Consider the following 41,727-nt stretch of genomic DNA (forward strand, 5'->3'; position numbering starts at 1 on the left):
TTACTCTCCCTTTCGCCGCTTTCCTCTCCTTGCGGAGATTCGCGCTCGACTTGCATGCCTAATCCACGCCGCCAACGTTCATTCTGAGCCAGGATCAAACCCTTCAATTGGTTTTTGCATAGCCGCCAGTCCTTGCGGGCCGACGGTTGGTTAGCCATTGAAAAAGTCTGTGTTGGCTCCTGCTTGCCCCGGCATCCCACGATCGAAGTTGCCTTCGAACACAGAACCCGGGCACGGCCAAACTCAATACTTGTTTTGGCTGTTTTGGGGCCACTACCAAATTGTCAAAGAGCAAACTATTTCCCAGATTTGCGACGATGCAAGCACCACCGCTCCAACTGGGATTGGGTAGTATATCGGAGTTCCGATACCTGTCAACGCGGTCAAAAGAAAACTGAAACTTTTCTTTTTGCCGTAAGCCAGGGAAGCCGGGTGGCTTCTGACTACCTTGCATCCTCCGCCCGCAAACCACTGGCTGGCAGGCCGGAGGATCGCAGATTGAGTCAGGCATTTCGCAGCCTGACTCCGCCGCGCGGGTCGATGACTCACGTGGCTTCGGTATTCTACGGGCAGCATGCGATTTTGTTCAAGGCATCGCAAAAATAATTTTGCAATTCCGACGCCACGACCTGCGCGATGGCGCAAAGTGCGCCTGCTAGTCGCCATCCGTTTCGCCCAACACCACGCGAAACGCCTGCTCTTTGCCGTCGCGCAGCGCGTTGATCGTCACGGTTTCGCCTGGTCGATGACTCTCGACCGCGCCGAGAAAATCGTCGGCGGTTTGCGCCAGTTCGCCATTGACGGTGAGGATGGTGTCGCCGGCGGTGCGGTCGATCTGTTCGTAGACGAGTGGACCGCGGCGACGGCGCACGACGCGCGCGCCGCGCAGTCCGGCGCGTTCGGCGGGTCCGCCTGGCACGACCTGGGCGATGCGCAATCCTTTTTCGGTCTCGTACACTGCGGCGACGCCGGCATCGGCGCGTACGACGTGCCCTTTTTCGATCAATTGCGGCACAACGCGCGCGATGGTGTTGATGGGAATCGCGAAGCCGACGCCGCTGCTCTGCCCGGTGCGGCTGGCGATGGCCATATTCATGCCGATAAGTCGACCACGGCTATCGAGCAGCGGTCCGCCCGAATTGCCGGGGTTGATGGCGGCATCGATCTGAATGATCGACTTGAGCGAATGGTGATTGCGGGCCGGCAGCGTGCGATTGAGGCTGGAGACGACACCGGTGGTGAGCGTGCGTTCCAGACCAAAGGGATTGCCGATGGCAAAGACGCTCTGCCCCACGCGCAGCCGCGATGAATCGCCGAACGGCACAGGGATGAGCATTTCGGGCGGGGCGTCGATCTTGATGATCGCCACATCGTTGATCGAATCGCGACCGACCAGTTGACCTTCGAAGCTTTGACCGTTGAACAAGGTGACTTGAATTTCGCGCGCGTCCTCGACGACGTGAAAGTTGGTGAGGACATGACCGCTGGTGTCGATCACGCTGCCGGAGCCGGTGCCGTCGGTGGTGGCGTCGAGAAAGAAAAAGGCGTCGGCGCGGACGCCGCGGGTGCTGATGTTGACGACGCTGCGATTGCAATTTTCGTACACGCTGACGGCGCTACGTTCTTCGACAGCGAGATCGGCCAGGGAGTTTTGCGGCCGAGCGGGGGGAGCGACGACCGGGCGCTGGGGCGGCGGTTGGACCGCCGTCTGCGGCGCCGGTAGCACGATTTCTTGAGCCGTGGCGGCTGGAAAACGCGCGGTGTCGATCCAGACGATCGCCGCCAGCGCGCCGCAGAAACCAGATAGGGCGCAGAGGATCAGGGACGTTGTCGTAGCGCGAACAGACATCTTGGCGCGTCCTCCCAACTCTTCAGGCATGCGATAGTCCAATGCGCCTTTGAAGATATGGCATTGTCGATGGAGCGGCGAGAGCGCGCCGGCGCGATTGGCATCAACCGCAGCGCCGGCAGAACCAACGCATTTGATTGTTATTGGGCCGCCGTAAAGTCAAGCCGAGCAAGCAACTTCCTCTGTATTGCCTAATGCCCCTAGCTTGCTTGCACCGATATGACATACGGACAGTGATGGCAGAACGGAGACAGCGGTTTGCAGTTCGCATGTCGAACGCGACCGGCCAGTCATACGCCCGCTTCCCCCTGAACGCTCGGTGCGGCACAGCCAGGCACACGGCGTCGGCGGGCGCAACTTCCGCGTTGTTCCTTGGAGGAAACTAGGAATGAAACGCTCACGATTCGCGCTCTCGTTGATCTTGGGAGCGATGACCATCTTAGCGCTCGGAGATGGCATACCGCCGGTTGAGCAAGGCGTGGCGGCAGATTTCTTCGACTACTCTTGCGACCCGCTTTGCCCGGGCGACTTTCGGCGCGTGCCCGACCGATACTCGTGGTTCGACCGCCATGTATCGGCGCCAGCGACCACGGTGACGGTGTCGCGCATCGAGACGGACGACGCCGGCTACTTTGGACTGGTCGCCGACGCGCACCAGATCACCAGCGTCTATCGACTGCTGCTGGACCATTTTGCCTGGGCGGGGGATGTGGTCGAGCGCGAGTGGGACCTTTCGCCCGGTTTCGACTACGGCGCCGTGGCGGTCGATGAGATCGCCGAGAGTGTGCCGGCCGACGTGGCGCTGGATTGGAGCGGCATGCCGGCGCTCAACTGGCACAACGAGTGCGATATTTGCCCCAGCTACGACGTGCTGAGTGGCGCGCTGGCTGACGCGCCCGCAACGGTGGGGGATTTGAGCAATCTGGTGGCGGAGTGGCGCTGCAGCGAGATGGACGACGCGGCCGAAATCAACGCCGCGAACGAAGGGGTGGCGCCCGAAGTGGCCGCGAGCGCGGACGCCGAAGAAGCGGTGGACGGCGGCGCGGCGTACGAGCAGTTGTCGCTCGAAGCGGGACCGATGGCGGATCAGTGGTTGAGCGAGATCGCCGAGCAGGCCGCGCAACAAGCGGTGCTGGCGGTCACCTCGCGGCTCCTGCTTGGCGGGCCGCTGGAGACAGAATCGTTCGACCTGCTGGCGGAAGGGCCGCGCGGCGTTTGCCCGTTGCTGGCGGGGGAGGCGGGCGAGCCTGACGCGCCGAGCCATCCGCAGCGCACCGACATCGGCTGGTACGCCACGCAGTCGCCGGCAGCGGATAACGGCCCACGCCTGGCGGCCGGTCCGCTGCCCGCGGAGCAGCCCGCTGATCCCGCCGCCGCGGCGCGGTTTTCCGAAGCACTTGCCGGGGCGCTAGCCAACGCCGCGCGGGCGCTGGACGCGGTGTCGGCTGGATTGCAGCGGGTGAGCGAGCACGCATCGTGCATGGAGCGCAGTGCCGCCCAAAGCGCGAAGCGGCCCGCGCCGCCGCGGGAAGAAGCTGGCGACGTGCCGACGTCGGACATCATTTACCAGGAGATCTAACGGACCTGGGATCGCACAAGGCCAAAAAGCGGGCGACGTTCTCCAAGACGATCCGCGCCGGACTCCAATTCGGTGCGGATCGTTTTTTTGTCGCTGGACTGGAGTCGGTCACACCAACGGCTTGCGACCCGTGAGGCGGCGCCACATGGAAAGTTGACCGAGATGTTGCGACTCATGCGTGCTCATCAGGTGCGCGACCAGGTCGCCAATAGTTTTGAGCGGGGTTGCCTTGAGCAGTTCGACCTCATGCGGGCGAGCCAGATGATCGGCGGTCGCTTGACCGGCTAATGTGGTGAGGCGCTCATGCCCTTCGCGAATCGCCGTGAGCAACTCGGCTTTGGTGGGACGCGATTTTTGCGGCACGGCAGCGGAGCCGGGACCGAACTCGGCATGCCACTCGCGCGGACACTTGCGCTCGGCGCCCAGGGCCTTGGCGGCGTAGTCGGTGGCGACGGCGAGATGACCGAGGATCCAAACTGGCGGATTGACGTCTGGCGCGGGTTGCAGCGTCATTTCGGTCTCTTGGATGTCGGCGGTCAGCGCTTCCATGAGCCAAAGATTGAAACGACTGAGTTTGCACGTCTGCTCGAGCATGGTGGACCATCCTCCGTCGCGGGGAAATCAAAGCCACCGTGGCTTCGCGACGAGCATGCTACCGCGCCTCCGATGCGCGGCACAATCAATGGCGATCAGGGCGCATTGGCCGCCGCAACTCGCTGGGTCCAAAATTCGAGTGCGCGATCGTACAGGACACGATCGGCGGGCGAGGCGCCCGACTGATCGGAACGCTGGCGGGTCCAGTCGAGAAAGAACTGCGCGGCCGATTTGCTGACGCGCTGCTGGGCGTCTCCCACTTCGACATAGTATGGGCCAGTGGAGGCGAAGCGGTAGGTATGCTCGACCTCCGTGACGACGCGAACCAAGAACCAGCCGCTCTCGGAGAATTCGAGCGGTTCGAGTCGCCCTGCCTTGGCGTATTCGCGAAGCGAAACGGAGCGCTCAACTTCGCCATTTTTGATGATTTCCAGATAGCTCACCGGGTCGCGCGTACTCAGCGTGAGACTGACATCGAGACTGACCGTTTCGCCAGCGGGTGATTCGAAGACATGCCCGGGAAGCTGACCGCGCACGTTAGGCCGCAAGAGTGGGCCGTTAGTCACCATCACGCGTCCAGCCGCGAGCGCTTGCCAAAAGGCCTCGCTGCTCCAGGACTCGCCCAGATAGACATACACTCGGTTGTAGCCAACGGGGTTGGCGGCCACACCCGAACCGCTGCCGGCGGTGGGAGGCAAGCGCAGCCCAGTATTGAGCAGTTGATAGTAGATGTGCTGCGACCAGAGGGCGTTGGCGAAGGGACCGGAGAAGCGTTTGTCGCGCGGTCGGCCGCCAGTTTCTTTGTTGACCACTCCACTGCGCAGGAGATGGTCGTTGGCTAGTTCGACGGAATCGACAAGGCCCAGCGCGGCCGCGACCGGCAGATCCCAAGAAAATGGCCGGGCGACGTCGATCCAGTTTGCTTTGTCCTGCCGCGCGGCGTGCAGAAACTGGAGTCCCGATTTTGCTTCGAGCGCGGCGGACGGAAGCTGCAATTCGCCAGTGCGGCTGAAACAGAGCATGGTGTTGCCGGCTAGTTCGTGTTCGTAGGCGGGAAAAACGGCTCGTTGCTGCTCGGCGAGTTGCGAAAGCTTGGGATCGATGGTTTCCGCAGTTTTGAGCGGCGCGACCGCGGCGACGTGCAGATCGTCGGCGGCCATTAAGAGTTCGATGTCGCGCAGCGGGCGGTGAACATGGAGGTCGGCGGAGCACCACCCCTCGGCGGCCATGTCGACCGCCCTTTTGAGTGTGACTGTTTTCTCGTCGTCGGCGTGGTTTTCGATGACGAAGTGTCCGGTGCAATTGACATATTCCGGACCGCGTTCGATTTCGAAAGTGTAGGCGCCTTTGGGGAGTTGAAGCTTGATTTCTCCCGGAAAGACAAAATGGTCGTCCCAGTAAGGCAATCGCTTGTAGGGACGCGGCTTGCCATTGGCGCCTTTTAGATGCATGCGGCAGGGAACCGGCTCGCCGGTTTCGGAATCGATGGTGACGAGCTTGAGTTGTCCGCCGCTTGCCAATGCGTGTTGGTCCGTCGACAACACCACAAGCGCGGCGGCGCACCATCCCCAAACAGCAGCAGTGCGAATTTGCGGCATCGACGGGAAGTACCTCTGGATCAGTCGGACGCATCGCACGTGCGACACCGCTTAACCGTAGCACGCGGCGGCTTTTACCAAGGCCGAGACCATCGCGGCGGGGGGCGCTGTTGATGCCGATTGTGGAACTGTCCTAAAATTCAGGCGACTGGAGGGTCGCTACCACGGACTGACTGGTATCGGTTCGGCAGGGCGACCAGCACCGCGTTGCGTTTTGGCAACACAGCCATAGGGCCACAATGGCAGAGGATTACTACGAACTGCTGGGCGTTCCCAAGGGCGCCTCCGCGGACGACATACAGAAGGCCTATCGCACGTTGGCGCGCAAGTATCACCCCGACTTAAACCCCAACGACAAGACGGCGAAAGAGAAATTCCAGAAGGTCCAGCAGGCCTTTGAAGTGCTCAACGACGCCAAGAAGCGGGAAATGTATGACCGCTACGGACCAGACTTTGAGCACATGGGTCCTGGCGGACCAAGAGGGGGCGGCGGCGGATTTTATCCGGGACATGGGCAGCAATCCTGGGAATTTTCCAACGCCGAGCAAGGATTTGATTTCTCCGACCTCTTTGGCGGGGGCGGCGGAGGAGGAGGCGAGTCAGGCGGGTTTGAGGATTTGCTGCGACAGTTTGGCCGAGGGGGACGTGGCGGGGGCGGGGGACGGGCGAAGGCCCGTAAAGCGCGCGGCGCCGATGTGCTGTATGAAATTTCGGTGCCGTTCACGGTCGCAATACGGGGTGGACAACACCAACTGCGGGTGCAGCGCCCCACCGGTGAACAACACACCATCGACGTGACGATTCCGGCGGGCATCGAGGACGGCAAGAAGATTCGCCTGCGAGGCCAGGGGGAAGTAGGGGTTCGCGGCGGGCCTGAGGGCGATTTGATCATCACCGTGCGGGTGGCGGAGCATCCGCACTTCACCCGGCGCGGCGACAATCTGTATGTGCGCGTGCCGGTGACATTGGCCGAGGCGGCGCTAGGCAGCAAGATCGACGTGCCGACACCGGATGGGACCATTACGCTGAAAGTTCCACCGGGTAGCTCGTCTGGCGCCAAACTGCGAGTCCGCGGTTTTGGCGTGGACGGCAAACAGGGGCGCGGGGACTTGTTCGCGGAACTGCAGATTGAGCTGCCCAAGGAACTGAGCGAAGACGATCAGGCGGCGATTCGCGCAATTGACGAACGAAATCCGCTTTCGCCGCGAGCAGGGTTAAACTGGTAGCTGACCCACTGGAAGGCCGAGATGTCGACGCCACGAGCGCGCGAAGCCGAATCGGACGGCGCGCCAATTACTGGCGCGGAGCGTTATCGATTTGGCGCCACGCGGCGGCTGCGCACACAGCGCGACTTCGACGAGGTGTATCGGCGCCGTTGTTCGGCCAGCGACCAGTTGCTCGTGCTATATGGCTGGCCCAACGCGCTTGAAGAGTCGAGGTTGGGGCTGAGCGTTTCGCGCAAGGTGGGTGGGGCCGTTGCGCGGAATCGCTGGAAGCGCCGGCTGCGCGAGACGTTTCGGCTGTCACAGCATGACTTGCCGGCGGGTTTTGATTGGATCGCCATTCCGCGGGCCGGTAGCGAGCCGCCAATGGAGCCGTTGCGCGATTCGATGCTGCGGCTAGCGCGGCAAGTGGTGGAAAAGTGCCAACGACGAGGCGGCGCGCGCCATGCGTAAGGCGATTTCCTGGCTGCTGATTCTGATGGTGCGACTGTATCAGGCGACCTTGAGCCCGCTGTTAGGCGGACACTGCCGATTTGAGCCAAGCTGCAGTCACTATTTTATTCAAGCGGTGGAGAAACATGGCCCGTGGCGTGGGGCGGCCAAGGGGGTGGCCCGCATCTGCCGCTGTCATCCATTTCATCCGGGGGGGTACGATCCTCCATAGGCGCCAGCACGGCGCGATAGCAGCTCCCAATCGGCCGTATTTCGCAGGGCTGCTCAGGGCTTAGGAAGCAAGCCATATTGACCGGCCAGGGGGCAACCACTATTTTTCTCGCCGCTACTAAGTCTCTTAATCGCTCCCCCCACGTCGCCGCACATGGATGTAAGGCGCGCAGGAACGCATGACGGCAAGACGCCGGCAACCAACTGGTTGCACCGGAACTGGCGCCGCGCGCTTCGATGGAGCGCCCTGTCGCTGGGGTTCGCGGTACTGTCGGCGGCGGCGCCGGGCTGCGCCGCGACGAGCATTCGGTCACAAAGCCCCGAAGATATTGCCGCCGCAGGCGCCGAGCGGACGCTAGTTGGCGAACTGGCGGTGCCCGATGGACTACAGCCGGTGGCGGTGGAAGCAGTCGCGCTGGTGACTGGTTTGGCGGGGACGGGGTCGGATCCGCACCCAGGTCCAGAACGCGCGGCGCTGCTCAACGACATGCAGAAGCGCGGCGTCATCAATCCGAATCAGGTGCTCGCGTCGTCATCGACCTCCTTGGCGCTGGTCCGCGGCTATATGCGGGCAGGCATTCAGGCTGGGGACCACTTTGATTTGGAAATCCGCGTTCCGTCGCGCAGCGAAACCTCCAGCCTGCGCGACGGTTGGCTGATGGAATCTCAGCTCCGCGAAATGGCGGCGCTGGGCAACCAGATACACGAAGGGCATCCGCTGGCCCGAGCGCAAGGGCCAATTCTGGTCGATCCGGCGGCGGAGTCGAGCGGCAACACGATTTCGCAAACGCGGGGACGCGTGTTAGGTGGCGGAATCGCCAAAAAATCTCGGCCGTTGCGACTGGTGCTGAAGCCAGATCACCGTTCGGTGCGCAACAGTTCGCAGATCGGCGCCATGTTGAATCGCCGGTTCTTCATGTACCACCAGGGAATCAAACAAGGCGTTGCCACGCCCAAGACCGACGAATATGTGCAAATCGAGGTGCATCCTCGATACAAGGACAACATTCCACGGTACATGCAGGTACTGCGCGCCGTACCGCTGCGCGAGACGCCGTCGGAGCAGATGGAGCGGCTGAAGTTGCTCGAACGGCAATTGCTCGATCCGATCACCGCCGACGCCGCCGCGCTACGATTGGAGGCGGTTGGCAAGGCGGCGGCCGACACCTTGGTCATCGGCGTCAAATCGGAAGACCCCTTGGTGCGATTCTACGCGGCCGAAGCGCTGGCCTATCTCGACGATCGCCGCGCGGTCCCCGCCTTGGCGCAAGCCGCGCGTGAGGAGCCGGCGTTTCGGGTGTACGCCTTGTCGGCGCTGGGGGCGATGGACGACTTTTCGGCTTCGCAGGAACTGCGAGAAATGCTCGCTCTGCCGAGCGCGGAGACGCGATATGGCGCCTTCCGCGCGTTATGGGCCATGGATCCGCACGATCCTGCGCTGGCGAGCGAGAATCTTGGGGACCAGTTCAGCTATCACGCGCTGGCCGTGGGCGGGCCGCCGCTCATTCATCTGACGCGCAGCTTTCGCGCTGAGGTGGTGCTGTTTGGCAAAGAGCATCGCCTGAAGACCCCGGTAGTGCTTGACGCCAGCCAGCGCATCTTGATCAAGGCCGACACGCCCGACGAGGTGGTGATCTCGCGGTTCGAAGCGGGCAGCGACGTGCAAAAACGAACGACGCCCAACTCGATTGACGCGATCGTGCGAGCAATCGTCGAACTGGGGGGCAGCTACCCCGACGTGGTGCAGGCGCTACAGCAGGCCAAACTGAAGAAGTGCCTTTCCAGCCGGTTGGAAATCGACGCGCTGCCGCAACCCGGACGCGAGTACACCTCGCACTCGGCGGACGGGGAACCGGCCAGGGGCGGACGCCAACCCGTGGTTTCGACCCCCTTGCCCGACCTATTTGCGACGCCCAAGGAGGAACGGGAGGAGAAGCCGGCGGCCGAGGACGCTGCTAGCGATTCGGAGCCCCCATCGGCCCGGAAGGGCGGTTTTCTTGCTAGACTGAGGGATTGAAAACTCACCCAATTCCCACCGGACCGGGGCGCAGCGCCACTTCTTCATGCTCAAAGCCCTCGAACTAGTCGGCTTCAAGAGCTTCGCGGATCGGACGCGATTCGAGTTTCCGCCGGGCATTACCGTGGTCGTCGGCCCTAATGGCTCCGGCAAGTCGAACGTCGTCGACGCTATGAAGTGGGTGCTGGGCGAGCAGAGCGTCAAGAGTCTGCGCGGCAAGGAGATGGCGGACGTCATCTTTAACGGCTCGGGCAGCCGAAGTTTGTTGAATTCGGCGGAAGCCACCCTGACGTTCGACAACGCCCAACGCCAGTTGGCGCTCGACTCTCCCGAAGTTCACATCACTCGTCGCGTCTACCGCAGCGGCGAGGGGGAGTATCTGATCAATCGTCAGCCGTGCCGGCTGCGCGACATTCGCGAGCTGTTCTCGGGCACCGGCGCCGCGACCGAGGCATATAGCGTCATCGAGCAGGGCAAGGTCGACGTGCTGTTGCAGTCGTCGCCGCGCGACCGGCGAATGATCTTTGAAGAGGCGGCGGGCATCAGCCGCTTCAAAGCCAAGAAGGTGGAATCGCTACGGCGGCTGGAACGGGTGGAACAAAACCTGTTGCGGCTGTCAGACATCGTGGAGGAAGTCGACAATCAACTGCGCAGCGTGCGACGGCAGGCCGGCAAGGCGCAGCGGTACCGCGAATACAGCGAACGCTTGAAGTTGCTGCGCCTGTCGTTGGGCGCGGCCGATTGGCGTCGACTGGGCCAGCAATCGTCGGAGCGCGAGGCGGCGCTGGCCGCCAGCAGCAACACGGCGGCGCAGCAACGGCAATCGATTGAACAACTTGAACTTCGGCAACGCGAGCTGGAAGCCGAGCTTTTGTTGTTGGCCGAGGCCAGTCGCGCGTGCGACGCGCGATTGGCGAGCAGTCGCGAGTTGATTGTCGGCGACGAGGCGGCCAGCAATCACGAGCGCGAGCGTCTAGCCGACCTGGAGCGCGAACGGGACGCTCAGCGCGGCCGATTCGCGAATCTAGCGGCGCGGCGCGGCGACTCTGGCGCCGAATTGGACGAGGTGGAACAGTCGATCGAGCATGCGCGGGCTGAGCGGGAGCGACTGGCCGCGGAGTTGGCCGAACGGCAAGCGGAGGCGGCTGAATTGGCGCGCCTGCTAGGCGAGTTGCGCCAAGAGAGCGAGGCACGCCGCGGTTCTTACATGAACCTGATGCGTAGCGCAGCCGCGCTGGGCAACCAAACTTCTGCCCGCGAGCAGCAGTGGGAAGCTGCCAACGCCAGTTGTGAGCGGGGCCGCGCCCGGATGGTGGAGATTGAATCGCAATTCGCGCAGCACCGCAGCGACCAGGAGCGGATCGCGGCGCAACTGACGTCCCATCAAGAAGTGCTATCGCAGCGCCAGGCCGCGACTGCCGAGGCTAAGTCGGCGCTGGACGGCCTGACACACGAGCAAGAGACACTGGCGGCGGATGTGGCCCAGCTTCGCGAACGGCACTCCGCGGCGCGCGAGCGGTCGAAGGTCCTCAAGGAACTGGAAGACCGCATGGAAGGGGTCGGCGCCGGAGCGAAAGAGCTCTTGATGCTGGCTCGGCAAACGGAGAACGGCCCCTTAAGCCAGGTGCATGGCCTGGTGGGTCACCTGTTGACCGCGAAGCCCGACATGGCGCATCTGATCGACGCGGCGCTTGGTCCTGTGGCCGAGCATCTGGTGATTGCGCCCGGCCAGGAGTTTTTCGATTACCTCGTGGCCGAGGCATATCGGCTGCCCGGGCGGGTCGGTTTTATTTCGATCGACCACGACAGCGGAGAAACCCAACCCGACGGTCCGGACCTGTCGGGGCTAGCTGGAGTGATCGGCCGAGCAACGGAGTTCGTGGAACCGGCCGACGAACAGAGTCTGGTGGTGAGCCGACTGGTAAACCGGCTGTTCGGTCGGACTTGGATCGTGGAAAGCTTGGCGCAAGCGCTGGTGTTGTCGCGGGGTGCCGCGCATGGGATGCAATTGGTCACCTTAGCTGGGGAGGTGGTAGGTCCGGATGGCCTTCTTGCCGCGGGGCCACGACAGGCAGCGACGGGACTGATATCGCGGCGCAGTGAACTGCGGCTCTTGCTCAGTCAGTTAACTGAGTTGGCGACGACCGTGCGCGCGCGGGAATCGTCCGCCGCAGCGGTGAAAGGCAAGTTGGTCGGCCAGCAGGCGCAGGTGGAAGCTCGGCGCACCGATCAATTGGAAGCGCAGCACGCAGTGACCGAACTGAAGGCGCAGCTCAAAGAGCTAGCGCATCGCGACGCGCGGTTGCGGCAGCAGCAACAGAACATCGCCAAGGACCTGAACGCGGCAACCGCAGCGCGCGACGAAGCGGAGCGGGGGTTGAGCGCCGCCCGAGGGGAACTGGCGACGATCGAGGGAACTCTGACGAGCATGGAAGGAGAGATTGCCGCCGCGACCAGTCGACTGGAACGACAGGACGAGGAGCGGCGAGCGTCCGCGCAGGACGCCACCCGCATTGAAGTGCGCATGGCGAAGCTGGACGAGCAACTAGCGCGTTTGCAATTGCAACGGGCGCAGTTGGCGGATCATCGCGAGCAGCGCCAGCGCGTGCTCGACGAACACGCCGGACAACTGGCGCGACTCGACGAGCGGATTACCGCCTGCGCCGCGCTGATCTTGCAGCACGATTCGCGACTGGCGCAAGTTTATCTCGACAAGCAAGCATTGGAGCTAGAGCGAGCGCGGCAGCTCGACCATTCGCGCGCCGTGCAGCAAGCGCGCGGTCAATCGCTGGAAGACGCCCAAGCGCTGCGCGCTAAGCTGCGAGATTGCGAAGTAGAAACTCATCGATTGGAGTTGGCGCGCCGCGAGTTGGAGCTGGAACGATTGGCGCTGGCGAACCGCCTGCGCGACGATTATCAGGTGGAATTGAGCGAGTTTACCGGCGAGATCGACACGCCAGACGAGCGATCACGGGAGGAGATCGACGGCGAAATCGCGGAGCTGCGTCGAAAAATCAACTCCATTGGGGCAGTGAACCTGGACGCGCTGGCCGAACTCGACGAGTTGGAATCTCGACATCAGAACCTCACCAGCCAATTCCAGGATTTGGCGCAGGCCAAGAGTTCATTGGAGCAGATCATTGGCAAGATCAACGGCGACAGCCGACGCTTGCTGGCCGAGACGTTTGAGACTGTGCGCGGGCACTTTCAGGAGTTGTTCGCCAAGCTGTTTGGCGGGGGACATGCCGACATTGTGCTGGAAGCGGGCGTCGACATCTTGGAGAGCGGCATCGAGATTGTGGCGCGGCCGCCTGGCAAAGAACCGCGGAGCATTTCGCTGTTGAGCGGCGGCGAGAAGACGATGACCTGCGTGGCGCTGCTGTTGGCGATTTTTCGGAGTCGGCCCAGCCCGTTTTGCGTGCTGGATGAGGTTGACGCGGCGCTGGACGAGGCAAACATTGAGCGCTTCGTGGGCGTATTACGCGAGTTTCTGGCCTGGACGCAGTTCATCATCATCACCCATTCGAAGCGAACCATGACCTGCGCCAACACGCTCTACGGCGTCACCATGCAGGAGACCGGGGTGTCGAAGCGGGTATCGGTGCAGTTTGAGGATGTGAGCGAGACGGGAGAAATCCTCAGCACGGCTGGCCGCGACGACGAAACGCAGGCGGCATAGCCGTCTGGGAGAAATCGTTTGCACCGCTGATTCTTCGCTACCGCGATGCGCCATGGGCGGAGGTTTGATTTTCTCGATGCGCCGGCATCACGCGCCTACGGCGGCCGTTTTGTGACGTGCGACCTGTAGCACCTCGGGGCTGGCCTGATCGCTATAGATTTCGAAGTGCTCGTAGAACATGCGCGCGAGCTTCTGCGCGGTACGGTCGTAGGCGTCTTTGTCTTGCCATGTGTTGCGTGGCAAGAGGAGATCGTCGGGGACACCGGCGCAGCGCGTGGGGACTTGCAGGCCAAAGACGGGGTCTTCGATCGTCGGCGCCGTAGCGAGGCTGCCATCGTGAATGGCGTCGATAATGGCGCGTGTATAGGCCAGCTTGATGCGCGAGCCAACCCCATAAGCTCCGCCCGACCAACCGGTGTTCACTAGCCAGGCCTGCGCATTGTGGCGGCGCAGCTTTTCAGCAAGCAGATTTGCGTAGACCGTGGGATGCCAGACCAGGAACGCGGCGCCAAAACAAGCGGAGAAAGTGGCCTGCGGTTCGGTCACGCCCACTTCGGTGCCCGCGACCTTGGCGGTGTATCCATTGAGAAAGTGATACATGGCCTGAGCGGGCGAAAGCTTGCTGACCGGGGGCAAGACGCCGTAGGCGTCGCAGGTGAGAAAGATAATGTTGCGCGGATGCGCGCCGACACAAGGCTGCTTGGCGTTGGGAATGAAGTCGATGGGGTACGCGGCGCGGGTGTTCTCGGTGATGGAGTCGTTGTCGTAATCAACGACACGCGTGTTGGGATCGTAGACCACGTTTTCGAGAACCGATCCAAACCGAATTGCCGAGTAGATCTGCGGCTCACGCTCGGCCGACAAGCCAATGCACTTGGCGTAGCAGCCCCCCTCGATGTTGAACACGCCTTCGTCGGTCCAGCAATGCTCGTCGTCGCCGATGAGTTGGCGGCGGGGATCGGCGGAAAGAGTCGTCTTGCCGGTGCCCGAGAGCCCGAAGAAGAGCGAAACGTCGCGCGCGGGGCCTTCATTCGCGGAGCAGTGCATGGAGAGCACGCCGCGGCGCGGCATGAGATAGTTCATGATCGTGAAGACGCCCTTCTTCATCTCGCCGGCGTATTCGGTGCCGAGAATCACAACCTCGCCGCGCTCGAAGTTGAGCAGGACGCTGGTGGTCGAGGTCATCTGGCGGGTCAGGCGATTCGCGGGAAACTCGCCGGCGTTGAAGATCACGTAATCGGGATCGCCGAAATCGGCCAACTCATCGGGCGTGGGGCGAATCAACATGTTCCACATGAACAGGGCGTGATAAGCGCGCACGCAAATCACGCGAATCTTGAGGCGATACTTGGGATCCCAGCCCGCGTAGCCATCGACGACGTAGATGCTGTCGCGCGTGTTGAGATAGTCGACGGCGCGCTGCTGATTGATGAGGAAGGTGGCTTCGTCGAGCGGAATGTTGACGTTGCCCCACCAAACATCCTGCTGCGAGGGGTCTTGCTGGACGACGCGTTTGTCTTTGGGGCTGCGGCCGGTCTTTTTGCCCGACATGGCGGCGATAGCGCCGGACGCCACTAGTTCGGCGTCGGCGGTGCGCACCGTTTCCTCATACATTTGGGCGGGAGTGACATTGTAGATGACGCGCGTGGCGGCGATGCCATATCGAGACAGATCGGGGATCGAATGGCTCATGAAACAAGCGACTCCGACTGTGAGGCGAAGGAGGCCAATGCCGTGAGGGGGAACGGCGATTGGCAACGAAAGGGATTATAGGGACAAGCAACTGCCGCCAATAGCTCGCGCCTGTTGTGGCGTGGCGACATTTTCATTCCACGTCGAGCGGCCACTGGAGCTTGGGATTCCGTTCATTGTGTTCCTCGGGCGGTCCATCGAGTCGGCGGCGAGCGCGAGGCGTTATTTGAACCAAAATCGGCGGCCAGTCAGGAAGTTTTCGACCCCTTGCTGCGTGCTGGCACTGTGCATGACCGGGTAAAGATTGGCAGCCTCGAGCGTAAGCGCCTCGGACAGCGGCAGATCGGCGCCATGAATGGCGCTGTGCAGATCCGCCAGTAGGGCATCTTGGGGCTGCTCGCAAATCTGGCGCGCGTATTCGAAGGCGCGGGCAAGCCCCTGCCCCGGCGCCACCAGTTCCCAGACCAACCCGATCTGATGGGCCCGTTCGGCGGAGATGCGCTGCCCGGTAATGATGAGCGGCAGGGCGCTGCCCCAACCGAGGAGCCGCGGCAGATAGACCGTACCGCCATCGACCAATGGCACTCCCCAGCGGCGGCAGGCCACGGAAAAGGTGGCTTGCGGCTCGGCCAGGCGAATGTGGCCATGGCAAAAAAGCTCCAGGCCGCCGGCGTAAGCATACCCTTGGGCAACGGTAATCACCGGTTTGGATTGGACGATTCGCGTGCCGCCCATCGGGCCCGTGCCGTCGCTGACGAGGGACTCTGGCGTTACGCCGCTTGGCAATTCGGCCAGGCCAGCCAGCCCACGCAGATCGGCGCCAGAGCAAAATGCCGTGTCGCCCGCGCCATGCAGCACGGCGACGCGCAAGTCGTCATCATCGCGAAAGCGTTGCCAGGCTTCGAGCAGCAAGGCGGCCGAAGCGGCGTCGACGGCATTGTGGACTTCGGGCCGATTGAGAGTGATCTGCAGGATTCCGCCACCCGCGGCGGAATGCACTTCGGTCAACACGGGCAATTGAGTGTCCGCCATCGACGTCTCCCATGCGTTCGAATGTCTGGCCACCAGCCGCGTTGATTTTACGAAATGATCTGTCAGGATGAACCGCAATTACAACCCACGCAGGAAAAACCATGGCGCGCATCCCGCCCGTTGCTTACGAGGAATCCACAGGCGAAGTGCGCGTGGAATTCGACCGCATTATCGACGAGCATGGCCGGCTGACGAATATGAAGCAGACTCTTGGCCATTCGGCGACGGCGCTGCGGTCGCTGATGACCTGGTATCCGGTGCGGGACGAGGTGCAAGCGTTCTTGGGATCGAGGGCAACGACCCTCTTTGTCCATGCCATCTCGTCGGCCACCGATTGTTTGATCTGTTCCACGTTTTTTCGGCGGATTTTGATCGACGCGGGCGAGAACCCGGATCGGCTAGCGCTGGATGCGCGCGAGCAAGCTGTGGTGGATTTTGCCCGGCAGCTTGTCAACGATCCGAATCAAGTGACCGACGAGCTATACGGCCGGCTGGCGGGTCATTTTGAGCCGGCGCAAATTGTGGCGCTGACGGCGTTTGGCGGCATCATGATCGCGACTAACGTGTTCAACAACGCGCTGCGGGTCGATCTGGATGAGTATTTGCAGCCCTACCGGCGGGAGGCGCCCGCTGCCGCACTATCGCGAAAGGGGGACGCGTAGATGGCAGGCGAGCTGGCGGGACGGGTGGCGCTTGTTACCGGCGCGGCGCATGGCCAAGGGCGCGCCTCGGCCTTGGCGCTGGCTAAAGAGGGGGCGCGAATCGCCGCTTTTGATTTGTGCCGTGAATTGGAATATCCGGGCTACCGCATGGGGGCCGCCAACGAACTGGACTCATTGGCCACAGAGTGCGCGGCGCTCGGAGTCGAATGCTTGCCGCTGGCGGGAGACGTGCGCGACGACGCGGCCATCGTCCGGGCGGTGGAGACGATTCGAGAGCGCTTTGGACGCATCGACGTGTTGTTCAACAACGCGGGCATCTGCGGCTATGGTATGGCACACGAATTGAGCGAGGCCGCTTGGGACGCGATGCTCGACATCAATCTCAAGGGAGCATGGCTGATGGCGCGGCGCGTGATTCCATTCATGATCGAGCAGAAATCGGGCGTGATTATCAACAATTCGTCGATCGCCGGGCTGCGCGGCATGGGGCGACTGAGCCATTATGCGGCGAGCAAATGGGGGCTGGTGGGGCTGACGAAGTCGTGGGCGATTGAGCTGGCGCCGCACAATGTGCGCGTGGTCTCGATCCATCCCACGGGGGTGAACACGCCGATGAATGACGGCTTGGCGGAACTGGAAGGGGCAACGCCCCTGGAAATTGCCGAGCGTTCGGCAGGAAATTTGCTGCCAGTTCCGTGGATTGAGCCCGAGGATGTGGCGGCGGCCGTCGTCTTTCTGGCGTCGGACAAGGCGCGGTTCATGACGGGCTCGCAATGGGTGTTGGATGCTGGCCTGTTGTCGCGCTAGGAGCAGCGATCCCCGCACTAGCCAATCGAGAGGTGCTACAATGAGAGCCAAAGACAGCGCGCTTGTCGCAGAGACGGGAGACCCATCGATGGACAAACAAGCACTGGCCCGTCAGGCGTTGCTCGAACATGAGCTATTGGAACACTTGAAGCAGGCGCTGCGCGCGGCGATGTCGTGGAGCATCGACATTGTGGGGCTGGAGCGCAAGCGCTCGACGGTGTGCTTCACGGCCGACTCGCTGGGGCGGCACCTCGAGCGACTCATGGAATTGGAGGAAGACGGCGGATATATGCGCGATATTTTGGAGCGCAAGCCGCATTTGGCGGAACAAATCGCCACTCTACGTTCGGACCACGAAGTGTTTCGCGGCGAATTGGCAATCATCTCGCCAAGGGTGGAAAGCCCGTTGGAGGTCGATGAGGGGGAGTTGTGTTCGCTTTGCGCGCAGATCGGCGATTTGCTCGCGCAGGTGGATCGCCACGATCGACGTGAGATCGATTTGTTTCAAGACGGATTGCTTTCTGAAGAAGGGACCGGCGATTAGCGCACCCAGCCCCTCCGACCTCGCGTCCCGCGGCGCCCGACCGTACCCAGCCAGCCACCGCGCTTTCGCACGTGCGCAAGAACTGATTCCGGGTGGAGTGAACAGTCCCGCGCGCGCCTTTGGCGGCGTGGGAGGAGAGCCGATCTTCATCGAGCGCGCCGATGGCGCCTATTTGTGGGACGTGGACGGACGGCGCTATGTCGATTTCATTGGCTCTTGGGGACCGATGATTCTGGGGCATCGACATCCCAAGGTGGTGGCGGCGATCGAGTCGGCATTATTGCGGGGAACCAGCTACGGCGCTCCCACCGAAGGAGAGACGCGACTGGCGGAGTTGATTGTTGAAGCGGCGCCGACCATCGAGTCGGTGCGGCTGGTCAGTTCGGGCACCGAGGCCACGATGAGCGCGATTCGACTGGCGCGTGGCTACACGGGGCGCGAGGTGATCGTAAAATTCGCGGGCAACTACCATGGTCATGCCGACAGCCTGTTGGTCGCCGCGGGGAGCGCCGCCGCGACACTTGGCGTGCCCAATTCGCCGGGCGTCACACGGGGCGCGGCCGCCGACACGTTGGTTCTTAATTACAACAGCGTAGAGGAGTTGGAGAGCGCTTTCGCGCGGCGCGGGCGTGAGATCGCCTGCGTCATTTTGGAGCCGATCGTGGGCAACATGGGCTGCGTGCGACCGAGCGACGCGTTCTTGCGGGCGCTGCGCGATCTGACCGAGCGCAACGATTCGTTGCTCATCTTTGACGAAGTCATCACTGGTTTTCGCGTGGGGTACGGCGGCGCGCAGCAGTTGTTGGGGATTCGTCCCGATTTGACGACGCTCGGCAAGATCGTGGGGGGCGGCTTGCCAATGGGCGCCTACGGCGGCCGCCGCGACATTATGAATCGCGTGCTGCCCGCCGGACCGGTGTTTCAGGCCGGCACATTGAGCGGCAATCCGTTGGCGGTGGCGGCGGGCATCGCCACGCTGGAGACGCTGCGCGACGAATCACCGTATCCACGCTTAGAGGCGCTAGGCGCCAGGCTAGAAGCCGGGTTACGGCAAGCGGCGATGGCGGCCAGTATTCCGCACACGTTGGCGCGGGTGGGGAGCATGATGACTTTGTTTTTTCACCCCGAGCCGGTCGTGGATTGGCCAAGCGCCAGTCGCTGCGACACGGCCCGCTATGGCCGTTATTTTTGGGGCTTGCTCGACCGCGACGTGTACATGCCGTGCAGCCAATTCGAGGCGCTCTTTGTGTCGGCGGCCCACTCGGAAGCGGATATCGATCACACAGTTGCGGCGGCGCGCGAGGCATTGTCGGCGCTCGGCTCATAGCGATTTGACGGGCGAGCGACTTGCAGGGCGGGCCTGCCTAGTTTAACGTCGAGAGTTCCGCGAGCCTTCCCACCCCGCCTGCTCCAACTTCTGGAGAATCTCGATGAATCGCATTCCACGGCGTCACTTTTTAGGGGCCGGATCGGTGATCGCCGCCGGCGCATGGCTCGGCCGGGCCTGGGGACAAGACACGTCGGCGGCGCCCGCGTTCGCCGCGGAGGCCAAGTTCGAACCGCAATCGACACTGCTCACCTGGCAGCGCGATCCGACCACGACGATGACGATTCAGTGGATTGGCACGGAGGAAGAGGGAAAAGACCGCCCGATCTGGTACGCCAAACTGGGTTCGATGGAATGGAAATCGGCGATCTGCGAGGTGCGCGAATTCCCCTCGCCCAAGTACAAGGTGTATCGCACAGAGTTGACTGGCCTGGAACCGGGAGGCGAATACAGTTTTCGGATCGGGCTGGATTCCAAGGAGCGCCGATTTCGGACCATGCCGACCAAACCGACGAACACGCTCCAGTTCGTATCGGGCGGCGATGCGGGCGCGGGCAACGCGGCGCGCGAGACCAATGAGCTAGCCGCGAAGCAAGACCCGATGTTCGTAGTGCTCGGCGGCGACCTGGCGTATGAAAACGGGATGATCGCCGGCAACTTTTTGCAATTCTTGAAGAATTACTCCGACCAGTTGATCGACAGCGAAGGCCGAAGCATTCCGATGCTGGCCTGTCTTGGCAACCATGAGGTGCGCGGCGGATACAGCACCTCGCGCAAGTCGGCGCCGTTCTTTTACGCGATGTTCGATGGTCTGTTCGCGGACAACGGATTTGGCTCCATCGACTTCGGCGACTACATGTCGATTATTTTGCTCGACTCGAATCACACGACGCCGATCAAGGGTGAGCAAACGAGCTGGCTGGAGAAGCAGCTACGCGAGCGCGAAGAATGCCCCAACGTGTTTGTGTTTTATCATGTGCCGTCGTATCCATCGGTGCGGCCGGTGAATTTGGACGACATGGAGAAGGGCACCGGATCGGACAGTCGCAAGCACTGGGTGCCGCTGTTCGAGCGTTTCAACGTGGACGCGGTGTTTGAACACCACGACCACGCCTACAAACGCACGCATCCACTGCTCGATGGGTTGGTCGATCCCAATGGCGTGCCGTATTTGGGAGACGGCTCGTGGGGCAAGCTCCGGCGGCCCGTTTCGCCCGAGGATCGCCCGTATCTCAAGGTGGTGGACGAGGCGTATCACATGTCGTTGCACCGGATCGAGGGGGCGGAGCGCTTTCACGTGGCGCTGTCCGACCACGGCAAGGTTGTCGACGTGTGCTCCACCAAGAAGCGGAGCCGCATGTACCCGCAGTTTTCGACCTCGCTGTAAGGCAACAGGTTGGTCGGGACCACGATCGCCAAGATCGAGCTACCGGCGATGCGGGGTTACCCTACGTCGCCCAGTTCGAGCGACTGCCCGTAGCGTACCAGCATCATCCGGCGCAGCCGGGCATGTTGGGGCTGCGCCAACCCTGGATCGGCCGCCACGGTTTCCGTGGCGGCGCGGCGAGCTTCGTCGAGCACGGCGGCGTCTCGCAAGAGATCGGCGATCCACAGCGGGGGCAAGCCATGTTGGCGCGATCCGAAGAGGTCGCCGGGGCCGCGAATCGCCAGATCGAGTTCGGCCAGTTCGAAGCCGTCGGTGGTCTTGGCAAAGGCCTCCAATCGGCGGCGCGACTCATCGGTTTGAGGATCGGCGAAGACGCAGCATTGACCAGGGAAGAGCCCACGACTGACGCGGCCGCGCAATTGATGCAGTTGCGAGAGGCCGAAGCGTTCGCCCCCTTCGATGGTCATGAGGGTGGCATTGGGGACATCGACGCCGACTTCGATGACCGTGGTGGAAACGAGCACTTGCAAATCGCCGCGGCGAAACGACTCCATGACCTGCTGCTTTTCCGCCGGGCTGAGACGCCCGTGCGCCAGTCCAACGCGAAAGTCGGCGAGTTCGCCGTTGATGAGCGTCTCAAAGGTTTCTTGCACGCTGGCGGCTTCGATTTCTTCCGACTCCTCAACGAGCGGCGCGATGACATAGCCTTGTCGCCCCTCGCGCAACTTCTCTCGAAAAAACTCCCACCAACTGGCGCGGCGATCGGCGGCCGGCAGATAGGTGCGAACAGCCTGGCGTCCCGGCGGCGCGGTCTTCAAGGTGGATACATCCAGGTCGCCAAACAACGTCATGGTGATGGTGCGCGGAATGGGCGTGGCGGTCATGACCAGATAATGCGGATCAGCGCCGGCGCTTTTGAGCCGGGCGCGTTGACGCACGCCGAACTTGTGCTGCTCATCGATGACCACCAAACCGAGCCGGGGGAATTCGACGTCGTTTTGCAGAATCGCCTGGGTGCCGATCACCAGGTCGATTTCGCCCGCCGCAATGGCGGCGAGAACGCGCGACTTGTCGGCGGCTTGCATTCCGCCGGTCAGTATCGCGCGGCGGACGCGGCTTTCGTGGAGCAAGTGATCGAGCGTGGCCGCATGTTGGCGGGCCAGCACCTCGGTCGGCGCCATCAGCACCGCCTGGCTCCCGGCGGCGATTGCCAGCAGCACGGCATAGACGGCGATGACGGTTTTGCCCGTGCCAACGTCGCCTTGCAGCAGGCGGTTCATGGGATAAGGGCGGGCCAGATCGGCGACGAGATCGCGGATGGCGGCTTCTTGATCTGGTGTTAATTCAAACGGAATGAGCCGCCTGATTCTGGCGTCGATTTTGGGGGTAATCTCCAGTTGTGGCGAGCGCGACATGACGCGCTGTTGCTGGCGCCGCAAGGCGAGCGCCAGTTGTAGGATGTAAAGTTCTTGATAAACGAATCGACGGCGCGCCTCTGTCAGCCGCGCCTGATCCGCGGGGAAATGGATGTTTTCGATGGCCGGCGCAATCGGCATGATTTGATGCGCGGTGAGGAAGCTTTCGGGAAAGGCCTCCTCCAATAGCGGCGCGCTGATGCCGAGCGCCTCTTGCACCGCGCGGCGCACGTGATGTTGCGACAGGCCCTCGGTGAGGGAATAGAGGGGCAGAATTCGGCCTTCGATGTTGGTTTCTTCGGCGGCGAGCCATTGCACCTTGGGATGCGTCATTTCCCAGGCGCGCCCTTTGAGAACGGCCTTGCCAGAAACGAGCAGCCGTTGCCCCGTGTGAAACTTCTTCTGCATGAAGGGCTGGTTGAACCACACCAGTCGTAAATATCCGCCGTCCCCCTCGATGAGCACACCAAGCACATGACGGCGCCCAAAACTGCCGCCGGAGGCTTCGACCTCGGTGACCGTGCCGACGGCGCTTTGCAGCGAACCGCTTTGGAGTTGATTGAGCGGACGAAGATCGGTCAGGTCTTCGTAGTCGCGGGGGAAATAGAACAAGAGGTCGAGCACGTTGTTCAGTTCCAAGCGATGGAACTGCGGCAACAGGCGATCGCCGACCGCGCGGAGTTGCGCCAAGGGGCGCCCCAGGACCGCAAGAACTTGCTTTTCGCCGGCAGATGACATGCCACGATTCTACCGGTCGACGGGCCGCATGCCCGGCGCCGGCCATTCGCGCTGGAACGCCAATTGGCGGGCGAACCCGCAAAACTGGCATGGCCGGAAGAACTGGTCGCCGCGGCGACTACAAGCGAGGACGACGGGACTCGAACCCGCAACCACCGGATCGACAGTCCGGTACTCTAACCAATTGAGCTACGTCCCCGATTTGGGCAGACCGGGAATTATAAATCGCTGTAGGCGCTTCGCCAAGGGTGGTGCTGGCGCATTCGCCGGCTGGGAAATATCCGTCATAGGCGGCGAGCGTGACCTAGGCTTGGGTAGCGATCTTTCCTGCTTCGCGCCCCAATTCCCTACCCCTGCACGGTCAGCCATGTGGGATATCTACCGCACGACGATGCGCACGATCAATGGCTGGGACACCCACGAGTGGATGATGGCGTACGCCTTGCTGGTGGTCGCCGGAATGGTGCTGCTGCGCGGATTTGGGTCGCGTAAGAGTTATTGAGGCGACATTCGAGGAACAGCAACGGACCACGGGTTGGAAGCTCCCCTACGAGCTGAGCTTGTCGTTGGTTCGTCCTGAGCAGAGACAACAGCGTCATGGACAGCAGCATCTTTGAAGGCATCGTCAGCTCCGCTCCGCATTTGCCGGCACCGGTTGCGCTCGCCGTGGTGGCGGTGCTTGGCTATTTTGTCGGCCGACTGCAACTATCGCGCGGCGCACAGCTAGAGAGCCAGGCGCGCCGTGAGTTGATGCGGGCGCAGGTGGTGGCCAAGGAGCTGGAGAAAATCGCCGAAGTGATTCGGCAGAATCTCACCAAGCACGACACGAGCGTGGCGAAGTTCAAGGACCGCGTGCGCGAGCTATCGAACGGGCACGACGAAGAGGCGTTCAAACAGTTGTGCCGCGAGGCGGAGGATATCCTGCGGCCGACGATGCGGCTGGCCAACGAAATTTCGCACGCCTACGAAGAGATTCGGCGCCAGACGACCATGCTGATGTCGCTCACAGAAGTGCGCACCGATCCGTTGACCGGATTGCGCAACCGCCGCGCGCTCGACGAGGCGCTAGAAACCATGTTCGCGATGAAGACTCGCTACGGCCAGCAGTTTTCGGTCGCCATGTTCGATATCGACTCGTTCAAAAAGGTCAACGACGAACATGGCCACGTGCGCGGCGACCGGGTATTGCGAGGCGTGGGCAGCCTGCTCGACAACGGCGCTCGCTCCACCGACCTGGTAGCTCGCTACGGCGGCGAAGAGTTCGTCGTCATCATGCCGCAAACCGACTTGGCGGGCTCATGCTTGCTGGCTCAGCGGTTGCGGAAGGCGGTCGAGCGCGAGGCGATCGCCGACTTGCGCATCACCATTAGCGGCGGTGTCGCCCTGGCCAAGGATGGGGAGGATGTGGCCACATTCGTCGCCCGCGTCGACAAGGCCCTGTACTGCGCCAAGGAAATGGGGCGCAATCAGGTGTGCGTGGACGACGGGACACGGATCTCGCTGGTGGAAGACATGGAGCCCGCGGACACCGGCGTGTTAGCCAGCGCGTTGCCGGCCCGGGTGCATATTTAGCAGCCCGCTGAAAAATTCAACCGGCTGTTGGGCCAGCAGTGACGCTGCGGATGGGTGTTGGCAGCCAACTGACTGCACGGCCGGCCGAGCCATGGCCACTCTAGAGCGCTATGCGTCCTCGCCGGCGCATGCGCCTTCTGAGTCGCTCGGCGGCCTTGTTTGTGGCGCGCCAAATTCGCGGCAAATCGGCCTGGGGGCGGCGCGTGGCGCGCAGGTAGCACCGCAAGAACTCTAAGGCGGCGGCGCGGCCGATCCAGGCGTAGCCGTCGAAGCTGACAGCCAGCCGAGCCAGGTTGCGGACCACCAGGCGTTCTGTGAATCGCCACGGCTGACGAAGCCCGTCGAGGTCGACCAAGTACGCGCGGAAGTCGCTGTCTTGCGGCGCAACAATGATGTTGGAGGCTTTGAGGTCGCGGTGGACAAAGCCCCAGAGGTGCAATTCGCCAATCAGGGCGCCCAGCGTCGCGGCGGCGGCGCGCACCGCCTGGCGCCGCGCAATTGGCGAGAGGGTTGACAGTTCCCAGCAGTAGTGGTGCAAGTTGATAGCGCCGACAATCCATTCCGTCGCCAGGTAGCTTACGCGATTTGAGGTTTCGCACATGAGGAGGGGGCGTGGCGTGGCGATGCCGCGCGCCAGCAGGGCATGACCTGCGCGCCACGCGCGGCGCGCGCGAGTCTCGACAAATCGGCTGGCCAATTTGCGCCGCCAAGTGACTGGCTGATGTCGCTTGTAGCCGACAGCCACCGGGCGGCCATCGATCTCCAGTTCTCCCTCAACCAACCAACTTGAGCGGGCCAGCTTGATTGGCTTGTGGAGATTGGTGGCGATCAGGGAATGGGGATCGCCAGCGAGCCGCTGCAACTGCGCGGCGCCGACCCCTTGCACCGCATGTGCCCGCACGCCCGCAGCGCGCTGGCGAATATAATCTCGATTGCTGGCGAGCGCGCGTTTGTCGCGTGAGCGGTAGACACTGGCCAAGTATCGCTGCAATCTCGATTGCATTTGGCGAAAGGCGGCGCGCCGGTCTTGCTGCGCGAATTCGGGTCGTCCGGCGAGGTACATTCGCCAGAAGCGCCACTTCTCGGCGCGCGTGGCCAGATAGCGAAAACTGGACGCGAGCATCACCAAGCTGGCCTGGCTGCGACGCCAACCGAGCGGTCGACCGATACGTACGTTAGGCACATCGATCAAATGGAGTTGAATATTTCCGTTCTCGACGCGGGCCAACAAGTTGCCAATGTGCAGATCGTCGTGATCGATGCCGGCGCGATGGACTTGCGCTAAGAGGTGGGCCAAGCGATCGACCAATTGCCGCCGAGTACGCGCCTGCGCGGCGAGTTCGAGGGCGGGCAACTCGCAGGCTATGAACTCATCGAGCGCTCGCGCTTGCTGTATCGCCTGGCTGATAAAGAAACTCTCGCCGGCAGCAGGTCCCGCAACGACCTGGCCGTAGGCCACGGCGGTGATGGTCGGCACGTTGCGGCGAGCAATTTCTTGCGCCTTGACCCACTCGCGTCGCGACGGAGAAGTGCGCAGCCATCCGAACCAACGATGCCACCAGGCGACGCCTCGATCGTGCTTCAGATAGATCGGACTATCGGGCAGATCCACGCGGTAGACGACACGGTGCGCGCCCGACTTGACGATGTGAGCCGCACCGCTTGCGAGCCAGGATGGGACTGGCAGGTCTCCTCGATATCCGGCTTGAGTCGCCTGCGGCGCAAATCTCCAGCGCACCGCGCCGGCGCGGATCGATTCGGGCAGTCGTTGTGTGGAATTGGCGGCGGACACCGGTTGTCGCTTCCTTGCTTTCCGGCGCGCCGGCCTTGCGAGCAGTGCTGGCGCGGGGGGATTATAGGCGACTTGACGCCGTGTCCCTAGCCGAACTTCCGCGGAGAAACCGGTTTCGCGCGGGGTCGACTGACTGTGCTAGCATGTGTCTCGCGGGAGTGTTGCCGCTCTCAGGGAATGACTTGCCATACCACTGGAATACGCCGCAATGCAAGATTTTGAAAAGCTTGGCCTGTTCTACTTGGGACGCGTCTTCGATGTCGACCAGAAGAGCGCGAGCGACGAGTTGTTGCTGTATGACGCCAATGATCTGGTGACGCACGCGGTTTGCATTGGCATGACGGGGAGCGGCAAAACGGGCCTGTGCCTGTCGCTATTGGAAGAAGCGGCGATCGACGGCGTGCCCTGTCTGGCGATTGATCCCAAGGGAGATATTGGCAACCTGTTGTTGACCTTCCCGGGTTTGAGCGGCCAGGAGTTCACCCCGTGGATCAACGCTGACGACGCGCGGCGGGAAGGCGTCACGCCGCAACAGTTGGGTGATCGAGAGGCGGAAAAATGGCGGAAAGGACTTGCCGAGTGGGGGGAGGATGGGGCACGCATCGAGCGATTGCGCGCGGCCGCGGAGATTCGCCTGTTTACGCCCGGCAGCACGGCTGGCCTGCCACTTTCGATTCTTCCTTCGTTCTCAGTGCCGCCAGTGGCAATACAGGCCGACGCGGAGTTGTTTGGCGAACTAGTGCAGTCGGCGGCGCGTAGCCTGTTGGCGCTATTGGGCCTGCACGACGACACGGGGCGCAGCCGGGAGCAAATCCTGCTCTCGAACATCTTGGAATCGGAGTGGCGCGAAAACAAAAGCATTGCCTTGGGCGATCTGGTGCGGTTGATTCAAAACCCGCCGATCGAGCGCGTTGGCGTTATGGAGCTCGAAGCGTTCTTTCCGGCGAAAGAGCGATTTGAGATGGCGCTGACGCTCAACAACCTGGTGGCGGCGCCCGGCTTTGAGGCTTGGCTGGAGGGGGAACCGCTCGATATTCAGTCGCTGTTGTATTCGCCAGACGGCAAGCCGCGCGTCGCCATTGTTTCGATCGCTCACCTCAATGACGATGAGCGCATGTTCGTCGTCACGCTCCTCTTGCAACAACTGGTCGCTTGGATGCGCGCTCAGCAAGGCACGAGCAGCTTGCGGGCGATTTTATATATGGACGAGATTGCGGGGTATCTGCCGCCGACGGCTAACCCGCCATCGAAAGCCTCGTTCTTGACGTTGCTCAAGCAGGGACGGGCGTTTGGGCTCGGCGCCCTTTTGGCAACGCAAAATCCCGTCGATCTCGACTACAAGGCGCTGTCGAACGCAGGCACCTGGTTCCTTGGCAGATTGCAAACCGAGCGCGATAAAGCGCGCGTGCTCGAAGGACTGGAAACCGTCGCCGCAAGCTCCAGCACGGGGTTTGATCGACAACGGATGGACCATTTGCTGGCATCGCTGCCCAAGCGCGTGTTCTTGATGAACAACGTGCACGATAGTGGTCCGGTCACATTCCAGGTCCGTTGGGCAATGTCGTATCTGCGCGGACCATTGACCCGCGATGAGATGCGGCGCTTGTGCGACCCCCAGCGGCCAGACTCGGGTGGAGAGGCGCCGGGCCGATTGGCAAATCAAGCCCGGGTGTCCACCACTGCCGCGCCAAGCGACGGCTCGCACGCGAGTCGACCGGTGCTGCCCCCCAAGATTCCGCAGATATTTTTAACTCCGCGCGAGGCGCATGCGGAGCAGAAGGTTGTGTATCAAGGCTCGATCGTCGGAGTTTGCGATTTGCATTTTCGGTCGGATAAAGAACAAGTCGACTCGGTCCGCACGGAAACTGGCTTGCTGGTCGCGAATGAAGGAGGCCTTTCCGCAGATTGGGAATGGCAGGATGCGCCCTGGGGGGACGAACGCTTTGTCAGCGGGCCGATCGCCGGCGCCAGCTATATGGCGCTTCCGGCGGCGGCGCTCGACACCAAGAATTACACGGCCTGGAAGAGATCCCTGGTTGATGCGGCGTATCGCGAGCGGAAACTGCAACTCTTGAAAAACTCGGAACTGGAGGTCACCCAAAAGCCGAACGAGCCGGAACGCGATTTTCGAGTTCGTGTGAATCAGGCCGCCCGCGAAGTGCGGGACGCGAAGATAGCGAAGCTTCGCGAACAGTACGACAAGAAGCTGTCGGCATTGAACGAGAAATTGCGTAGGGCCGAAGCGGCCGTGGAGCAGCAAATTGGCCAGCAATCGCAGCAAAAGTTGCAGAGTTGGATGTCGGCCGGAGCGACCTTGCTGGGCGCCTTACTTGGGCGTCGAGCCTTGAGTTACACCAATGTCAGTCGCGCGGAAAGGACCGTGCGCAACTTTGGCCGGGGCTCGAAGGAGGCCCAAGACGTGGAGCGGGCCAAGGCGATTGAGGCGGCCGTCGAAGCGGACATTGCCAAACTGCAGCAAGCGCTGACGGACGAAACCGCGCAGATCCAAGCGGAGCCAGAACGGCTGGCGGCCATGATGGAAACGATCTTGGTGGCGTCGAAAAAGTCGGAAATCGCCGTACGGCGACTGTCGCTCTTGTGGATGCCGATGGCGGTGGACGCCGCGGGAGCGTTGCGACCGGCATGGTAGCCGGCTGATGCGTTCTGGCGCGCCGGGCCAGCGATGCCACGCGGTCCGCTGGCCCCCTTTTCAGGCTTGACTGGAACGGCCAGAATGGGCGGTTTGGCGCCGATCTTGGCCGTTTCCTAGCTTTTTCCGCGAGCGAATTTTCATGTCCGACACGCTGGTAGTGATCGTCCCCGGCGGCCCCTTAGCTTCGCGCAGCGAACAGGCCGGTATTGGATTTGGAAAACTAGTTGCCGACAAAGCCGGGGGCGCTTGCGATGTGCTCGTTGTCGGCGCCCACGCCGGCGAGGCGGCGGCGGGCGTCGCGCAACTAGGCGTGCGCAAGGTGCTGCTGGCGGAACATGCCGATCTCAAGACGAACACGGGCGAGGCCATCGCGGCGGCGATTGCGGCGGTCGCCAAGAGTCAGACGTATCGGCTTATCGCCGGCGCCTCGTCAACTGTGACGCGCGATAGTTTTCCGCGCGTCGCCGCCCGACTGGGGGCGCCAATGGCGTCGGACGTGCTACAGGTGAATACGGTGGCGCCCGACAAGTTAATTTTCACCAAGCCGTGCTATTCGGGCAATCTGCTGGCCGAGACGGAGTTTAGCGGGGCCACCGTGGTGGCCCTTTGTCGGCCGTCGTCGTTCGACCCGCCGACTGCTGGAGACGCTGCCGCGCCGATTGAAAAAGCGACCCTGCCGCAGCGATTGGCTCACGCGCGCAAGCACTTTGTGGAAATGAATCGCACTCCGCTTTCGCGACCAGAATTGACCGAGGCCGATGTGGTTGTGACGGGTGGACGCGGCACCAAGGGAGACTTCAAGCCGATTGAGGAATTGGCCGATTTTCTGGGAGGCGCGGTTGGCGCCAGCCGCGCGGTTGTCGACGCCGGATGGATGCCCAACGATTTTCAGGTCGGGCAAACCGGCAAGGTGATCGCCCCCAAGCTGTATATTGGGTGCGGGTTGTCTGGCGCGATTCAGCACTTAGCTGGCATGCGCAACAGCAAGACGATCGTGGCCATCAACAAGGACGCGAGCGCGCCGATCTTTGAGGTGGCCGACTTTGGGCTGACGGCGGACCTGTTTGAGGCGATTCCGCAACTCATTGCCGAAGTGAAGAAGGCGCGCGGCTAGCGCGAAAACAGATCGCTCCCACGGCATCCTGGGACGGGTTGTCGCCAACCTGTGCGGAACGCATGGAAATCACACGTCCGATCCTGTGGAACATCGACAAGTTCACCAAGGCGTCGATGTACGTGCTGGCGGCCTTGGCCACGGCAATTTTTTTGTACGGCGTTTATCGACGGTGGACGGTATGGAAACGTGGCCGCGCGACCACCAGTGCGCCGGACGTAAAGGCTGAATCAACTGGCAAGGCGAATGACGCCGGGCCGACGGCCGCGGCGACGGTATCCGATATCGACTGGGGCGCCGCCGCGAAACGACTTGCCCGGCATGTGGTGGCGCAACAGCGGATTGCGCGTATCCCGCTCGCCTGGATCAGCCACATGGCGATCTTTTACGGCATGATCGTGCTGTTCATCGGCACCGTGATCGTGGCGCTGGAGGATTACGGCGTTTTCGGACTGGTCGGCATTTCGTGGACGGGCCGGTTTTACACCAGCACATCGTTTTTGCTCGACCTGTTTGGGCTGGCATTCGTGGTGGCGATACCGATTGCGATGTTGCGCCGCGCCGGCCTGACGCGCGTGCGTCCCTCGGCCAAACCGATCGACGCTGCCATCTTGTGGCTACTGCTACTGATCGGAGTCACCGGTTTTATAGCGGAGGGATTGCGGATTGGCTTTGATTTTGAGCGATTCGCATTTGAAAAAAATGTATCGTTTGTGGGCTGGATCCTGGCCCGAATGTTCGAGCGGATGGGCATTGTGGGAGAGGCGGTTCGGCCGTGGCATCTGGCCAACTGGTGGGTTCACATGGTGTTGGTCATGGTGTTCATCGCCCTGGTGGCCTACACCAAGATGCTGCACTTTATGATGGCGCCGCTCAATATCGCGCTGACGCCAGAGCCGAACACTGCTCGATTTCGGCCGGTCGACTTGGACGAGGTCGAATCGACCGGCAAGGTGGGGTTGGCTGCGATTGAAGACTTTACCCAGCAGCAACTCATCAGCTTCGACGCCTGCACGCAGTGCCGCCGCTGCGAGAGCGCTTGTCCGGCCTGGAACACCGGCAAACCGCTATCGCCAATGCAGGTGGTCCTGGACATCGCCGCAAACGGAATGCACCAAGGCTCGCTGCACGGCGACGTCATCTCGGCAGAGACGTTGTGGTCTTGCACCACCTGCGGCGCGTGCGTTCATAACTGTCCCGTGTTGATCGACCAGATGGGCACGATTGTCGAGATGCGCCGGCACCTGGTGGGCGAAGGGCAGGTGGTGGGGAGCACGCAATCGGCACTGCGGACGATCGCCGCGCGGGGCAATCCGTGGGGACTGCCGCCGGAAGAGCGCGCCGCCTGGGCCAATGGGATGGAAGTGCCAACGATTGCAGAGAATCCCGAGCCGGAAGTGTTGTTCTGGGTGGGTTGCGCCGGCAGCTATGACCGTCGCAATCAACAGGTGAGTCGATCTTTGGCCAAAATTCTCAAGGCGGCCAACGTCAATTTCGCCATCCTGGGCAAGTGCGAGAGTTGCACCGGCGATCCCGCGCGACGGCTAGGAGACGACTTCACCTTCATGGGACAGGCGGAGCAGAATGTGGCCACGCTCAACGACGTGAAATTCACACGGATCGTGACGCAATGCGCCCATTGCTACAACACGCTCAAGAACGAGTATCCCGACTATGGCGGCCGATACCAGGTGACGCATCACACGGCATATATCCAAGAGCTCATCGCGGCGGGCAAATTGCCGCTGGACGAAGCGAACGAATCGTCGGTCGTATTTCATGACCCGTGTTATTTGTCGCGACACAACGATGGATCGGCGGCGCCGCGGGAAGTATTGGGAACCGGCCTGCAACTGCCGATTGTCGAGGCCGAAGCGCATGGAAGGCAGACGTTTTGCTGTGGGGCCGGCGGTGGCCGCATGTGGATGGAAGAGCCGATTGACCAGCGCGTGAACTTCGCGAGGTTCAAGCAACTGACGGAGACGGGCGCCAAGACCATCGCCGTGGGCTGCCCGTTCTGCATGACCATGCTGGACGACGCATCCAAGCAAGAAGATTCTGGCGTGGCGGTTCAAGATGTGGCCGAATTGGTGGCGGCGCGCCTGACAACCGAAGCGTGAGGGAGCGTGATGGCAAGATTCGCCGTGATTCTTCCGGCGGCGGGCAAGAGCAGCCGCTTCCAAGACAAGCACTACAAGAAAGTCTTTGCGCCGCTGGACAACCGAGCGGTGTGGCTGCATTCGGTCGAGCGATTCATTAATCGTGACGATGTGTGCCAGGTGATCTTGGTGATTTCGGCGGAAGACCGAGAGGATTTCAACGCCAAGTTCGCTGCGAACGTGCAGATCCTGGGGATCGACGTGGTGGAAGGAGGCGCGGAGCGAGCCGATTCGATCGAGAACGCGCTGGCGCGCGTCAAGCCGGAAGCGACGCACATCGCGGTACATGACGCCGCGCGCCCTTGCCTGGCGAACGAATGGATTGACCGCGTCTTTGAGCTGGCTGTTGCGCAGCGCGCCGCGATCTTGGCGCTGCCGGTGGCAGGCACGTTAAAGCGCGTGCGCGGCGACAAGACCGTGGCAGAAACCGTTTCGCGCGAAGGACTGTGGGAAGCGCAGACTCCGCAAGTTTTTGAGCGCTCGGTGCTGCTGGAGGCATACGCCAAGCGAGGCGGTTTTGTGGCCACCGACGACGCGCAGCTTGTGGAGCGCAGCGGTCAACCGGTGGCCGTGACGCCGGGATCGCCGATCAACCTGAAAATCACAACCCAAGAAGACATGCGATTGGCCGCCCAGGCGCTGAAGGCGTTGCCGAAACCGAAGCTCGGCGGCGTCGCGCACCCGTTTGCTGGCGACGACCTGTGGCGCTAGTCCGATCGACCTAATTTTAGAAACTTCACGCCCGCGCCGAACACCAGCGACGATATTCCTTCATGGCTGACATCTACTCTGAACTTTTGTGGCGGGGATTGATTCATCAGGCGACCGATCCGCAGGCCATGCCGGGCTGGTTGGCGAGCGGCGGTCGGACACTGTATGCCGGGTTCGACCCGACGGCGGATAGCCTGCATATCGGCCATTTGATGGCGCTAATGACCCTGCGGCGTTTTCAAACGCATGGCCATCGGCCGATCGCGCTGGTGGGGGGGGCGACGGGCATGATTGGCGACCCGAGCGGCAAGAGCGAGGAGCGGAACCTGCTGTCGCGGGAAGCGCTGGAAGCCAACGTGGCGGGCATGGAGCGGCAAATGCGCTCGATTCTCGACTTCGAAGGCAAGAGCGGCGCGCGCCTGGTGAACAACCATGAATGGATGCGCGGTTTCAGCTACCTCGATTTCTTGCGCGATATCGGCAAGAACTTTCCCGTCAACGTGATGTTGTCAAAGGACTCGGTACGTCGCCGCTTGGAGCAGACCGATAGCGGGCTAAGCTACACCGAATTCAGCTACATGCTGCTGCAAGCCTATGACTTCGTGCATCTGAGCGGCGCTTTTGGCTGCGAATTGCAAATCGGCGGCAGCGATCAATGGGGCAACATCACCGCTGGCATCGACCTGGGGCGGCGGATGCGCGGGCGGCAACTTTACGGCCTCACCTGTCCGTTGTTGACCAAGAGCGACGGTTCGAAGATGGGGAAGACCGAGTCAGGCGCTGTATGGCTGGCGGCGGAGCGCACCAGTCCGTATTTGTTCTACCAGTTCTGGATCAACGTCGACGACGCCGATGTGGACAAGTGCCTGCGCTTTTTCACGGAGCTCAGCGAATCGCAGATTGACGAATTAGGTCAGCTTCGCGCGGGCCAGCCCGAGAAACGCGACAGCCAGCGGCGGCTGGCCATGGAAGTAACGCGCTTGGTGCATGGAGAAGAAGGAGTGTCGACGGCACTGCGGGCGACCGAGATCTTTTTTGGAGCCGAGATCGCCGCGTTAACCGATCGACAATTGGTCGATATATTCGCCGATGTGCCGAGCAAGACATTGGCGCGCGAGCGGCTTTCGGCTGGGCTGAATGTGTGCGACGCGTTCCTGGAGGCAGGGCTATCGAAGTCCAAGGGGGATGCGCGGCGAACCATCACACAAGGGGGCGCCTATGTGAACAACCGGCGGGTAGAGTCAGCGGACCTCAACCTGACAGGCGACCATCTGGCCAGTGAAACGGTGATGGTGCTTCGCAGTGGCAAGCGAAATTACGCGCTGTTGCGGTTTTCCAGCTAGCACGTACTCCGGCCGACGACGTGCTAGCAGACGACCATGGCCTGCCTATTGTGAATTGACTCCCGGCCGGCGCGATACTTAGCATTCGGCCCGCACAGGGTGCGCGTCGTCTGGCCTGATGGGCCTCGTTGGTTGTCGACAGGCCAATCCGGTTCGCTGGGAAAGTTGCGCCGTATGAAACTACGCTGGATTGTCGTCGCCGCGCTAGCCGCGGTTACTGGCATCGCGATTATGTCGTACGGCGCTTATCGATTTGAACCGGCGTTTTACGCCGACGCGCTGGCGGCCCAGTCGACCGATCAATCGGTTGCGAACAATGAACTGCTGGAGCACGCTAGCGCTTTGACCGCCGACGCGCAGCACGACCGCAGTTGGAAAGCGCTGTTTTCCGCGCGGCAGATCAATGGTTGGCTGGCGATCGACGTGCCGAAGAATCATCCCGATCTACTGCCCATCGGCATCACGGCGCCGCGAGTGGCTATCGACCGAGGGCGGTTGTCGCTGGCGTTTCGGTATGGTCACGGCCGACTCAGCGCCGTATGCAGTGTTGATCTGGCGGTGAGCATGGCGGCGCCTGATCTGCTGGCGATTCGCGTGGATAATTTTCGAGCCGGGCTGATTCCGATTCCGATGGGCCGCATACTGGACGCCATCAGCCAGCAAGCGCGGCGCGCGGGGGTCGCCATTGAGTGGAAGCAGTCTGATGGCAACCCCGTCGCATTGGTGCGTATGTCGCCGTTCGAGAACCGCGATCAGCGATTCTTTGTGCGGAGCATTGAGATGCACGACGGCGAAATGTATGTGACTGGCCAAACCGAGCCAGTGCGCGTCGCGAGACTACCGGCCGGGCTACATTAGCCGCAGGCGGCCGATGTTGGCCGTTATTCGACTTGGCCTACTGCCGGCAACATTCGGCAGCGCCACGCGCCCGCGAACTTTTCGAGGCGCAGTTGTCCGCGTAGATGTTGGCCGGCGATCCGCGCTGAAATGCTGAGATTGTCGCAGGCGTCGATCTGGCAGCTTCCACGGTCGTAGCGGGCGACATGCCCACGATCGCCGGAAATCGGCCCCTCGTATTCAAGATAATCGAGGCGATGATCGTGGATTCGCTGAGCGACGACCCAGGCGACTGGTGTGGGGAGTTCGCTCAACGACCATGTCCATAGCGCGCCATTGCGCTCGAGCATCAAGTCCCAATGCGAAGGGCGATGGTCGCCCGTTGGCATCTCGTGACGAAGCACGACGAATTGAGACATGCGCATTCGACACTAAGGAGGATGAATTGCCGCGGTTGGGCAGTTCAATATAGTCGAATGCGATGCGTCAGGGTCCAGTGACAATGGTGGTTTCGGTGTCCGCGCTGGCGCCGCGCGGCATGCCTTGGCTCGTCACCTGCACACCCACGCGCACCGTCCCGGCGCGCTGCGCCCGCATCCGCACCCGATAGGTCAGCGTGGCATTCGGTTCAAGCTGCGGGAAAGGGCGAAACTCGACGCGCTGTCCGACCAGATCGGCCCGCGCGGGACCACTGGTGCCTGGCCCCAATGGGGTCATCTCCAATGGGGCCGAGACCGTGACGCGCACTTGCTGATCGGGGGTCGTGCCGCGGTTGGTGACGCGCACTTCGTAGTCCACCTCGCGGCCGGCCGCAACGGGGTCGCGAAGATCGACGATCGTGACTTGCAGATTGGAGGCCGCTGGTTGGCCAGGCTGCGCTGGAGGCGCTGCCTGACCTGGGCGAATCTCCAGACATGCCTCGCTATCGGCACGCGCTTCCTCGCGCGTGGTTACGGTGACACGATTGCAGGCGCGTCCGATCGCCTTTTGGCAGCGGCAGCGAATCTGAAGTCTAAAGTCCTTGCCGGGGGGGAGCGTGTCGATGAGCCAGACGATATCGTCGCCAACAAAGGAGTAGCCGCGCGTGGCCTGGACGGGATCGAGGGCCAAGTCGTAGTTGTCGGCAACTTTGAGTTCGTTGACCGTAACCGTACCGGTGTTCTTCACATAGATATCGAAATCGGCCATTTCTCCCACGTTGACCGACGCGGGACCGGTCTTGGTGACCGAGATAGTGGGTGTCACGCCGGGGGGTACGGTCGGCGGGGGGGGCGGTCCGCCAGGGGCGGCAGCGACTGTCACGCACTTGCGGGCGCTGCCGAGTATGCCGCCGGCGCCAACCACGTCGACCGAGTTGCATTGCTGCCCGGCCTGCACGGCGCGGAGCGTGATCGCCACGGTCTGCGTTTGGCCGGCCTCGATCACGCCGAGATCGCGTTCCAATGGATTGGCGGCCACGGCGTGTTGGAATCCGGCGTCGAAGCGATCGACGATCTTGAGACCGCTGAGCGGCGTATTGCCGCCGTTGGTTACGGAGACTTGAAATGCGACATCCTGTCCAGTCTGGGCCGTATCGGGCCCCAGCATGCGCACATCGAGCGAAGTGGTCATGACCGTGGTCGAGACGCAATCCTGGGCGCCGACGCCATCCGCGCTGGCCAGTGCGGCGCACAGATTGAAGGTGCCGGGCGCCGCGACGCGCAGATTGATGTCGATCAGTCGCGATTGCTGACTCGGCAAGTCTCCCAGGCGCCAGATCAAGCGCTGGCCCTGCACGCCGGGGGGCGGGTTGCCCGATTCAAACGTCAATCCTGGCGGCAGTTCCTCGCTGATGACGACATCGCGCACAGTGGCGCCGCCGGGGTTATTGACTTCAATGCGGTAGGAGGCGAGGGCCCCGACCGCAGCCTGGGCAGGCCCGGTGTGCCGGAGCGAGATATCGGGAGCGCCCCACGTTTTGGTTGTGCTGCCGGTGCCAAGAATCAAACGTTGGGCGCCAGTGGCAGTGTCGTTGGGGCGGATGATTTGGATGGCGATCTGGTTGGTCCCGGGCGTCGGCGTCTGTTGAAAGATTTCGACGCTGGCCTGGCCCAGTTCGTTGCTGGCAACCTCGGCGATTTTCGCGCCACCGGGCGCGAAGCCGGCTTCTGGCCCGCCGACAATTTCGTAACGGACACGCCAGCCTTGCACTGGTTGGCGGTTGGTGGCTTTGCTGATAACCGTGGTAAAGATGTGGCGCGTGCCAACGGGATTTACCGCAGCGGGCGGAAATTGCCACTGCGCGTCGACCCAGTGAATTTGGGCCGTTTGCTGGCGACGATCCCAGCCATAGACCTCGGGGCCAAAGGCGGTGACAAAACTGGTGCCTTCGACCGGCGAACTGACCGTGACCCACGACTGGCCTTTGAGCACGGCCACATCGTCGTCGAGCGTGGGAGTGCCGCGAGTGAGACACACGTATTTAGACGACGTGGTGCCAATCGCGTATGAGTTGTCCACCTTTTCGGAGGCGGCGGTGAAGATATTGAGATAATGCAACGAATTGCGACGCCCCACCTGCATGAACTGACCGACACCGCCGGGCGCCAACAGCCACTCGACATTCTCATCGGCGATGAGATGGCTTTCGTGGTCACAGAGTCCGGCCAACACCACGACTTCGCTACCGACCGGCGCGATGACTTGGCGCGGGGAAACAAAAATGCCCGCCGGCCGATGCTGCTCGTGCAGCGGGTTGGGATCGGGCCGGAAGTTGGGTTGTTTTGGCTTGGGGGGGGCGGCTGTCTTGGGCTGGCATGGCCGAGGCCCGCAGCAGGGCCCAAGTGAACATGACCCCAACGAGCACGACCCGCCAGGGCAAATGCTGCTGAGACATTGGCTGGTCAGCGGCGAGGCGGGAGTGGCCGGCGCGGCGTAAAGCGGAGGGGCGACCGGAACCATCGGCTGCGCCACGGGGGGCTGGGCAACCAGCGGCTGCGAAATGGGTGGCGGCGCGATTGGTGGGCCGACGACCGGCGCTTGGGCCCAGGCAACGCGCGTCAGCAGTAGGGCCGCCGCAAGCAGCGCCCAGCGCGTGACGAATCGATGCCTTCCTGGACCAACCATGTGGCAATGCGCCATTGGGGAGAATGGCTAGCGGGCCGCCGCACCGCCACAGGCTCCGATATGCCTGGGGGCGCGGCCGGTCGCGCTCGCGGCCGACAAATCCTTCCTCATCGAAAAACTACACGCGCCGCAGCGTGGTGTTGCCAAAAATCAACGTCAACGTGTTGCGAAAAGTCATCGTTAGTCGGCACGACCAGCAAACGCGCAAGAAACAGGCCTCGGAATGAAGGATTCCGAGGCCTGCAACAGATTTCGTAATTCTAAGCCAGACGGCCTGGGCTGTTACTCAAGCGTGAGATTTCTCAGGTAGTCTTCCAGTTCGCGCCGCAGCTTTTGCTCTTCCACGGTGAGGTCTTCGATCTGGCCGCGGGATTTCTCTAGCTCGTCTTCCTGCGAGTTGAGCTTTTTCAAGTAGCGATTGTAAAGCTCGGTGTTCTGGCCAATTTTTCCCATATTCTCGCGAATGCGGGTTTGATCCTGATCGATGGCGGCCACCTGCTTTTCGATGTTCTGACGTTGGTTGACCACGCTTTCGATCGCTTGGCGCTTGGCCACCACCTCGCGTAGCGCTTGTTTGACCTCTTCTTTGACCTTGGCGCCGGTCAGATAGTAGTGAATGGCGCCAAGATCGAGATCGAGCACGGCCAAGTGCTGGGTGTTGACCATCTCTTCAACGACCGTCAACTTGGCGGGTTTGCCAGGTTCGGCCGTGACTTCGAAGCGGTAGCGATCGCGCGTCTTCTCTGCGGGCTTGGCGGGTTCGACCAAGGTCCAATTCGGGTCGAATGGGTGCTCAATCAGCACTTTGCGGGGTTGGCCAGCGGAGTTCTTGATGGTGTACTCGACCGAGCGACGGAACTTGCGCTGCGCTTCGAGCACGCCTTTGACGATCTTGACGCCGGTGATCTCCTCGGGATGCGACTTTTGCTCCTGTGAGACTTCGATCTCCAGATCGAGCGCATAGCTGATGAGCCGCTCGCTGCCGGGCGCGAGGTCTTCGATCTGCGCGTCGCCGGCATAGGCGCCGCCATCAAAGACCGTGATGGGACCCTGCATCAGGTGCAAGTCGGTCTTATTGGTGAGCTTGAGTCCGTTCAGTGGGTGCTTGGGCTGCACATTGACGTTGTAAATGGAGACCTTCTCCGCTTCGACCGGGCTATTGACGATCGGCAGCATGGCCGATTTTTGGCGTTGGAGGGTCACCGGCTCGTCGATGGCGTATTGAAAGAGTTCGCCGACTTCGCTGGCCTGGGCCGCGGGCTCAACATTGCCGACGACGAAGCCGGCGTCTGCTGCAGCGCTCTGCGCTTCCATGCCCTCCGCGGTCGGAGCCGGCGCGGCGGGCGCGGCGGCCGCCAACTGGCCCGATCTTGCCTTACGCATGGGGGGGGCCGCGCCACCGGCGGCGCCCCGAAATCTCTGCTCGCTTTGGGCCAGGTCTTGACCGTATTGCTGCGGGCGTAGGCTGGCGAACAATTCGGGTTCGACAACTGGCCGCTGGAGATACAGCGGTTCGTAAAGATCCATGACGAATGAAATGGGGCGACCACTGACAAGCGTCAGTCGCACGTTGTCCCAATCTTCCTCGGTGGTGTTTTCGACAATGGCCCAGCCTTGCAGGAGCGGTGATTCCTTGTCTTTGAGGACCAGGCGATAGCTGGTCTTCCAGATGGGCGCCTCTTGGATATAACCGACACGCACTGCCCGCTTGCCATCTCCCGAAAAGCGCAGCGTGACGGTCTTCTTGTCGGTCGAGTGCCCGCTGGCGAGCAGAGCCAAGGCCTGGCCAAATTCTTGATTCAGCTTGACGTTGGCAAATCGGATGCTGGAAATCTGCTCCAGTGGAATGCTTTTTAGCCCCGATTCGGTCAACAGGTTGATGACATCGAACTCGATGATGGTGTCGCCGTCGCTACTGGCCTTACGTTTGCGCTTTTCCAGGCCGACGATGATCCCGGTGGTTTTTTCGGGGGCCTCGACCTCGACGGTTTCGCCGCGCACCTGGCCCAGTATCTGGGCCAAGGTGGGATTGTCGGTGAGATCGATGGCAAAGGTCTTGAGCGTCTTGGTGATGGGATCCTTTGAGGTATAGGTGACGGGAGAGATGCGCCCGCCGCCCAGGTCTTGCAGGACCATGCTCTTGAGCAGGTCGTTGATATCCTCGACATTAAATCGAAGATCCACTGCGGCGTCTCCCTCGACCTCCGCGCGGTGCTCGAAGAAGCCGACGCCCGAGTTGAACATCACCACGGACTTGAGGGGCAACTTGGTCTTGGGCTCTGCCGCTGGCTCATCAGCCGCTTGGGCGCAGGCGGCGCCCAGCACCGCGAGCGCGAACGCCGAGCTAAGCAATCGGCAACGCGGTTTCGGTTGTGCAATCGAAGGCATCTCTCATTCCTCCACGCCAATGCGAAGCCACAGTCGGCGAAATGGACCGGGGTGGCGATACCGATTCGACGTCAGTCGTTCGGAGAAAGTTCCGCGGACCTGTCTGATTTTAGCTTTTTTCCGCGATGAGGACGGTTGCGATGATTAATTGCAGAGGCGGATTTGGCCTGAATTTGGGGGCGGTCGTGCCGGCTAGCCCGGCCGGTTCAGCGCCGTTAAGATGCCCGCTACACCTGAATTAAGGGGGGAACACCATGGTACTGACTCCCAGCACAATGCTGCCTTTGGGGACACGGGCGCCCGATTTTTCGCTGCCAGACGCCGACGGTAAATTGGTCCGCTTAGCCGACTTTTCTGACAAACCGGCGCTGCTAGTCGCGTTCATTTGCAATCATTGCCCCTACGTCAAACATGTGGCGGCAGGGCTAGCGCAGCTCGCGCGCGACTACCAATCGAAGGGCGCCGGTGTGGTGGGAATCAACTCGAACGATGCCGACAAGTATCCCGACGACTCGCCGGCAAAGATGCGTGAGGAAGTCGCATTGCGGGGATACACATTCCCCTACTTGTACGACGAATCGCAGGCCGTGGCCAAGGCGTATCGCGCCGCCTGCACGCCCGACTTCTATGTTTTTGATCGGGACCACAAATTGGTTTATCGAGGGCAGATGGACGGTAGCCGTCCAGACAGCGGGATACCGGTGACTGGCAATGATCTGCGGGCAGCGCTCGATGCTGTTTTGGCAGGCAAACCGCCAGCGAGTGAACAACGAGCGAGCATCGGCTGCAACATCAAATGGAGGGCCGGCGGCGAGCCCGACTATTTTGGCCAAACCAAGTAACGAAGCCGCGAAACCACTCTGTCTCCATTCCAAACGCGAGCGCACAATGAGCCTTCAAGGAAAGACGATCTTTATTACTGGCGCCAGCCGTGGCATTGGCAAGGCAATTGCCCTGCGGGCGGCGCGCGACGGCGCCAACATCGCCATTGCTGCCAAGACGACGGAACCACATCCCAAGCTGCCCGGCACGATCTATACGGCAGCCAAAGAAATGGACGAAGCTGGCGGACGTGGGCTGCCACTGGTGTGTGATATTCGCCACGACGAGCAGGTGCAGGCGGCGGTCGCCAAGACAGTTGAGACCTTTGGCGGCATCGACATTTGCATCAACAACGCCAGCGCGATCTTCCTGGCGGGCACGCTGGAAACGCCGATGAAGCGTTACGACCCGATGCATCAGGTTAA

At 62.0% G+C, this 41,727-nt stretch carries 29 protein-coding genes, 1 tRNA gene and 1 rRNA gene (1 of these 31 running past the window's edge); 19 read left to right on the forward strand and 12 right to left on the reverse strand.

Annotated features, from left to right (window positions below; genetic code table 11):
* Both K1X71_08670 and K1X71_08675 read right to left on the reverse strand, forming a co-directional pair.
* Positions 1–110, reverse strand: a 16S ribosomal RNA gene (locus K1X71_08670); it reaches 1,418 nt to the left of the window's first position.
* Between the two features lie 545 nt (positions 111–655).
* The gene (locus tag K1X71_08675) at positions 656–1,879 is read right to left on the reverse strand and encodes a trypsin-like peptidase domain-containing protein (protein ID MBX7073209.1); all 1,224 of its coding nucleotides are present in this window, start codon (positions 1,877–1,879) and stop codon (positions 656–658) included.
* 358 nt (positions 1,880–2,237) lie between these two features.
* On the opposite strand from K1X71_08675, the gene K1X71_08680 reads away from it, so the two are divergent.
* On the forward strand, positions 2,238–3,428 hold the full coding sequence (locus tag K1X71_08680; protein MBX7073210.1) for a hypothetical protein: 1,191 nt from the start codon (positions 2,238–2,240) through the stop codon (positions 3,426–3,428).
* Positions 3,429–3,536: 108 nt separating this feature from the next.
* Here K1X71_08680 and K1X71_08685 read toward each other — a convergent pair whose 3' ends face one another.
* Together K1X71_08685 and K1X71_08690 are read right to left on the reverse strand one after the other, a co-directional pair.
* A complete protein-coding gene (locus K1X71_08685) occupies positions 3,537–4,022 on the reverse strand; it encodes a DinB family protein (protein MBX7073211.1) in 486 nt (161 codons plus the stop codon).
* A gap of 95 nt (positions 4,023–4,117) precedes the next feature.
* Complete coding sequence (locus K1X71_08690; protein MBX7073212.1) at positions 4,118–5,620, reverse strand: CehA/McbA family metallohydrolase; 1,503 nt, start codon at positions 5,618–5,620, stop codon at positions 4,118–4,120.
* 239 nt (positions 5,621–5,859) lie between these two features.
* Between K1X71_08690 and K1X71_08695 the strand changes: the two genes are divergently transcribed.
* The 5 genes from K1X71_08695 (at position 5,860) to smc (ending at position 13,202) form a co-directional block, all read left to right on the forward strand.
* Positions 5,860–6,846, forward strand: a complete 987-nt coding sequence (locus tag K1X71_08695; GenBank protein ID MBX7073213.1) for a J domain-containing protein — start codon at positions 5,860–5,862, stop codon at positions 6,844–6,846.
* A 21-nt stretch (positions 6,847–6,867) separates the two neighbouring features.
* Complete coding sequence (gene rnpA / locus K1X71_08700) at positions 6,868–7,296, forward strand: ribonuclease P protein component (protein MBX7073214.1); 429 nt, start codon at positions 6,868–6,870, stop codon at positions 7,294–7,296.
* Positions 7,289–7,507 (forward strand): membrane protein insertion efficiency factor YidD, encoded by a 219-nt coding sequence (gene yidD / locus K1X71_08705; GenBank protein ID MBX7073215.1) that lies wholly within the window; start codon positions 7,289–7,291, stop codon positions 7,505–7,507. The genes rnpA and yidD overlap by 8 nt, the downstream gene beginning before the upstream one ends.
* 153 nt (positions 7,508–7,660) lie before the next feature.
* Positions 7,661–9,523 (forward strand): flagellar basal body P-ring protein FlgI, encoded by a 1,863-nt coding sequence (locus K1X71_08710; GenBank protein ID MBX7073216.1) that lies wholly within the window; start codon positions 7,661–7,663, stop codon positions 9,521–9,523.
* A 46-nt stretch (positions 9,524–9,569) separates the two neighbouring features.
* Entirely contained in the window at positions 9,570–13,202 is a 3,633-nt protein-coding gene (gene smc / locus K1X71_08715; protein MBX7073217.1) for a chromosome segregation protein SMC, read from the forward strand.
* An 87-nt stretch (positions 13,203–13,289) separates the two neighbouring features.
* Here smc and pckA read toward each other — a convergent pair whose 3' ends face one another.
* Together pckA and K1X71_08725 are read right to left on the reverse strand one after the other, a co-directional pair.
* Entirely contained in the window at positions 13,290–14,894 is a 1,605-nt protein-coding gene (pckA, locus tag K1X71_08720; GenBank protein MBX7073218.1) for a phosphoenolpyruvate carboxykinase (ATP), read from the reverse strand.
* Positions 14,895–15,116: 222 nt separating this feature from the next.
* Positions 15,117–15,926 carry an enoyl-CoA hydratase/isomerase family protein gene (locus tag K1X71_08725; protein ID MBX7073219.1) on the reverse strand — a complete coding sequence of 270 codons (810 nt, stop codon included), beginning with the start codon at positions 15,924–15,926 and terminating at the stop codon, positions 15,117–15,119.
* A 101-nt stretch (positions 15,927–16,027) separates the two neighbouring features.
* Here K1X71_08725 and K1X71_08730 point away from each other — a divergent pair, with 101 nt between their 5' ends.
* From K1X71_08730 to K1X71_08745, 4 genes are all read left to right on the forward strand, one after another.
* Positions 16,028–16,588 (forward strand): hypothetical protein, encoded by a 561-nt coding sequence (locus K1X71_08730; GenBank protein MBX7073220.1) that lies wholly within the window; start codon positions 16,028–16,030, stop codon positions 16,586–16,588.
* Positions 16,589–17,395: a mycofactocin-coupled SDR family oxidoreductase gene (locus K1X71_08735; GenBank protein MBX7073221.1), complete on the forward strand. Its 807-nt coding sequence runs from the start codon at positions 16,589–16,591 to the stop codon at positions 17,393–17,395.
* 416 nt (positions 17,396–17,811) lie between these two features.
* Positions 17,812–19,266 (forward strand): glutamate-1-semialdehyde 2,1-aminomutase, encoded by a 1,455-nt coding sequence (hemL, locus tag K1X71_08740; GenBank protein MBX7073222.1) that lies wholly within the window; start codon positions 17,812–17,814, stop codon positions 19,264–19,266.
* Positions 19,267–19,369: 103 nt separating this feature from the next.
* Positions 19,370–20,653 (forward strand): metallophosphoesterase family protein, encoded by a 1,284-nt coding sequence (locus K1X71_08745; protein ID MBX7073223.1) that lies wholly within the window; start codon positions 19,370–19,372, stop codon positions 20,651–20,653.
* A 56-nt stretch (positions 20,654–20,709) separates the two neighbouring features.
* Here K1X71_08745 and recG read toward each other — a convergent pair whose 3' ends face one another.
* Positions 20,710–22,806: an ATP-dependent DNA helicase RecG gene (recG, locus tag K1X71_08750; GenBank protein ID MBX7073224.1), complete on the reverse strand. Its 2,097-nt coding sequence runs from the start codon at positions 22,804–22,806 to the stop codon at positions 20,710–20,712.
* 125 nt (positions 22,807–22,931) lie between these two features.
* Positions 22,932–23,005 (reverse strand) — tRNA-Asp (locus K1X71_08755).
* A 398-nt stretch (positions 23,006–23,403) separates the two neighbouring features.
* On the opposite strand from K1X71_08755, the gene K1X71_08760 reads away from it, so the two are divergent.
* Complete coding sequence (locus K1X71_08760) at positions 23,404–24,378, forward strand: GGDEF domain-containing protein (protein MBX7073225.1); 975 nt, start codon at positions 23,404–23,406, stop codon at positions 24,376–24,378.
* Positions 24,379–24,478: 100 nt separating this feature from the next.
* On the opposite strand, the gene K1X71_08765 is transcribed toward K1X71_08760, so the two are convergent.
* On the reverse strand, positions 24,479–26,170 hold the full coding sequence (locus K1X71_08765; protein ID MBX7073226.1) for a hypothetical protein: 1,692 nt from the start codon (positions 26,168–26,170) through the stop codon (positions 24,479–24,481).
* A 208-nt stretch (positions 26,171–26,378) separates the two neighbouring features.
* Here K1X71_08765 and K1X71_08770 point away from each other — a divergent pair, with 208 nt between their 5' ends.
* From K1X71_08770 to K1X71_08795, 6 genes are all read left to right on the forward strand, one after another.
* Positions 26,379–28,820: an ATP-binding protein gene (locus tag K1X71_08770; GenBank protein MBX7073227.1), complete on the forward strand. Its 2,442-nt coding sequence runs from the start codon at positions 26,379–26,381 to the stop codon at positions 28,818–28,820.
* Positions 28,821–28,962: 142 nt separating this feature from the next.
* Complete coding sequence (locus K1X71_08775; GenBank protein ID MBX7073228.1) at positions 28,963–29,937, forward strand: electron transfer flavoprotein subunit alpha/FixB family protein; 975 nt, start codon at positions 28,963–28,965, stop codon at positions 29,935–29,937.
* Positions 29,938–29,999: 62 nt separating this feature from the next.
* On the forward strand, positions 30,000–32,057 hold the full coding sequence (locus K1X71_08780; GenBank protein MBX7073229.1) for a 4Fe-4S dicluster domain-containing protein: 2,058 nt from the start codon (positions 30,000–30,002) through the stop codon (positions 32,055–32,057).
* Between the two features lie 9 nt (positions 32,058–32,066).
* Positions 32,067–32,807, forward strand: coding sequence for a 2-C-methyl-D-erythritol 4-phosphate cytidylyltransferase (gene ispD, locus K1X71_08785; GenBank protein MBX7073230.1), 741 nt, complete (start codon positions 32,067–32,069; stop codon positions 32,805–32,807).
* A gap of 62 nt (positions 32,808–32,869) precedes the next feature.
* Positions 32,870–34,150: a tyrosine--tRNA ligase gene (tyrS, locus tag K1X71_08790; GenBank protein MBX7073231.1), complete on the forward strand. Its 1,281-nt coding sequence runs from the start codon at positions 32,870–32,872 to the stop codon at positions 34,148–34,150.
* A gap of 174 nt (positions 34,151–34,324) precedes the next feature.
* Positions 34,325–35,008, forward strand: coding sequence for a hypothetical protein (locus tag K1X71_08795; GenBank protein ID MBX7073232.1), 684 nt, complete (start codon positions 34,325–34,327; stop codon positions 35,006–35,008).
* Positions 35,009–35,031: 23 nt separating this feature from the next.
* Here the strand turns inward: K1X71_08795 and K1X71_08800 are convergent, their stop codons facing one another.
* From K1X71_08800 to K1X71_08810, 3 genes are all read right to left on the reverse strand, one after another.
* On the reverse strand, positions 35,032–35,406 hold the full coding sequence (locus tag K1X71_08800) for a hypothetical protein (protein MBX7073233.1): 375 nt from the start codon (positions 35,404–35,406) through the stop codon (positions 35,032–35,034).
* A 67-nt stretch (positions 35,407–35,473) separates the two neighbouring features.
* A complete protein-coding gene (locus K1X71_08805; GenBank protein ID MBX7073234.1) occupies positions 35,474–38,092 on the reverse strand; it encodes a DUF11 domain-containing protein in 2,619 nt (872 codons plus the stop codon).
* A 282-nt stretch (positions 38,093–38,374) separates the two neighbouring features.
* Positions 38,375–40,480 (reverse strand): DUF4139 domain-containing protein, encoded by a 2,106-nt coding sequence (locus K1X71_08810; protein ID MBX7073235.1) that lies wholly within the window; start codon positions 40,478–40,480, stop codon positions 38,375–38,377.
* A 254-nt stretch (positions 40,481–40,734) separates the two neighbouring features.
* On the opposite strand from K1X71_08810, the gene K1X71_08815 reads away from it, so the two are divergent.
* Together K1X71_08815 and K1X71_08820 are read left to right on the forward strand one after the other, a co-directional pair.
* A complete protein-coding gene (locus K1X71_08815) occupies positions 40,735–41,322 on the forward strand; it encodes a thioredoxin family protein (protein ID MBX7073236.1) in 588 nt (195 codons plus the stop codon).
* Positions 41,323–41,368: 46 nt separating this feature from the next.
* A partial coding sequence (locus K1X71_08820; protein ID MBX7073237.1) for an SDR family NAD(P)-dependent oxidoreductase occupies positions 41,369–41,727 on the forward strand: 359 nt, incomplete at its 3' end.

The sequence above is a fragment of the Pirellulales bacterium genome (assembly GCA_019694455.1).
In the GTDB taxonomy this organism is placed as follows: Bacteria; Planctomycetota; Planctomycetia; order Pirellulales; family JAEUIK01; genus JAIBBY01.

Bases quoted from the DNA above. Each gene is read 5' to 3' on its own strand.
- K1X71_08800 (MBX7073233.1), bottom strand. From the start codon at position 35,406: ATGTCTCAATTCGTCGTGCTTCGTCACGAGATGCCAACGGGCGACCAT.
- K1X71_08795 (MBX7073232.1), top strand. From the start codon at position 34,325: ATGAAACTACGCTGGATTGTCGTCGCCGCGCTAGCCGCGGTTACTGGC.
- yidD (MBX7073215.1), top strand. From the start codon at position 7,289: ATGCGTAAGGCGATTTCCTGGCTGCTGATTCTGATGGTGCGACTGTAT.
- K1X71_08805 (MBX7073234.1), bottom strand. From the start codon at position 38,092: ATGGTTGGTCCAGGAAGGCATCGATTCGTCACGCGCTGGGCGCTGCTT.
- ispD (MBX7073230.1), top strand. From the start codon at position 32,067: ATGGCAAGATTCGCCGTGATTCTTCCGGCGGCGGGCAAGAGCAGCCGC.
- K1X71_08735 (MBX7073221.1), top strand. From the start codon at position 16,589: ATGGCAGGCGAGCTGGCGGGACGGGTGGCGCTTGTTACCGGCGCGGCG.
- K1X71_08815 (MBX7073236.1), top strand. From the start codon at position 40,735: ATGGTACTGACTCCCAGCACAATGCTGCCTTTGGGGACACGGGCGCCC.
- K1X71_08685 (MBX7073211.1), bottom strand. From the start codon at position 4,022: ATGCTCGAGCAGACGTGCAAACTCAGTCGTTTCAATCTTTGGCTCATG.
- K1X71_08775 (MBX7073228.1), top strand. From the start codon at position 28,963: ATGTCCGACACGCTGGTAGTGATCGTCCCCGGCGGCCCCTTAGCTTCG.
- K1X71_08695 (MBX7073213.1), top strand. From the start codon at position 5,860: ATGGCAGAGGATTACTACGAACTGCTGGGCGTTCCCAAGGGCGCCTCC.
- K1X71_08760 (MBX7073225.1), top strand. From the start codon at position 23,404: ATGGACAGCAGCATCTTTGAAGGCATCGTCAGCTCCGCTCCGCATTTG.
- hemL (MBX7073222.1), top strand. From the start codon at position 17,812: ATGAGGGGGAGTTGTGTTCGCTTTGCGCGCAGATCGGCGATTTGCTCG.
- tyrS (MBX7073231.1), top strand. From the start codon at position 32,870: ATGGCTGACATCTACTCTGAACTTTTGTGGCGGGGATTGATTCATCAG.
- rnpA (MBX7073214.1), top strand. From the start codon at position 6,868: ATGTCGACGCCACGAGCGCGCGAAGCCGAATCGGACGGCGCGCCAATT.
- K1X71_08725 (MBX7073219.1), bottom strand. From the start codon at position 15,926: ATGGCGGACACTCAATTGCCCGTGTTGACCGAAGTGCATTCCGCCGCG.
- recG (MBX7073224.1), bottom strand. From the start codon at position 22,806: ATGTCATCTGCCGGCGAAAAGCAAGTTCTTGCGGTCCTGGGGCGCCCC.
- K1X71_08780 (MBX7073229.1), top strand. From the start codon at position 30,000: ATGGAAATCACACGTCCGATCCTGTGGAACATCGACAAGTTCACCAAG.
- K1X71_08710 (MBX7073216.1), top strand. From the start codon at position 7,661: ATGGATGTAAGGCGCGCAGGAACGCATGACGGCAAGACGCCGGCAACC.
- K1X71_08675 (MBX7073209.1), bottom strand. From the start codon at position 1,879: ATGCCTGAAGAGTTGGGAGGACGCGCCAAGATGTCTGTTCGCGCTACG.
- K1X71_08745 (MBX7073223.1), top strand. From the start codon at position 19,370: ATGAATCGCATTCCACGGCGTCACTTTTTAGGGGCCGGATCGGTGATC.
- K1X71_08730 (MBX7073220.1), top strand. From the start codon at position 16,028: ATGGCGCGCATCCCGCCCGTTGCTTACGAGGAATCCACAGGCGAAGTG.
- K1X71_08810 (MBX7073235.1), bottom strand. From the start codon at position 40,480: ATGCCTTCGATTGCACAACCGAAACCGCGTTGCCGATTGCTTAGCTCG.
- pckA (MBX7073218.1), bottom strand. From the start codon at position 14,894: ATGAGCCATTCGATCCCCGATCTGTCTCGATATGGCATCGCCGCCACG.
- K1X71_08690 (MBX7073212.1), bottom strand. From the start codon at position 5,620: ATGCCGCAAATTCGCACTGCTGCTGTTTGGGGATGGTGCGCCGCCGCG.
- K1X71_08680 (MBX7073210.1), top strand. From the start codon at position 2,238: ATGAAACGCTCACGATTCGCGCTCTCGTTGATCTTGGGAGCGATGACC.
- smc (MBX7073217.1), top strand. From the start codon at position 9,570: ATGCTCAAAGCCCTCGAACTAGTCGGCTTCAAGAGCTTCGCGGATCGG.
- K1X71_08770 (MBX7073227.1), top strand. From the start codon at position 26,379: ATGCAAGATTTTGAAAAGCTTGGCCTGTTCTACTTGGGACGCGTCTTC.